The 57,671-nt window shown below is 70.3% G+C and carries 44 protein-coding genes, 2 tRNA genes and 1 pseudogene (1 of these 47 running past the window's edge); 16 read left to right on the top strand and 31 right to left on the bottom strand.

The genetic code is table 11. The annotated features are described in order from the left end of the window. A protein-coding gene (locus tag NBY69_RS05470; protein WP_250298597.1) for an LLM class flavin-dependent oxidoreductase crosses the window boundary here: on the top strand, positions 1–224 show its 3' portion. Its footprint begins 835 nt before the window's first position; only the last 224 of its 1,059 coding nucleotides appear in the window; the start codon falls outside the window, past its left edge; the stop codon is at positions 222–224. A gap of 119 nt (positions 225–343) precedes the next feature. Here NBY69_RS05470 and NBY69_RS05465 read toward each other — a convergent pair whose 3' ends face one another. Then, complete coding sequence (locus tag NBY69_RS05465) at positions 344–2,152, bottom strand: EAL domain-containing protein (protein WP_250298596.1); 1,809 nt, start codon at positions 2,150–2,152, stop codon at positions 344–346. Between the two features lie 373 nt (positions 2,153–2,525). Between NBY69_RS05465 and NBY69_RS05460 the strand changes: the two genes are divergently transcribed. Then, positions 2,526–3,749, top strand: a complete 1,224-nt coding sequence (locus tag NBY69_RS05460; RefSeq protein WP_250298660.1) for a M6 family metalloprotease domain-containing protein — start codon at positions 2,526–2,528, stop codon at positions 3,747–3,749. 49 nt (positions 3,750–3,798) lie between these two features. Here the strand turns inward: NBY69_RS05460 and NBY69_RS05455 are convergent. The 4 genes from NBY69_RS05455 to NBY69_RS05440 form a co-directional block, all read right to left on the bottom strand. Continuing rightward, positions 3,799–3,872: transfer RNA gene (locus tag NBY69_RS05455), tRNA-Lys, on the bottom strand. Continuing rightward, positions 3,863–4,564, bottom strand: a complete 702-nt coding sequence (locus tag NBY69_RS05450) for a bifunctional DNA primase/polymerase (RefSeq protein WP_250298595.1) — start codon at positions 4,562–4,564, stop codon at positions 3,863–3,865. The genes NBY69_RS05455 and NBY69_RS05450 overlap by 10 nt, the downstream gene beginning before the upstream one ends. Positions 4,565–4,817: 253 nt before the next feature. Then, positions 4,818–5,159, bottom strand: coding sequence for a hypothetical protein (locus NBY69_RS05445; RefSeq protein WP_250298594.1), 342 nt, complete (start codon positions 5,157–5,159; stop codon positions 4,818–4,820). Between the two features lie 222 nt (positions 5,160–5,381). Next, the gene (locus tag NBY69_RS05440; RefSeq protein WP_250298593.1) at positions 5,382–6,299 is read right to left on the bottom strand and encodes a sigma-70 family RNA polymerase sigma factor; all 918 of its coding nucleotides are present in this window, start codon (positions 6,297–6,299) and stop codon (positions 5,382–5,384) included. A gap of 112 nt (positions 6,300–6,411) precedes the next feature. On the opposite strand from NBY69_RS05440, the gene NBY69_RS05435 reads away from it, so the two are divergent. Continuing rightward, positions 6,412–7,134: an FMN-dependent NADH-azoreductase gene (locus tag NBY69_RS05435; RefSeq protein WP_250298592.1), complete on the top strand. Its 723-nt coding sequence runs from the start codon at positions 6,412–6,414 to the stop codon at positions 7,132–7,134. Positions 7,135–7,191: 57 nt separating this feature from the next. Here the strand turns inward: NBY69_RS05435 and NBY69_RS05430 are convergent, their stop codons facing one another. From NBY69_RS05430 to NBY69_RS05415, 4 genes and pseudogenes are all read right to left on the bottom strand, one after another. After that, positions 7,192–8,553 (bottom strand): AAA domain-containing protein, encoded by a 1,362-nt coding sequence (locus NBY69_RS05430; protein ID WP_250298659.1) that lies wholly within the window; start codon positions 8,551–8,553, stop codon positions 7,192–7,194. A 65-nt stretch (positions 8,554–8,618) separates the two neighbouring features. Next, positions 8,619–10,229 (bottom strand): hypothetical protein, encoded by a 1,611-nt coding sequence (locus NBY69_RS05425; protein ID WP_250298591.1) that lies wholly within the window; start codon positions 10,227–10,229, stop codon positions 8,619–8,621. Positions 10,230–10,443: 214 nt separating this feature from the next. Continuing rightward, complete coding sequence (locus NBY69_RS05420) at positions 10,444–11,634, bottom strand: hypothetical protein (protein WP_250298590.1); 1,191 nt, start codon at positions 11,632–11,634, stop codon at positions 10,444–10,446. A gap of 130 nt (positions 11,635–11,764) precedes the next feature. Beyond that, positions 11,765–12,451, bottom strand: a pseudogene (locus NBY69_RS05415) (phosphatase PAP2 family protein); the annotation flags it as partial. A gap of 198 nt (positions 12,452–12,649) precedes the next feature. On the opposite strand from NBY69_RS05415, the gene NBY69_RS05410 reads away from it, so the two are divergent. Next, entirely contained in the window at positions 12,650–13,246 is a 597-nt protein-coding gene (locus NBY69_RS05410; protein WP_250298589.1) for a histidine phosphatase family protein, read from the top strand. A gap of 83 nt (positions 13,247–13,329) precedes the next feature. Here NBY69_RS05410 and NBY69_RS05405 read toward each other — a convergent pair whose 3' ends face one another. Beyond that, positions 13,330–14,685: a tetratricopeptide repeat protein gene (locus NBY69_RS05405; protein WP_250298588.1), complete on the bottom strand. Its 1,356-nt coding sequence runs from the start codon at positions 14,683–14,685 to the stop codon at positions 13,330–13,332. 217 nt (positions 14,686–14,902) lie between these two features. Here NBY69_RS05405 and NBY69_RS05400 point away from each other — a divergent pair, with 217 nt between their 5' ends. The 7 genes from NBY69_RS05400 (at position 14,903) to NBY69_RS05370 (ending at position 23,251) form a co-directional block, all read left to right on the top strand. Next, complete coding sequence (locus NBY69_RS05400; protein WP_374211213.1) at positions 14,903–15,340, top strand: hypothetical protein; 438 nt, start codon at positions 14,903–14,905, stop codon at positions 15,338–15,340. A gap of 57 nt (positions 15,341–15,397) precedes the next feature. Continuing rightward, complete coding sequence (locus tag NBY69_RS05395) at positions 15,398–16,261, top strand: spermidine synthase (protein WP_250298586.1); 864 nt, start codon at positions 15,398–15,400, stop codon at positions 16,259–16,261. 484 nt (positions 16,262–16,745) lie between these two features. Next, a complete protein-coding gene (locus NBY69_RS05390; protein WP_250298585.1) occupies positions 16,746–18,071 on the top strand; it encodes an ABC transporter substrate-binding protein in 1,326 nt (441 codons plus the stop codon). A 198-nt stretch (positions 18,072–18,269) separates the two neighbouring features. After that, positions 18,270–19,262 (top strand): carbohydrate ABC transporter permease, encoded by a 993-nt coding sequence (locus NBY69_RS05385; protein WP_250298584.1) that lies wholly within the window; start codon positions 18,270–18,272, stop codon positions 19,260–19,262. A gap of 15 nt (positions 19,263–19,277) precedes the next feature. After that, positions 19,278–20,195 (top strand): carbohydrate ABC transporter permease, encoded by a 918-nt coding sequence (locus NBY69_RS05380; RefSeq protein ID WP_250298583.1) that lies wholly within the window; start codon positions 19,278–19,280, stop codon positions 20,193–20,195. A gap of 242 nt (positions 20,196–20,437) precedes the next feature. Beyond that, entirely contained in the window at positions 20,438–21,913 is a 1,476-nt protein-coding gene (locus tag NBY69_RS05375) for a GH1 family beta-glucosidase (protein ID WP_250298582.1), read from the top strand. A 291-nt stretch (positions 21,914–22,204) separates the two neighbouring features. Then, complete coding sequence (locus tag NBY69_RS05370; protein ID WP_250298581.1) at positions 22,205–23,251, top strand: LacI family DNA-binding transcriptional regulator; 1,047 nt, start codon at positions 22,205–22,207, stop codon at positions 23,249–23,251. A gap of 133 nt (positions 23,252–23,384) precedes the next feature. On the opposite strand, the gene NBY69_RS05365 is transcribed toward NBY69_RS05370, so the two are convergent. From NBY69_RS05365 to NBY69_RS05355, 3 genes are all read right to left on the bottom strand, one after another. Beyond that, a tRNA-His gene (locus NBY69_RS05365) sits at positions 23,385–23,457 on the bottom strand. Positions 23,458–23,550: 93 nt separating this feature from the next. After that, the gene (gene orn / locus NBY69_RS05360) at positions 23,551–24,153 is read right to left on the bottom strand and encodes an oligoribonuclease (protein ID WP_250298580.1); all 603 of its coding nucleotides are present in this window, start codon (positions 24,151–24,153) and stop codon (positions 23,551–23,553) included. Between the two features lie 107 nt (positions 24,154–24,260). Then, on the bottom strand, positions 24,261–25,460 hold the full coding sequence (locus tag NBY69_RS05355; protein WP_250298579.1) for a helix-turn-helix domain-containing protein: 1,200 nt from the start codon (positions 25,458–25,460) through the stop codon (positions 24,261–24,263). Positions 25,461–26,395: 935 nt separating this feature from the next. On the opposite strand from NBY69_RS05355, the gene NBY69_RS05350 reads away from it, so the two are divergent. Continuing rightward, entirely contained in the window at positions 26,396–26,917 is a 522-nt protein-coding gene (locus NBY69_RS05350) for a universal stress protein (RefSeq protein ID WP_250298578.1), read from the top strand. Between the two features lie 141 nt (positions 26,918–27,058). Here the strand turns inward: NBY69_RS05350 and glmS are convergent, their stop codons facing one another. The 11 genes from glmS to NBY69_RS05295 all read right to left on the bottom strand — a co-directional run bounded on the left by glmS (position 27,059) and on the right by NBY69_RS05295 (position 39,232). Then, complete coding sequence (gene glmS, locus NBY69_RS05345) at positions 27,059–28,876, bottom strand: glutamine--fructose-6-phosphate transaminase (isomerizing) (protein ID WP_250298577.1); 1,818 nt, start codon at positions 28,874–28,876, stop codon at positions 27,059–27,061. 15 nt (positions 28,877–28,891) lie between these two features. Further along, a complete protein-coding gene (locus tag NBY69_RS05340) occupies positions 28,892–29,167 on the bottom strand; it encodes a hypothetical protein (RefSeq protein ID WP_250298576.1) in 276 nt (91 codons plus the stop codon). Between the two features lie 136 nt (positions 29,168–29,303). After that, complete coding sequence (locus NBY69_RS05335) at positions 29,304–31,055, bottom strand: IucA/IucC family siderophore biosynthesis protein (protein ID WP_250298575.1); 1,752 nt, start codon at positions 31,053–31,055, stop codon at positions 29,304–29,306. Then, positions 31,052–31,591 carry a GNAT family N-acetyltransferase gene (locus NBY69_RS05330; RefSeq protein ID WP_250298574.1) on the bottom strand — a complete coding sequence of 180 codons (540 nt, stop codon included), beginning with the start codon at positions 31,589–31,591 and terminating at the stop codon, positions 31,052–31,054. The genes NBY69_RS05335 and NBY69_RS05330 overlap by 4 nt, the downstream gene beginning before the upstream one ends. Beyond that, positions 31,588–32,898, bottom strand: a complete 1,311-nt coding sequence (locus NBY69_RS05325) for a lysine N(6)-hydroxylase/L-ornithine N(5)-oxygenase family protein (RefSeq protein ID WP_374211212.1) — start codon at positions 32,896–32,898, stop codon at positions 31,588–31,590. The genes NBY69_RS05330 and NBY69_RS05325 overlap by 4 nt, the downstream gene beginning before the upstream one ends. Then, positions 32,882–34,321, bottom strand: a complete 1,440-nt coding sequence (locus NBY69_RS05320) for an aspartate aminotransferase family protein (protein WP_250298573.1) — start codon at positions 34,319–34,321, stop codon at positions 32,882–32,884. Before NBY69_RS05320 ends, NBY69_RS05325 begins: the two co-directional genes overlap by 17 nt. A gap of 174 nt (positions 34,322–34,495) precedes the next feature. Further along, positions 34,496–35,344 carry a siderophore-interacting protein gene (locus tag NBY69_RS05315; RefSeq protein ID WP_250298572.1) on the bottom strand — a complete coding sequence of 283 codons (849 nt, stop codon included), beginning with the start codon at positions 35,342–35,344 and terminating at the stop codon, positions 34,496–34,498. A 3-nt stretch (positions 35,345–35,347) separates the two neighbouring features. Next, positions 35,348–36,376 carry an ABC transporter substrate-binding protein gene (locus NBY69_RS05310; RefSeq protein ID WP_250298571.1) on the bottom strand — a complete coding sequence of 343 codons (1,029 nt, stop codon included), beginning with the start codon at positions 36,374–36,376 and terminating at the stop codon, positions 35,348–35,350. Positions 36,377–36,547: 171 nt separating this feature from the next. Continuing rightward, positions 36,548–37,246, bottom strand: a complete 699-nt coding sequence (locus NBY69_RS05305) for a response regulator transcription factor (protein WP_250298570.1) — start codon at positions 37,244–37,246, stop codon at positions 36,548–36,550. Between the two features lie 197 nt (positions 37,247–37,443). Continuing rightward, the gene (locus NBY69_RS05300) at positions 37,444–38,589 is read right to left on the bottom strand and encodes a sensor histidine kinase (RefSeq protein WP_250298569.1); all 1,146 of its coding nucleotides are present in this window, start codon (positions 38,587–38,589) and stop codon (positions 37,444–37,446) included. Between the two features lie 91 nt (positions 38,590–38,680). Continuing rightward, the gene (locus NBY69_RS05295) at positions 38,681–39,232 is read right to left on the bottom strand and encodes a hypothetical protein (protein WP_250298568.1); all 552 of its coding nucleotides are present in this window, start codon (positions 39,230–39,232) and stop codon (positions 38,681–38,683) included. Between the two features lie 57 nt (positions 39,233–39,289). Between NBY69_RS05295 and NBY69_RS37510 the strand changes: the two genes are divergently transcribed. Beyond that, complete coding sequence (locus NBY69_RS37510; protein ID WP_308409466.1) at positions 39,290–39,514, top strand: hypothetical protein; 225 nt, start codon at positions 39,290–39,292, stop codon at positions 39,512–39,514. Positions 39,515–39,564: 50 nt separating this feature from the next. Here NBY69_RS37510 and NBY69_RS05285 read toward each other — a convergent pair whose 3' ends face one another. Next, positions 39,565–41,082: an LLM class flavin-dependent oxidoreductase gene (locus NBY69_RS05285; RefSeq protein WP_250298567.1), complete on the bottom strand. Its 1,518-nt coding sequence runs from the start codon at positions 41,080–41,082 to the stop codon at positions 39,565–39,567. Positions 41,083–41,466: 384 nt separating this feature from the next. Here NBY69_RS05285 and NBY69_RS05280 point away from each other — a divergent pair, with 384 nt between their 5' ends. Then, positions 41,467–44,949 carry a glycoside hydrolase family 3 C-terminal domain-containing protein gene (locus NBY69_RS05280; protein WP_250298566.1) on the top strand — a complete coding sequence of 1,161 codons (3,483 nt, stop codon included), beginning with the start codon at positions 41,467–41,469 and terminating at the stop codon, positions 44,947–44,949. A 212-nt stretch (positions 44,950–45,161) separates the two neighbouring features. Here the strand turns inward: NBY69_RS05280 and NBY69_RS05275 are convergent, their stop codons facing one another. The 4 genes from NBY69_RS05275 to NBY69_RS05260 all read right to left on the bottom strand — a co-directional run bounded on the left by NBY69_RS05275 (position 45,162) and on the right by NBY69_RS05260 (position 51,054). Then, positions 45,162–46,319, bottom strand: coding sequence for an acyl-CoA dehydrogenase family protein (locus NBY69_RS05275; RefSeq protein WP_250298565.1), 1,158 nt, complete (start codon positions 46,317–46,319; stop codon positions 45,162–45,164). Positions 46,320–46,322: 3 nt separating this feature from the next. Continuing rightward, entirely contained in the window at positions 46,323–47,264 is a 942-nt protein-coding gene (locus tag NBY69_RS05270) for a hydroxymethylglutaryl-CoA lyase (protein ID WP_250298564.1), read from the bottom strand. Continuing rightward, a complete protein-coding gene (locus tag NBY69_RS05265) occupies positions 47,261–49,294 on the bottom strand; it encodes an acetyl-CoA carboxylase biotin carboxylase subunit (RefSeq protein ID WP_250298657.1) in 2,034 nt (677 codons plus the stop codon). The genes NBY69_RS05270 and NBY69_RS05265 overlap by 4 nt, the downstream gene beginning before the upstream one ends. Before the next feature lie 137 nt (positions 49,295–49,431). Beyond that, positions 49,432–51,054 carry a carboxyl transferase domain-containing protein gene (locus NBY69_RS05260; RefSeq protein WP_250298563.1) on the bottom strand — a complete coding sequence of 541 codons (1,623 nt, stop codon included), beginning with the start codon at positions 51,052–51,054 and terminating at the stop codon, positions 49,432–49,434. Positions 51,055–51,195: 141 nt separating this feature from the next. Between NBY69_RS05260 and NBY69_RS05255 the strand changes: the two genes are divergently transcribed. After that, complete coding sequence (locus tag NBY69_RS05255; protein WP_250298562.1) at positions 51,196–51,810, top strand: TetR/AcrR family transcriptional regulator; 615 nt, start codon at positions 51,196–51,198, stop codon at positions 51,808–51,810. A gap of 136 nt (positions 51,811–51,946) precedes the next feature. Further along, entirely contained in the window at positions 51,947–52,726 is a 780-nt protein-coding gene (locus NBY69_RS05250; protein ID WP_250298561.1) for a phosphatase, read from the top strand. A 641-nt stretch (positions 52,727–53,367) separates the two neighbouring features. On the opposite strand, the gene NBY69_RS05245 is transcribed toward NBY69_RS05250, so the two are convergent. Together NBY69_RS05245 and NBY69_RS05240 are read right to left on the bottom strand one after the other, a co-directional pair. Next, positions 53,368–53,787, bottom strand: coding sequence for a hypothetical protein (locus NBY69_RS05245; RefSeq protein WP_250298560.1), 420 nt, complete (start codon positions 53,785–53,787; stop codon positions 53,368–53,370). Positions 53,788–53,826: 39 nt separating this feature from the next. Then, positions 53,827–57,671 (bottom strand): RHS repeat-associated core domain-containing protein (locus tag NBY69_RS05240; RefSeq protein WP_308409465.1); only part of this gene is annotated, 3,845 nt, incomplete at its 5' end.

Raw genomic sequence — 57,671 nt, 5'->3', positions numbered from 1 at the left:
ACGAGGCGGCGGCGTACTCGTTCTCCCCCATGGAGCGCGAGTTCGTCGACGGCTGGCTGCACAACATCATCAGCGGCACGGCGGACGAGGTCCGCTCCGGTCTCGACGACCTCCAGAAGCGCACGGGCGCCGACGAGTTGATGATCACGGCCAACGCACACGGCGGCGACGCGCGGCTGCGTTCGTACGAGCTGATCGCCGACGCCTACGGGCTGCCCGGGTAAACCCCTGCTGTCTACGGGCTGCCCGGGTAAACCCTGACGCCTACGGGCTGCCGGGTAATCCGTACCCGCATCGCCCGCCGGCCGGCCGACCACGGACCGTCGCCCCGGCCGGCGGGCCGTCAGCCCCGCTGCGGTACGCCTTCGAGCATCGCCCCGATGTGCTCCGGCGCCACCGCCCGCGAGTACAGATAGCCCTGCCCGGTGTCGCACCCGATCCGGCGCAGCCGTGTCGCCTGGCCCACCGTCTCCACGCATTCCGCGGTGACCGTGAGCCCCAGCCGGTGCGCGAGCTGGACCAGGGCCTCGACGATCATCTCGTCGGCCGGGTTCGGGTGGGTGCCCTGGTCGTAGCGGAACCCGCGGACGAAGGACCCGTCCAGCTTCAGTGCCGACACCGGCAGCCGGCTCAGATACGCCAGGTTCGAGTAGCCGGTGCCGAAGTCGTCGATCGCGATCTGCACACCCATGTCGCTGAGGTCCTGGAGCGCCTGCAACGGGCGGCCCGCCGACCCCATCACCGCCGACTCGGTGAGCTCCAGCTGGAGCAGCTCCGGCGCGAGGCCCGTCTCGGCGAGCACCCCGGCGACATCGGCGACCAGGTCGGAGTCCCACACCTGCCGCACGGCGACATTGACGCTCACGAACAGCGGGGGCGCGCCCGGGTGGTCGAGCTGCCACTGTCTGGCCTGCCGGCAGGCCGTACGCAGCACCCACCCGCCGAGCTGGACGATCGAGCCGTCCTCCTCCGCCAGCCCGATGAACCGGTTGGGCGTCAGCCGCCCGAACTGCGGATGGTCCCAGCGGACCAGCGCCTCCACGCCCTTGAGCGCGCCGTCCGCCAGATCCACCAGCGGCTGGTACTCCAGCACGAACTCGCCGCCCTCGACAGCGGGCCGCAGTTTCGACGAGAGCGCCTGGCGGGTCATCCGGTGCGCGTTGCGCTCCGGGTCGAACAGTGTCCAGCGGGCCTTGCCGTCCGCCTTCGCCCAGTACAGCGTGGTGTCGGCGTCCTGCATCAGCCCGGTGGCGCTGGTGCCCGCCGCCGGCCGCTCCACCACTCCGATCGACGCGGACACCGAGAGCCGCTGACCGCCCAGGTCGAACGGCTCCTGGAGCGCCGCCAGCACCGACCCCGCGAGGTCGGCGAGGTGTTCCGTACCGGAGGAGTCCTCGACGAGCAGGGCGAACTCGTCACCGCCGAGCCGGGCCACCAGATGGCCGCCGCTGCGCCCGTAGCCGGGCTGGTCGGCGCAGTGCGTCAGCCGGGAGGCGACGACGGCGAGCAGCCGGTCGCCGAAGCGGTGGCCGAGGGTGTCGTTGACCGCCTTGAAACCGTCCAGGTCCAGATAGCAGAGCCCGATCCGGGCGGTGCTCCCGTGCCCGTACGCGGAGAGGTCGAGCGCCGCGGACAGCCGTTCGAAGAACAGCGCCCGGTTGGGCAGCCGGGTCACCGGGTCGTGCATCTGGAGGTGGCGCAGTTTCGCCTGGAGTTCGCGCCGGTCGCTGACGTCGGCGACCGAGAGCAGCACCTGGGAGCTGTCGGGGACCGGCGCGACGCTGACCTCGGCCCAGAGCGAGTGACCGTCGGCGTGCTTGAGCCTGCGGGTGCAGCGGAAGCTGGAGCGGCGGCCCCGGAGCACTTCGCGGTACGCGTGCCAGGTCCGGGCGTCCGTGGCCAGGTCCACCAGGTCGGCCGCGGTCTGCCGGTTCAGCCCTGCGGGCTCGGCGCCGAGCAGTCCGCCGAGGGCGTCGTTGGCGGTGACGACCAGGCCTTCGCTGTCGACGACGGCCATGCCGAGCCGGGCGGTGTTGAAGGCGGCGCGGTAGTCGCTCAGTTCGGCTGCGGTCCGGCCGACGGCCTGACGCTCTGTGACCGGCGGCCGGACGGAGGCGGGCACCGGACCCGGCCCTTCAGGGGTTCCGCTCACGGCTGGCTCCCGCAGTGCAGTCGTCTTGAACAGGTGAGGTCTGGGTCGTCGGCCGGACGGTGGAGAAACGCCGGAGGCGTGGTCCGCAGGGGAAAGTGTGCCGATCATAGAGGTTGAAGCAAGGACCGTTCCAGCCTTGTTGGGGCGCCGTGGTCACTCCGGTGCTCAAGGTGATCGTTTCTGCGCGGCTGTGGTCCGGGCCCTTTCCTGTATGACCAGTTGTGACTTTCCGTGAAGGCCCGGGGTGTCGGGTCGGTCACTCCAGTGGGGCATCTGGACAGGGCGTAACGGGGCGAACCGGCACAGAGTGGGTCAGGTGTCCCGCATCCCGAACCCGGAGGTCGACGTGCAGCGTCCGCAGGCACCCGGGGGAGTGGACCGGGGACGTCTGAAACGTGCCGCCGCGGTGACCGTCTCGTTCCTGGCGCTCACCGCCACTTCGCTGGTCGCGGGGCCCGCCGTCGCGACCTCGGGGCCCGCGGGGCCGTGCGCCCTGCCGCGTACCGATGCCCACCACTCGCTCGGTCTGGACAGCTGGAACTCCGCCTACACGCGACCGGTCGGCACGCTCGACGCGGTGATGATCTTCCTGTCCTTCCCGGGCTCCGTGCCGGACACCACGCCCCAGGAACTGGCGGGCGACTACTTCCCGGCGACCACCACCTTCTTCCACCGGGCTTCGTACGGGAAGTTCACCCTGCGCCCGCACCCGCTGAAGAAGTGGATCATGATGCCGAAGCCCGCCTCGGCGTACGCGGTGAAACGGGACTGGGGCGAGGAGGGGCGCGACGCGTATCTGCGCGACGCGGTGGCGGCGGCGGACCCGACCGTGGACTTCAGGAAGTACGAAGTCGTCTACCTGGTCGCCGATCCGGACGCGCCGGGGGTCGACTCCGACGCCACGAAGGTCGTCAACCTCGAAACCCCGCTGCACGCCGACGGCACGGACATCAGCCGCCTCGTCACGGGCTTCGAGCAGCACCCGCCGGACCACAACGTCCTCGCCCACGAGACCGGGCACGTCTTCGACCTGCCGGATCTCTACCACCGCCCCTCGGACGACAAGGGCGACTGGGACACCTCGGTCGGGGACTGGGACGTCATGGGCAGCCAGTTCGGGCTCGCCCCCGATTTCCTCGGCTGGGACAAGTGGAAGCTGGGCTGGCTGGACCGGCGGCAGATCGGCTGTGTGCAGGGCACCGGCACCCGGATGTTCACGCTGGAACCGCTGGAGGACGTGCCGCAGCCCGGCACGGACACGGCGGGGACCCGGCTCGCGGTCGTACGGACCGGACTCGACAGCGCCATCGCCATGGAGGTGCGCACCGCGACCGGCAACGACACGGCTGCCTGCACGGAAGGGGTGCTGATCTACCGGGTGAAGGGGGAGACGGCCTCGGGGGACGGCCCGGTCAAGGTGTTCGACACCCATCCGCACGCGTCGGCGTGCTGGGGGGAGTCGGTCTATCCGCCGCTGGCCGACGCGCCGCTGGGGGTCGGTGAGACGTTCACGGTCCCGGGGAACGGGATGAAGGTCGAGGTGGCGGACCGTACGCCGTCGGGGGCGTGGACCATCAAGATCACACCCGCTGTGTGAGAGCGCAACGAAGAAGCCCCCCGCTTTCGCGAGGGGCTTCTCCCGTCTGTGCGCCGCCAGGGACTCGAACCCCGGACCCGCTGATTAAGAGTCAGCTGCTCTAACCAACTGAGCTAGCGGCGCTTGCTGACGTCGTAGACCTTAGCACCCGGATCGGTGCGGGGAAAAATCGATAAGCCCACCGAGGGGGAGGGCTTGTCGCGTGCTGCGCGGACGCAGGCCCAGAGCACCACCTCGGGTCCCGGGAGCCAGGGCTGCCGGGTGTCGGGGGCCACCAGCCAGCGCGGCCCCGAGCGGCGAACGGACGAGGTCAGCGGCGGTACGGTCACCGCGTCGCCGGCGCCGTGACAGAGCAGCGGCGGGACCGCTTCGCCCCATTCCTCCCACTCCAGCAGGGACGGTAGCCGCTGGGCCGTGCCGGGCGCGGTGAAGAGCAGCATCCGGCCGCGATGACCGGCGACGGGGCCGGACCCGGGACCCTCCGACCACAGGGTGTCCAGCATCCGGCGGCCGAAGATCGCGGGAACGTTGACCACGTCGAAGACCGAGCCGCAGCCCAGCACGATGGGGGCGGTGGGCCGGGACTCCCAGAGCGAGAGCGCAGTGCGCGGGTACGCCGCCGCCGAGGCGAGCCAGCCCGCTCCGGCGGCGGTGACCGCGGTGGCGTGCTGTCCTGCCGCGTCGTGCGGGACGCGGCAGGACTCCGCGGGGGAACGGCCCCCGGACCCCCGGACCCCGCCCGTGCTCGCGCCTGTGTTCGCGCCCGTGTTCGAGAGGATTCCCACGCTGCTGTCGTTTCGCTGCCATGCGCTCATGCCGACAGATCTACCGGCACGGACGGTTCCGCTCCGGGGGGTTGGCGGAAATCGGGACAGGGGCGGCGGGAGGGCGTATCTTGCGCACCGTCATAGGGCATATGCCAAGCCAAGTCATGACACGGGACGGGCGCCGGAGCCTCGGAGTCCGCTTTGCGGCGGCGGCGCTTTCAGGACGGCGGGGCTTCAGGACGGCGGGGCTTCAGGACGGCGGGGCTTCCAGGACGGCGGCGCTTTCAGGGCGGCGGCGCTTTCAGGACGGCGGGGCGCCGCGCAGGAGGTCCCGGCCGAACTCCACCATCTTCTTCGCGTAGTCCTCGGTCCAGTGCGCACGCTCGGCGATGTCCGCCGTGGTGAGCCGGTCGAAGCGCCGGGGATCGGCGAGCTGGGCAGCGGCCATCGCCTGGAACTCGACCGCCCGGTCGGTCGCGGCACGGAAGGCCAGCGTCAGCTCCGTCGCCCGGCCGAGGAGGGCCGCGGGGTCCTCGATGGACTCCAGGTCGAAGAAGTGCTCGGGGTCGGCGGCGGCCTCCGACGGCTCGAAGAGCAGAGGTGCGGGCCGGGGTTTGCGCTCGCGCTGTTCGGGCTCCGCCATGTGTGCCTCCTGCTGTGCGTGTCGCTCTGCTGTGCGTCGCTCTGTACTGCTTGTGCGGTGTTGCGGTGCCGGGCCACTGCTTGTGCGGTGTTGCGGTGCCGGGCCGGAGTGCGTGGTTCCGGGTTCCGGACCACCGTCCATTGTCCCGCGCCCCGCAAGGGGGCCTCCCCCGGCGCCGCCGTCGTACGGCTCCTACCCCGGCCCGCGGGGGAGGACAACGTCCTACGTCCCCGGTCGGTCGAGGACGGCGAGGTCCAGGCGCCGGAGCCGGGCGGGGTCGGCGATCACCTCGTACTCGGTGATCCTGTCACTCTCGATGGTGAAGGTCAGCGCGAACAGCAGGCGGCCCCGCGGGGCCACCACGGCTCCCACGGTGCCGTTGACCAGCGCCGGTTCGGCGAGCCGGGACCGGTGGGCGAGCGCCGCTGTCCCCTCCGCGACGGCCCGTGCGCCGCGCACCTCGGCCGCTCCGCCCGGTGGCAAGGCGCTGGGGTCGGCACGGCGCACCACATCGGGGGCCAGCACCGCAAGAATCGCGGTGAGGTCACCGGCCCGTGCGGCGGCGAGGAAGGCCGAGACGACCCGACGGTGCCGGGCGAGTTCGGCCGCCGGGACCACGGGACTGCCCTGCACCTTCAGCCGTGCACGGCTGGCGAGCTTCTTCGTGGCGCCCTGGGTGCGTCCCACGACGGGCGCGATCTCCTCGAACGGGACGGCGAACATGTCGTGCAGCACGAACGCGATCCGCTCGGCGGGGGCCAGTGTGTCCAGCACGACGAGCAGCGCCCGGCTCACCGAGTCGGCCAGCAGCGCCTCGTCCTCCGGAGTGCTTCCGTCACCGTGAGTGGTGTTCGCGTTCGAGAGGGGGGCGAGCGCATGGTCCAGTACTTGCTGCTCGGCCAGGTCTTCCCGTCGTGACCTGCGGGAACGCAGCATGTCGAGGCAGATGCGAGTCACCACTGTCCGCAGCCAGCCGGCCAGGTTGTCCAGTTCTCCGGCATCGACCCGGCCCAGGCGGAGCCATGCCTCCTGCACGGCGTCATCGGCCTCGTCCACCGAGCCGAGCATCCGGTGGGCAACCGCGCGCAGTTGACCACGCTGGGCCTCGAATCGTTCTGCCAGTCCCTCGCGCGCGTCCACCGGTCACCTTTCGCCGTCCTGCTCCGTCACCTCTCATGACGAACGCAACCTGATCGAAGTGACAGGAGAACCAGGAGTGACAGGAGAACCAGCAGTGACAGGAGAGCCAGTAGTGGCAGATGGCCCCGTGACGTCCTTGCTGCACCTGGATTCCAGTGCCGACCGTTCCGGCGGTTCGGTCAGCAGGCAGCTGACCGCACTGTTCGCGGAGACCTGGCAGGCAGCGCACGGCCCGGCCGGCTACCGGTACAGGGACCTGGCCGCCGACCCGGTACCGCCGCTGGACAGCGCCTACTGCGCCCTCGGCCGCAGAGTGGAAGAACACGGCCTCGTCCCGCCGGCCGGAGTGGACGCGCTGACGGAGAGCCCGGCCGAGAAGCGGGAGTGGGCGCTCACCCGCCCCCTGATCACCGAACTGCTGGCGGCCGACACCGTGCTGATCGGCGCCCCGATGTACAACTACGCGGTGTCCGCCTCGCTGAAGGCATGGATCGACCGGGTGAGCTTCCCCGGGGCGTTCACCGACCCGGACACCGGGGACAGCCTGCTGCGGCGTACCAGGGTGGTGGTGGTCAGCACGCGGGGCGGTGCCTACGGTCCGGGCACCCCGCAGGAGGCCTGGGACTTCCAAACGCCGTACCTGCGGGCCTACTTCGGCAAGCTGGGCATGGCGGAGGACGGTCTGCGTCTCGTCAGCGCCGAGATGACCCTGGCCGGGCTCGTGCCGCACCTGGCCCGGTTCCGGCCGCTGGCGGCGAGCTCGCTGGCGGCGGCCCGAACCCGGGTGACCGCGCTGGCCGCCGAGGTCGCCCGGCCGGCGGTCCGGACACCGTAGGGCCGCCGCCGGTCCGGTCACCATGAGGCTGTCCGGCGCATCAGGGCCGGACAGCTCCTACGGCCGGTATCGCACCCGGTGCTCCGCCAGGTGTGCCAGCACCGCGTGATTCGCCTCCCAGCCGTCCGGGAACTTGACCGTGACCCCCAGCTGGACCGGCTCCGTCGACGGGTGCTCGTCGAGCAGCTGCGCCACGCCCTCCCGGCACACCACGATGCACGCGTGCCGGTGCCGGGAGGTCAGGACGCACAGGCGGCCCGTCTCCAGGTGGAACGCCGTCGCGTCCGGGCGCCCCGACAGCGGGTGCAGAACCACCGTGACGTCGAACTCCCGGCCCTGGAGACGGTTCGCCGTGTCGACCGCGACCTCGGTGATGCCCAGTTCCGCGAGCGCCGCCCGGACTGCCGCCGCCTGGTCGCGGTGGGCGGTGCCGACCGCGATCCGGTCCGCGGTCAGCGGTACCGGATCCGGCGACTGCTCACTCACCGCGGCGCCGCCACGGTCCAGCAGCCTGCGGACCACCAGTGCCACCGCCCGTACCGCCTCCGGGTCCGTGCGCGGTGTGTGGCGGGCGGGCAGTTCGAGCAGGCCCCAGCCCGACTCGGCCGCCTCGTCGAGCACCCGGTCCGGGCCCGATCCGTCGGAGGCGACCCCGAACGTCAGCCGCCGGTCGCCGTGGTCCGTACCGCTACGGAAGGGCGTGTACGGATAGAACGCGTCCGAGACCAGCGGCGCCGCCGAGGCGGGCAGCCGCCAGGAGACCGGCAGCCGGTGCTGCGGCAGCTCCGGGTTGTGGGCCAGGAGCGTGGAGACCGCGCTGGACGACGGGTCGTACGTCAGTCCCGCCCACTGCTCGGCGCCGACCACGCTGAACGGGTCGAGCTGGCCGGGATCGCCCACGAACAGCGCCCGTTCGAAGAGCCCCGCCACGGCCAGCAGCGCGTCCGACCGCATCTGGTACGCCTCGTCGACGATCGCGTGCCGCCACGGCTCGACGCCTTTGACGTGCGCCCACTTCGCGGCCGTCGAGATCACCACGTCCAGTCCCGCGAGGTCGGCCGCCTTGGCCGAGGTGCGGACGTTCGCCAGGTCGTCGAGTGCTTTGTCGTACGGGTCGGGGTCGCTGCTGTGCAGTCGGCCGACCGGCAGGTCGGGGTCCTTCCCGGCGAGCCGGACCACCAGGTCGTCGACCTGGGCGTTGGTCTGGGCGACCACCATCAGGGGCCGCCCCGCCGCGGCCAGTTCGCGCGCCGCACGCACCACCAGCGTCGACTTGCCCGCGCCCGGCGGGGAGTCGACGACCACACCGCGGGCCGTGCCGTGCAGCGTGTCGTCCAGCACGGCCGCTGTCGCGCGGGCCGCCTCGGCGCCGGGATCGAACGCCGCCGTGGGACGGCCGGCACGCGACGGATCGGCCACCGCAGCACGGGCCACCGCAGGACCGGCCGCAGCAGGACCGGCCGCCGTGGTGGGGTCGAAGGTCGTCACAGCAGGTCCTCCGGGGTGACGGGGTCGGGGATCGTCGAGCCTTCGGACGCGCCGGTGGCGCCCGGTGGCCCGCCGTGGGTCCACGGGGTGTCCTCCTGGGCGGGCAGTTCGGGCCCGCCACGCGAACTGTGCTCGAACAGGGTCCAGCACAGCCGGTCGCCCTTCTCCGGCACCGTCCCCGGCGCCGGATCCTTGGCGCGGCCCATGCCGTTGACCAGCCGCAGCACCAGGGAGCCGTCCTCCTCGTACCGTACGAACTCGGCGCTCTGCGTCTTCGGCGGGTCGCCCGGCTGCGTGCGGTGGACCTTGGCCCGCCCGTCGAGATGGGGGGTGTCCTCCGTGCGGAACGTGATCAAGGGGCGCGGGCTCGGGCGCTTCGACTCGCTCCAGGCCATCACCACCTCCGTCACCTCACCGGCGAACGCCTCGCCCGCGAGCCGCCGCCCCGCCATCACCAGCGGATCGTCCAGCGCCTCCTGGGCGTCGAGCTGGGTCTGCGCGGCCTCCCGCGAGGCCAGCTTCTGCGCGGCGGTCACCGCGTCGTCGTGCCGCGGCTGTGGGGGTTCCCCGGCCCGCACCCGGTCGCGGTGGCCGGTGAACGACCAGCGGTCGCGGGTCCACCGCCCGTCCGCCCTGGTCCCTTCCGGCAGCTCCCGCAGCAGCCCGAGGCCGCGCCACACGGCGTCCCAGGTGGGGCGCAGCTGTCCGGCCAGCAGTCGGCGGATCTCCCGCTCGGCCGCCGTCAGTTCACCGAGCCGGTCGTCGGCGGCCGGTCCGTCCTCGGCCGCGGCCAGCGCCGCACGGGCCCGGTCGTACCGCTCGACGGCAGGAGCCAGCAGCCCGTTGTCGAACGCCGGGTCGGTGGCCGGTCCGGCGGGCGGGCAGACCAACTGGCCCTCCCGGTCCCGCTCCAGCTCCGCCCGGAGCGCGGCCTCCGCGCCCGACTCGCCCGCCCCCGGGTCGATCCAGGCGAGCAGCGCGCCCAGGTGCTGGTCCTCCAGACTGCTCTGCCCGGTGGCCCAGTGGCGGTTGAGCAGATCCGTCGTGGCGAGCAGCAGCGACGACCCGGGCACCCGGGCACGCTCACCGAAATGCGTCATCCAGCGGCCCAGCAGGGGGACGCGCGGGGGCGCCGGATAGGGCGCCTCCGGGTCCTCCTCGGCGGTGCGCCGGAAACGCATCGAGCGCCCGAGGAGCCGTACGAAGTCGATGCCCGCCCGGCCCGGCACGATCAGCTGCGGGGCATCGGCGCACAGCTCGACCTCGACCTTGACCTTCTTGCCGGTCTCCGGGTCCGCCTCGGAGCGCTCGGCGGCCTCCACGTCGTCGGCGTACGCCTCGATGTACGGCAGGACGGCCTCGGCCAGTTCCGCGAGGAAGGCGAACCGCAGGTCCCGGTCGCGCGGCTGGGCGACGATCAGCAGCCGGGGCTCCCCGGGATCGGTCCCGACGAGCGCGCCGAGCGGGGCGCCCGCTTCGCCCGCGGTGGTGAGCGGTACGAGGACGAGCGGGTGCTCGGCGAGATGGCGGTGGCGCACGGTGGCGGTGGGCCGGGCACGCCCGTCCCGGACGGCCTCCAGCCGGGCCAGCGTGGTGATCAGGGACATCGGGTCTCCTCGGCGGCGCGCGTTGCCTCGACAGCACGCGTTCCCTCGGTGGCGCGCGTTTCATCAGTGGCGCGGGGCGGCTCGGCGGCGCGGGTCCTCCCGGCGTCACCCGGCCGCCCGCCCGCACAGGACGGCGCCCCGGGAACAGCAGGACCGGACCCACGCGGCGTCAGCACGCAGCACCCACGCGGCGTCAGCACGCACCCACGCGGCGTCAGCACGCCGCACCCCCCAGCGCCTCGGCCCGCAGCGCCGCGGCCCTCCGCAGCGCCGCCACCGTCGGGTCCGCCGGGTCACCCGCTTCGCCCCGGGCCGCGGCCAGCACCGCGTCGACCGTCGTCAGGCCGCCGAGTTCACCGCGGACCCCGCGGCCCAGCGACTCCACGGCGCCCGCCGCGCGCGACCGTTCCCGGCAGTGGAAGGCCAGTTCGCACGCGGCCAGGCACTCCGGTGCGTACGCCGCGTCCACCGATTCGACCGCCGCCGTCAGCTCCCCGGGCGGCAGGCCGGGGTCGAAGGTGGTGCCCTCGGGCAGGGCCGCCGCGATGTCCTCGATCCGGGTCAGCCGGGCCAGCTGGCGACGGGTGACGGAGAGCTGCTTGCGTACGTCCACGGCCGACGCCGTCGGCAGGTTGGAGAAGTCCTTCGGGCAGACCAGCAGGACGCGGTCGTGCACCGAAGCGCCCTCGACCAGGGCCGCGATCCGCTCCAACGCCAGTACGTACACCGCGGACTGGCGCGCCGCCGCGCCCACCTTCGCCGCGTCCGCCGACGCGTCGATCATCGGGAAGGACTTGATCTCGATGACGGTCCAGCGGCCCGCCGGGTCCACGACCACCGCGTCGGGCTCCAGATAGGCGGGGGAGCCCGCCACCTCCAGCGCCAGCATGGGGTGGTCGAGCAGCGTCCAGCCCCCGTGCGGAGCCGCCGAGGTCGCTTCGCGCAGAGCCAGTGCGGTACGGGCGGCCCGGCCCTCGGGCCCCGCCGCTGAAAGGTCCGGGACCGTGACGTCCACCGGCTCGGCGGTGCCCATCCGCTCCGCGAGCAGCCGCATCAGCTCGGCCCCGCCGTCCGCCTTGACCTTGGCCTCGAAGGCATTGCCCCGCATGAACGCGAACTGGGACTGGCCGAAGGCCGAGGGCGCTCCGAGGGCCTTCGCGAGGACCGTCTTGTTCACCCCGGCGCCGTCGAGCAGCGCGCGCCGTTCGCAGCCGGGGTTGGCGGCGAGGGCCGCCAGGGCGCGGGCGTCCAGCGGCTGTGGCGGGACGGCCGGTCCGCGCAGCTCAGCGAGCCGCTGTCGGAGTGCCGTCGTCCGCGGTTTCGGCCGGGGAACCGGCTGAGGCCGCTCCGGAGGCCGCGGAGGCTGCTGAGGCGGAGGAGGTCCGCTGCCCGGGGAATCGCTCACCTGCGGAAGTCTTGCATCCGCCACTGACAACCGGGGCCGGTACGTCAGGAGTGTCAGAGGTGCCGGAGGAGAACCGCGCCCGTATTCGGTCGGTCAGCTGCACCGCGGGCCGGGTGAGCAGCAGTCCGACACCCATCACCGCGACGCCCGCCAGGGCGTCGAGCAGGTAGTGGTTCGCCGTCCCCATCACCACGAAGGTGATGGTCAGCGGATAGAGCACGGCCAGCGTCCGGGTCAGCGGCGTACGTCCGTAACGCCACAGCATCACCCCGCACCACAGCGCCCACCCCACATGCAGGCTGGGCATCGCCGCGAACTGGTTGGTCATCCCGCCGAGCCCGCGCGGCGCGCTCGCCTCGCTGCCCCACCAGCCGTACGAGCTGTACTGGGCCATCGTGTCGACGAAGCCCTCGGCCGGCGCGAGCAGCCGTGGCGGGCACGTCGGTACCAGCGTGAAGCCGATCAGGCCGAGCAGCGTGGAGATCATCAACCAGGTGCGTGCCACCCGGTACTGCACGGGACGGCGCCGGAAGAGCCAGATCAGGATGCCCGGGGTCACCACGTAGTGCAGCGAGGCATAGATGAAGTCGGCGGGTATCCCCAGCGCCGGGGTGTGCGTGAACAGCCTGTTCAGCGGGTGTTCGATGTTGATGTGCAGGAACTTCTCGGCCCGGAGCAGCGAGAGCCCGTGCTCGACCGCGTCCTCCGTGTTGCCCCGGGCGAGCAGCCTGCCCGAGGAGTACGCGGTGTAGACGACAGCGAGCACCAGGATCTCTGTCCACCAGCGGGGCCGGGTGCGGTTCGCGGTGTACGGCATCCGAATGCTCTCCATCGTCTCTTCAAACGGGGCCTGTCACCCGGCATCCCACCTTAGGGCTTGTGTGATGAGCAGTTCAGCCGCCCCCTGTCTCAAGAGGGGACGCCGGTTCCTTCCGCCGGGTTGCTCGCGGATCCGGTGCGCGATTCCCGTACGCGATGATGGGAGCAGCATCACCGCACCGTAGGAGAGAGCTTCATGGCACCCCGCATGCTGCTGGCCCGGCATGGACAGACCGCCTGGTCCCTGTCCGGGAAACACACCGGCAGGACGGACATCCCGCTGCTCGACGAGGGACGCCAGGGAGCGAAGCTCCTGGGCGAACGGCTGCACCGGCCGCCGTGGGACGCGGTGCCGGGCGCCGAAGTGCTCACCAGCCCGCTGGTGCGGGCGAGCGAGACCTGCGCGCTGGCCGGGTTCGCCGACCGCGCCGAGGAGTGGGACGCGCTCCTCGAATGGAACTACGGGGCGTACGAGGGGCTCACCCCCGCCGAGATCCAGACGATCCGTCCCGGCTGGTTCATCTGGCGCGACGGGGTGCCCGAGGGGGAGTCGGTCGCCGATGTCACCGCCCGCGCGGACTCGGTGATCGAGCGGATCCGTTCGGCGGACCGGGACGTCCTGGTCTTCGCGCACGGCCACATCCTGCGCGCGCTCGCCGCCCGCTGGCTGGGGTACGACCTGACCTTCGGCGCCCGGGTCCGGCTCGCCCCCACGTCCCTGTCGGTGCTGGGCTGGGCGTACGACGCGCCCGCGGTCGAGCGGTGGAACGACACCGGTCACCTGGAGCGGTAGCGCGGATTTCCGGATGTAGCTCGAACTCCGGAGGCCGTACGAACTCCGGGTGCAGCGCGCATTCCTGACGAGACGGGCGGGCCTCAGGCCTGGCGCGGGGTGGACGCGTGCCGCTCCAGGAAGTCCGGTACCCCGGCCGCCCTGCGTGCGGGCAGCAGCCGTCGGGCCGTCCCGGCCAGCATCCCCCGGATCCGCGACGACTGGACCTGGTCGAGCAGGTCGAGCACCTGGTGCCCGGCCGCCGCCGCCCGGTCGGGGGCGCCCGCCCGGACCAGATCGTCGGCCAGCTGGGCCCGGTAGAGGGCCAGATTGCGGGCGAAGTGCGGATCCTGGAGATCCGCCGCGCGCTGGGCGTGCAGGGCCGCGCGCGGCCAGTCGCCCAGCGTCGACCAGCACTGCGCCTCCAGCATCTCCAGCTCGGCCTCGACGAAGAAGGTCATCCACTCGGGGTCGTCGTCGGACGGCCCCTGCGCGAAGAGGGACTTGGCCCGGCCGAGCGTGTCCGCGCAGCCCGTGCGGTCCCCGAGCCCCGCCCAGCCGCCCGCCTCCCGCAGCGTCAGCAGCGCGAGCAGCCGGGGCGACGACAGCTGCCTCGCCGCGCGTTCCCCGGCCTGCGCGGCCCGCACCGCCTCCCGCGGACGCCCCGCGTCGCGCGCCAGGAACGCCGTGTTGCAGAAGGCGTGCGCCTCCAGCGCGGGATCACCGGAGACCCGGGCGGTCGCCAGGGCCTCGGCGTAGTGCGAACGCGCGTCGTCGAAACGGCCCGAGTCGTGCGCCAGCCAGCCCACCGAGATGGCCAGTTCACCCGCGCCCGCGTGCAGCCGGTCGGCGGCGCCCCGGTGGGCCGTGCCCGCGTCGAGCAGCGCGTACGCGGCCTGCAGCGGCTGCGCGGCCCGCCGGTAGAGACCGTCGGCGCCGTGCCGGTCGTCGAGCAGCCGGATCTGCCGTACGGCCGCTTCGACGGCGCTGACCTCCGCCTCGCCGACCCGGCGTGGGGCCTCCACCTCGCCGACCCGGCGTGGTGACGGTACGGATCCGGGGCTCAGGCCCAGGGACACGGCGGTCATCGCAGCGGAGCCGCCGGCCATGAATGCGCGACGCAGCACGTCGCTCTCCTCGTTGTTCTGGCTGGTGTGGTGAGGTGACGGTGGCCCGGCCGAAGTGGTGTGCGTACCACGGCCGCGTACCGTCTCCCGGTCGGAGAACCCGAGGTCCGTCAGGGTCGAACCGGGGAACATGTGCAGAAAGACCCGTTCGTACGCGTAGTTGGGACAGCGGATCTCGCCTGCCTCCACCCGCCCGATGTACCGTGCGTCGCACGCTACTTGCTCGCCGATCTCGCGGGCGGCCCGGCGGACCGCTGCCGCGAATTCGCCGGGCGAGCGCTGCCCGCGCAACTGCCGGAAAGCCGGGTTGGGTACTGCCCGTGACGTCGCCATGGCCGAGCCCTCTCTGGCGGATGGTGCTGCCGGCCCGGACCGCTCCGGCGCGCAAAACGTACCGTCTGCGCCGACCCGCACAGGGGCGGTTTCGCTACAAAAGGGATATCTCTCCCGCGATTTGCCATGAACTGCCATCCTTTACGGCGGCGCAGTGCCGTAGCCCTTGACGCCCGCAGACGTTGAACCATGCGGAGAACGAGGAGGGGTTGCCTTGTTGGAGACCGGCACCGAGACGGGCAGTTCGCGTACGAACGCCCAGCACCGGCCCAGTCAGGAGTTCAGCGCACCGCCCGACGGTGCGCCCGAACCCTGTGACCTGGTGACGGTCCCCGCACGCCAGGGGCTGGAGGCGGTCGACATCCTGCGCCGGGCCGCAGCCCCGGCCGATGTCGGGCCGGTGCTGCACGACGGCGCCTGCGACACCCTCGGATTCCTGGTGCCGCCCGGCACCGCCTACAGCTGGGACATGCCGGGCAGCGCCTGTACGCAGACCAACGGCCGGGGGCTGCGGGTCCCCCACGACCCGCCGGTCCGCGGCACCGGCTGGCTGCTGCCGCCCGGGAAGGACGCACCGGTCACCGACCCCTCGATCCTCAGGGCGGCGCTCGGCGAGGCGGCGCGGCTGATCGAGGCGGCCGACAACTGCCGCTGACGCCGTCGCACCCCCGGCCCGGCGGTGGGCCCGGACGTACCCGGCGATACTGGGAGCGTGGCGAAGAACAAGCGGCAGGGCCGTTCCGCACCCGAGACCGTCGTCGAGCAGGTGGACGGCGGGGTCGCCGAGCTGCGTCCCGACCGTGACCGGCCACGCGGCTGGACGCTGTTGATCGACGGCGCCCCGCAGTCCCAGGTGGACCTCGACGACCCGACGTATCTCGCCTTCGAGTACCAGCGCAGGATCGGGCACGTCATCGACCTGGCCGCACCGCCGAAGCAGCCCCTGCACGTCGTCCACCTCGGCGGCGGTGCCTTCACCCTCGCCCGGTACGTCGCGGCGACCCGGCCCCGCGCCACCCAGCAGATCATCGAGATCGACGGACCGCTGGTCCAACTGGTGCGCCGGGAGCTTCCGTTGGACCCCCAGGCGCGCATCCGTGTGCGCTCCACCGACGCCCGTGCCGGTCTGGCGAAGATCCCTGACGGCTGGGCGGACCTGGTCGTGGCCGACGTCTTCAGCGGCACCCGCACCCCCGCACATCTCACCAGTACCGAATTCCTCGCGGAGGTCCGCAGAACGCTGAAGCCCGGGGGCTGGTACACGGCGAACCTGGCGGACGGGCCGCCCCTCGCGTACCTGCGCGGCCAGATCGCCACCGCGGCGGAGGTCTTCCCCGAACTGGCGCTGGCCGCGGAGCCGACCGTGCTCCGGGGCAAGCGGTTCGGGAACGCGGTGCTGGTGGCGGCCGGTACGCCCCTCCCGGTGGCCGAGTTGACCCGGCGGGTGGCGGGCGACGGATATGCGGGACGGGTGGAGTCGGGACGCGGGCTGCTGGACTTCGCGGGTGGCGCGCGGCCCGTGACGGACGCCGGGGCGCAGGCGTCACCGGCGCCGCCGCGGGCGGTGTTCGGGTAGGGCCTGTCCGGGGTCGCGCGGGCCGGAGGCGGGCACCCCTCGGGGCGGGACGGCAACGCCCCGGGTTCGGAGGAAGAACGCGCACGTGCGCCGGGCGGTCCACCCGCATCGCGGGACCGGGTGCCTGCACGATCCAGGGGCGTCCGGTGCGCCTGTCCCGGCGAGGGCCGCGTGCGCGAACCGTCATCACCCCTTTGGCCTGCGGGAATTCACCAGCTCCGGGCGGCGGCGCGAGTGCCCCTCCCGTCATGGCAAGGCCCGCGCCGGACACGTTCTCGTGACTTGCAGGACACGCTCGGGCAACGGAACCGTCTTCAACTCTTGACACCCACCCCTCCGAGGAAGCAACCTTCCGGCAACGACGCATGGGAGCGCTCCCATGCCGCACGGGCCCGTTTCCCGTGCGTACAGCACTGCCCGTACCTCCCCCCTCGCCTCGCACGGTCTACGAACGCCAGTCCCCCCTGGAACAAGGAGTAGTGGAATGCGTATCACCCGCACCGTCGGCGGACGACGCCGCAGAGCCGCGGTCATAGCCACCACGGGCCTGACGGCCACGGCCCTGTTGCTGGCCGGCTGCAGCAGCGACTCGGACTCCGGCAAGAGTTCCGACGCGAACGGGAAGATCACGCTCACCGTCGCCGACTACGGTCAGTTCGGCTACAAGGAAGCCGGTCTCTTCGCCCAGTACCACAAGCTGCACCCGAACATCACGGTCAAGGAGAACACCACTGCTCAGGAGGAGGTCTACTACCCCAAGCTGCTCCAGGAGCTGAACGCGGGCAGTGGTCTCGGCGATGTGCAGGGTCTTGAGGTCGGCCGGATCAAGGAGGTCGTCGACACCAAGGCGGACCAGTTCGTCGACCTCAGCAAGGTGATCGACGTCAACGACTGGGTGTCCTGGAAGGAGAAGCAGGCCACCACCTCCAGCGGTGCCGTGATCGGCGCGGGTACCGACATCGGCCCGATGTCGCTCTGCTACAACAAGGACCTGTTCCAGCGGGCCGGTCTGCCGACCGACCGCGAAGACGTCGCCAAGAAGCTCGCCGGCGGCTGGAAGGCCTACCTCCAGCTCGGTGACGAGTACAAGAAGCACGCGCCTGCGGGCACGTACTTCATGGACTCCGCGAGCGCGATGTTCAACGCCGTGGTCAGTTCGAACGAGCAGCAGTACTACGACGCGAGCGGCAAGCCGATCTACGAGACCAGCGCCAGCGTGAAGGACGCCTGGGGGCTGGCCTCCCAGGCGGCTGCCGGCAAGCTTTCCCAGGGGCTCGCCCAGTTCGATCCCGACACCTGGGTCCCCGCGCTACGCAAGGGCACCGTCGCGACCGTGGCCTGCCCCGCGTGGATGGCCGGTCAGATCTCGACCGACGCGGGCCCGGCCAACAAGGGCAAGTGGGACATCACCACCGCGCCCGGCACGACCTCGGCCAACTGGGGCGGCTCGTTCCTGGCCATCCCCAAGAGCGGTAAGCACGTGGCCGAGGCCAGCGCGCTCGTCAAGTGGCTGACCGCGCCGGAGCAGCAGGCCGCGGTGTTCAAGGCGATCGGCGTCTTCCCGTCCAACAAGGGCGCGTGGGAGCTCCCCGACGTCAAGAACGCGAAGCTGCCGTACTTCAACGACGCGCCGATCGGGAAGATCTACGCGGACGAAGCCTCGACCATCCCGGCGGCCGTGCTCGGCCCGAAGGACGGCGTGATCAAGGACGACTTCTCCAAGCAGATCCTCAACATGGAGCAGCGGCACACCAGTTCCGCCGATGCCTGGAACGCCGCGATCAAGGTGATCGACAAGGCCGTCGGCTGAGCACCGCTGACGCGGGCGGACTCCGGGCCCCCGCGTCAGCGCCGGCTCCCGGGGGTGCCCGGCCGACCAGGCCGGACACCCCGGGGCCGGGCACCGCACATGGACCAGCGTTCCGACACCGCCGCACCGCAACGCACCGGGCCGGACCGGTCCGCCCACCGCGCCGGACCGGCGCACCCCAGGGAAGGACTCCCGCCTGTGGCCACCTCGACACCCACCCGGGACACGCACGCCCCACCTCCCCGCAGCTCCGGACCGACGTCTGCCCAGCGGCAGAAGTGGCGGAGCCGGCTGTGGCGCTTCGACGACAAGGCATCGCCCTACGCCTACATCGCCCCCTTCTTCCTCGTCTTCGGGGCCTTCGGCCTCTACCCGCTCGTCTACACCGGCTGGATCGCCATGCACCGGGTGGAGATGACCGGCCTGGACCAGATGCAGTGGGTCGGCTGGGACAACTTCTCGAAGATCCTTCAGGACTCCGAATTCTGGACGGCGGTCAGCAACACCTTCCTGATCGGCGTCATGTCGACCGTCCCGCAGCTGCTGGTCGCGCTGGGCCTCGCCCATCTGCTGAACTACAAACTGCGGGCCAGTACCTTCTTCCGGACGCTCATCCTCACCCCGTACGCCACCTCGGTCGCCTCCGCCGCTCTCGTCTTCGCCCTGGTCTTCCGGGCCGACGGCGGCGTGCTGAACTGGCTGCTGCACTTCATCGGTCTCGGCCACACCAACTGGGCCAACGGGCACTGGACTTCGAAGATCGCCATCTCCGTCATCGTGATCTGGCGCTGGACGGGCTACAACACGCTGATCTATCTCGCCGCGATGCAGGCCGTACCGACCGATCTGTACGAGGCCGCGTCCATCGACGGCGCCTCACGCTGGCAGCAGTTCCGCAAGGTGACCATCCCCTCCCTGCGGCCGACGATCCTCTTCACGATCGTCATCTCGACCATCGGCTCCATGCAGCTGTTCGGCGAGCCGCTGCTGCTGCAGGGCGGCGCCATCGGAGCGACCGGCGGCACGGAGAACCAGTACGAGACGCTCAGTATCTACCTCTACAACTACGGCTGGAACCTGGGACATCTCGGTCCGGCCGCCGCAGTGGCCTGGGCGATGCTCGTGCTGCTGCTGCTCATCGCCGCGATCAACTGGCTCATCGGCCGCTTCGTCCGCAAGTCCGCGGCCTGACCGGGAGCGATATCCATGACCATGACCAGCCCCACCGACGCCCCGGACCTCCGCGTCCGGCAGGCCGCGACCGGTACGCCCCCCAAACCAGGCCGGTTCAAGGAGCGAGCCGGCCAGCAGATGAAGGGTGGCCCCTTCGCCTACATCGCACTGATCGTCGTCGGCATCGGTTCGATCCTGCCGCTGTACTGGACCCTGGTGGCCGCGTCCCACACCCAGGACGAAGTACTGAACACCACGCCGCCGTTCCTGCCCGGCGGGCGGCTGCTGCACAACCTCGACGCGGCCTGGAACCAGGCCCACCTCGGCAAGGCGATCGTCAACAGCATCATCGTCTCCTCCTGCATCACCGCGGCGACGCTCTTCTTCTGCACCCTCGCCGGATACGCCTTCGCCAAGATGCGCTTCCGGGGGCGCGGCTGGCTGATGACCGCGGTCATCGCCACGCTGACCGTTCCGCCGCAGCTCAGCGTCGTCCCGCTGTTCATGATGATGTCCGACCTCGGCTGGGGCGGAAATCTCCAGTCGGTGATCTTCCCGACCCTGGTGAGCGCGTTCGGGGTGTTCTTCATGCGGCAGTACCTGCTGGAGGCGCTGCCGTACGAACTCGTCGAGGCGGCCAAACTGGACGGGGCGAACAACTTCCGCATCGTGCTGAGCGTGGTGCTGCCGGTGGCGCGCCCCGCGATGATGGTGCTCGGGATGCTCACCTTCGTGCAGTCGTGGAACGACTTCTTCTGGCCCTACCTCGCGCTGAACCAGCAGAACCCGACCCTTCAGGTGGCCCTCGGCCAGCTGAACGCCTCCTTCACGCCCGACCAGAGCATCGTGATGGCGGGCGCGCTGATCAGCACGCTGCCGCTGCTCGTGGTGTTCGTGTTCTTCGGCAAGCGGATCGTGGGGGGCATCATGTCGGGCGCCGTGAAGGGGTGAGACCCCGTCACCCGTCCCGGCCCGCCCGCTTCCACCCGGCCGCCTCAGGTACGGGCCCCGGTACTGCCCGTACGGCCTGTGCCTGACCACAGGCCGTACGGGCGGGCGGGGGAGTCCGCCCCGCGCCCTGCCCCGTCCGCCCCACCCCCGTACAACCACGCCGTCCGGCCCACTCCGTACAACCACCTCGTACAGCCCCTGCTCAACAGCCCGTGTTCGCCGACCTCTGGGAGCGCTCCCGCATGACTGCCGTACGATCCGACACCACCCCGAAACAGGCTCCCGAGACGACGGACCCCCCGACCGGATTCCCCACCGGGTTCGTCTGGGGCGCCGCCACCGCCGCCTACCAGGTCGAGGGCGCCGCCGCCGAGGACGGTCGCACGCCCTCCATCTGGGACACCTTCAGCCGTACCCCCGGCAAGGTCCGCAACGGCGACACCGGAGACATCGCCGCCGACCACTACCACCGCTACCGTGGCGACGTGGCCCTGATGAAGCAGCTGGGGCTGAAGGCCTACCGCTTCTCCGTCTCCTGGTCGCGGGTCCAGCCCACCGGCCGCGGCCCGGCCGTGGAGCGCGGTCTGGACTTCTACCGCAGGCTCGTCGACGAACTGCTCGAAGCGGGCATCGCCCCGGTCGCCACCCTCTACCACTGGGACCTGCCACAGGAGTTGGAGGACGCGGGTGGCTGGCCCGCCCGCGCCACCGCGGACCGGTTCACCGACTACGCCGCCATCATGGCCGGAGCCCTCGGCGACCGGGTCGGCATGTGGACCACGCTCAACGAGCCGTGGTGCTCCGCCTTCCTCGGCTACGGCTCCGGAGTGCACGCTCCCGGACGCACCGAGCCGGGTGCCACGCTCCGGGCGGCCCACCATCTCAACCTCGCCCATGGCCGGGCGGTCGAGGTCCTGCGCGGTCAACTCCCCGCTGCCGCACAGGTCTCGGTCACCCTCAATCTGCACCAGGTCCGTCCGCTGACCGGCAGCGAGGCCGACGCCGACGCCGCCCGCCGGATCGACGGGGTCGGCAACCGGATCTTCACCGGGCCGATCCTGAACGGCGCCTACCCGGAGGACCTGATCGCCGACACCTCGCGCCTGGTCGACTGGTCGGAGCTGGTGCACGACGGCGACCTGACCACCATCTCCCGCCCCGTCGACGTGCTGGGCGTCAACTACTACACCCCGACACTGGTTTCCGCGCCCGTCTCCGGTGCCGGTGACACCCGCGACGACGGCCACGGCAACAGCGACCACTCGCCGTGGACCGGCTCCGAGCACGTCGCCTTCCACCTCGCGGAGGGGAAGAAGCGCACCGCGATGAACTGGGCGATCGACCCCGACGGGCTGTACAGCCTGCTCATGGACGTGACCCGGGACCACCCCGGCCTGCCGCTGATGGTCACCGAGAACGGCGCTGCCTTCGACGACTACGTGTCCCCCGAGGGCCGGGTCGCGGACCCCGAGCGGATCGACTACCTGCACGGCCATCTCGCCGCCGTGCAGCGGGCCGTGGCCGACGGCGCCGATGTCCGGGGCTACTTCCTGTGGTCCCTGATGGACAACTTCGAGTGGGGGTACGGGTATTCGAAGCGCTTCGGCGCGGTCTACGTGGACTACGCGTCGCAGCGCCGGATCCCCAAGGCGAGCGCGCACTGGTACGCCGACGTGATCCGCCGCCACGCGCTGCCCCCGGCCACCGACGCGGGATAGCCCTGCCCCTGCCCCTGCCCCTGCCTGAACCGAACCGAACCGATCCGCTCCAGTCACGCTCATCCTCACGAGACCCGGCCTTCGCGCCGGGTCTCCGGCGTTCGGGAACGGGATGTCCGCGTTCGGGAACGGGACGTCCGGCGGGCCGCCCCGCCCCATGGATTGGGAGCGCTCCCATAGACTGGTGCGACCGAAGCGGTACGCGGCCCCGGTGCACGTCGGGGGAGCCGGGGACCGGACTTGGCTCGGTTTATCCGACTGTGAGAAATTGACCGCGAACGGGAGGCAGCCATGGCGGCAGCGCGAGTACGGAGCGGCGGGCGGCCCACGCTCGAAGAGGTCGCGGCACGGGCCGGCGTAGGGCGCGGCACGGCCTCACGTGTCATCAACGGCTCACCCCGGGTCAGCGCGCAGACCCGCGAGGCCGTCGAAGCGGCCGTGGCCGAGCTGGGCTACGTACCCAACCGCGCGGCCCGCGCACTCGCCGGGAACCGTACGGACGCCATCGCCCTGGTCGTCCCCGAGCCGGAGACCCGCTTCTTCGCCGAGCCGTACTTCTCGGACATCGTCCGGGGCGTGGGCGCGGCGCTCGCCGACACCGAGATGCAGCTGCTGCTCACCCTGGTCGGCAGCGACCGCGAGCGCGACCGGCTCGCCCAGTACCTCGCCGCGCACCGGGTGGACGGGGTGCTGCTGGTCTCCGTGCACGCCGACGACCCCCTGCCCGACCTGCTGGAACAGCTCGCCATCCCGGCCGTGGTCAGCGGTCGGCGCTCCGACCGGGAGACGCTCCCGTCCGTCGACTCGGACAACTACCAGGGCGCGCGCAGCGCCGTGGGGCACCTGGTCTCCCGTGGCAGGCGCGTCATCGCGACGATCACCGGGCCGCTCGATGTGTACGGCGCGCAGTGCCGCCTCGACGGCTACCGCAGGGCCGTCGCCGCCGCGGGCGTCGACAGCGACGAGGCGCTCGTCGCGCAGGCCGACTTCACCGAGGAGGGCGGCCGGCGCGGCATGGAGCTGCTGCTCGAACGCCGGCCGGACCTGGACGCCGTCTTCGCCGCGTCCGACGTGATGGCGGCGGGCGCCCGCCAGGTGCTGCGCGAGCGCGGTCTGCGGGTGCCCGAGGACGTCGCCCTGGTGGGGTTCGACGATTCGGTGATCGCCCGTCACATGGACCCGCCGCTGACGAGCGTGCGCCAGCCGATCGAGGACATGGGCCGGGCCATGGCCCGGCTGCTGCTCGCGGAGATCGCCGCCCGCCGCGCGGGGGCGGACGCCGTCGAGCGGACGCAGGTGGTGCTCCCGACGGATCTGGTGCCCCGGCTCAGTTCGTGAGGCGGGGCGGCCGGGGAGTCGGACGTCCGGCACTCCCCGGTCCCTGACCCAGGCGTCGGGCGGCGCGTGGGGAGTGCACGGGGGTACGACTGAGGCCCGGCTGCTCGCGCAAGCCGGGCCTCAGTTCCAACAGGGTGAGTAACGGGACTCGAACCCGCGACATCCTGGACCACAACCAGGTGCTCTACCGTCTGAGCTATACCCACCACGACCGTTGTCGTTTCCGACCGGCCGAGAAAAAGTGTACAGGGTCCGGGAGGGTGCTCGCTCCCGCCTTTTCCGGCGGGTCCCGGAAGGTCCTAATCCGCAGGCAGGACGTACTTCGCCGCGATCTTCTTCGCGGTGTCCGAGTCCGGCCCCGGCTGCGGTACGAAGACCGCCTCCCGGTAGTAGCGCAGCTCCGCGATGGATTCACGGATGTCCGCCAGCGCCCGGTGGTTGCCGTTCTTCTCCGGGCTGTTGAAGTACGCCCGCGGGTACCAGCGCCGGGACAGCTCCTTGATCGACGAGACATCGACGATCCGGTAGTGGAGGAAGCCCTCCAGCTGGGCCATGTCCCGCAGCAGGAAGCCCCGGTCGGTACCGACCGAGTTCCCGCACAGCGGGGCCTTGCCCGACTCCTTGACGTGCTCGCGTACGTACGCCAGCACCTGCGCCTCGGCGTCGGCCAGCGTCGTGCCCCCGGCGAGCTCGTCGAGGAGGCCCGACGAGGTGTGCATCTTCCGCACCACGTCGGGCATGGTTTCCAGGGCTTCGGCGGGCGGGCGGATCACGATGTCCACCCCTTCACCGAGCACGTTCAGCTCCGAGTCGGTGACCAGTGCGGCCACCTCAATGAGTGCGTCGTCCGTCAACGAGAGCCCGGTCATCTCGCAGTCGATCCACACCATGCGATCGTTCATGGCCCCCACCTTAGACCGGCCGGTACAAACAGCCGACCGGCCGGTACGAACAGCCGACCGAACGGTACGAACGGCCGCCCGGCCCGTCGGGGCCGGGCGGCACGCTCCTACGTCGCGCTCCGCTGTCCGGGCACCGTGGGGCGTCCGGGGGCGTACAGGTCCGAGCCCGGCTTTCCGGGGTCGGGGAGGGCCGGTGAGGCGGCCGGAGGGCCCGACACCTGGCTCGCGGCGGGGGTCCGGCGGGCCTGCGGCACCGCGTCGGCCACCACGGGTGGCTCGGGGCTCTGCGGCCTCCGGGCCCGGTACGCCGTCCGGTACGCGGCCGGGGACGAACCCAGCTGGCGCCGGAAGTGGCCGCGCAACGCGACCGGCGACCGGAAGCCGCAGCGGCCCGCGACCTCGTCCACCGAGTAGTCGGAGGTCTCCAGCAGCCGCTGCGCCTGGAGCACCCGCTGGGTGATCAGCCACTGGAGCGGCGCACTGCCGGTCAGTGAGCGGAAGCGGCGGTCGAACGTACGGCGGCTCATGTAGGCGCGCGCGGCCAGGGTCTCCACGTCGAACTGCTCGTGGAGATGCTCCAGGGCCCAGGCCACGACCTCCGCGAGGGGGTCGGAGCCGATCTCCTCGGGTAAAGACCGGTCGAGGTAGCGCTCCTGCCCGCCGGTCCTGCGCGGAGGCACCACCAGCCGTCTGGCCAGCGCCCCTGCCGCGTCGGTGCCGTGGTCCGTACGGACGATGTGCAGGCACAGGTCGATCCCGGCCGCGGTCCCGGCCGAGGTCAGCACGTCGCCGTCGTCGACGAAGAGCTCACGCGGATCGACGTGCACCGACGGATAGCGCTTCGCGAGCGTCGGCGCGTACATCCAGTGCGTCGTCGCGGGCCGGCCGTCGAGCAGTCCTGCTGCGGCCAGCACGAACGCGCCGGTGCACAGGCCGACGATGCGCGCGCCCTCCTCGTGGGCCCGGCGCAGGGCGTCAAGTGCCTCGGGCGGTGGCGGCGAGGTGATCGAACGCCATGCCGGTACGACGACGGTGCCCGCCCGGCTGATCGCCTCCAGCCCGTACGGCGCGGTGAGTTCGAGTCCACCCGTCGTGCGCAACGGGCCGTCCTCGCCCGCGCTCACGAGTAGTCGGTATCGGGGAACTCCGGCGTCCTGCCGGTCGATACCGAAGACCGAGAGCGGAATGGAACTCTCGAATATGGGGCCGCCGCTGAAGAGCAGCACCGAGACGATCTCCTTGCGGCGACGCCCGGAAAGCTTTCTTGCGGTCTCCGTCGTGGCGCTGGAGTCCTGGCCCTGGCTCATGGTGCTAAGCCCCCCTCGGTGCTCGCGGCTCCCTGTTCTTGTCGGGACTGTCGCTCCTGCACACTGCCTCTAATCGTCACGGCCCCTCGGTCCAGAACGAGATCCCCCGCCGTCCTACCCATGATCGAATCTACTGTGTTCCGTGGTGCCGGCGTGACAAGTTCGCCCGACGGCACTATGTCGACAAGGCAACTTGGCGCGAAGCATTCGATCACGAAGCGTTTCACTCAAGAAGCCCCCAGGGAAGTGGGCGTCACGCGCATGGCCCGTCCCCGTAGGGTGCGGGAGCCACCGTTGGTCCTTTCTTCCCTGGTGGCACCGGGGTTGGCGTACCGTTCCGCCAAGGTCGGGGTGGTGCACATAAGTTGGCTGAAAACCAACGGGCGTGTGCGTGCGAATCAGTCAGTCAACCGGCGCACTCCGCCCGGTGTGACAGCCGCCCTGGTGCGCTCCCGGCCCCGATCGCCCGCCCGGCGCCGCCGGGAACCGCTCTCCGAGGGGTCCGATCCGGCCGCGACGCGGCTCCGGCCGGCACGGTGGCAGGCACGGTGACAGCCGGTGCGCGGCGGAAGCGGCGCGCCGGGGGAGCGGCCCGGTGTGCGACCCCCGAACCGCCGCACTTCTTGAGCCGGGCGCGAGCCGCCCTCCAGCCGGACTCAAGCGCTCCGGAAGCCGGACGGGAGTCCGGGAGGCGGAGTCCTCCGGCGGAGTGGGAAACTGTAGATGCCAACGGGCATTGCCATTTCCCGGCCTGCTCGGGCATGCTCCCTGGAACGCCGGACTGGATCGGCGGGCAGTGGGCAGGAAAGGAGTGTCGCCGTACTCTGGAGGGTATGGGCTTGGGAAGATGATTCCCGGACACAGCTCCACCGGAGACACAGCTCCACCGCCAACTGCCGTTCCCTCCCAAGAGGATCTTCTTCGCCGAGATACCCATGGCCGGTTACGAATTCTCTGAACCCGCGGACCGCAAGCAGGTCGCCGATCCCTCGGCCGAACTCCATGCGGCGGAAGAACCACGTCACGCATGTGATCCCGCTTTCAGGCACGGGGTCGTCGTCGGTTTCGACGGATCGACCTCCAGTGAGCGGGCACTCGCGTATGCCATCGGCATGGCCGTACGCCTCGGCTCGGGGCTGATCATCGTCCATGTCGCCAACCGGCTGCCGACCACGGTCTGGGCGGGGTGCGAACCCCCGGTCTTCGTGGACGTGCCGGATCACCGGACCGAAGTGCTCGGCCTCGAACTGGCCTGTGCGGACTACCTGGCCGAGGTGCCCTGGATCCTCGTCGAGCGCGGCGGTGACATCTGCCACGAGCTGGAGGAGGTCGGCCGGGAGTACTCGGCCGACGCGATCGTGGTGGGCTCGACCCACGGGATCGTCGGGCGGATCTTCGGCTCGGTGGCCGGACGGCTCGCGCGGCGTGCCCAGCGCCCGGTGATCGTCATTCCCTGAAGCCGCACGCCCCGCATCCAGCGGTTGACGGGGCGTCAACTGCCGCTGTGCGTACGGCGTCCCCGTACGTGTGGTCCCTCGTACGCAAGCTGCCCCGGTACGCGCGGTCGCGTACCGGGGCAGGCTTCGTTCCGTGGATTCCTACTCGACCGTCACCGACTTCGCCAGGTTCCGCGGCTTGTCGATGTCGCGGCCCAGCTTCAACGCCGTGTGGTAGGCGAGCAGTTGCAGCGGGATCCCCATCAGGATCGGGTCAAGCTCGTCCTCGTTCTTGGGCACCACGATCGTGTGGTCCGCCTTCGGCTGCTCCTGGTGCGCGACCGCGAGGATCCGTCCGTCCCGCGCCTTGATCTCCTCCAGCGCGGCCCGGTTCTTCTCCAGCAGGTCGTCGTCCGGGACGATCGCGACCGTCGGCATCGCCGGTTCGATCAGCGCGAGCGGGCCGTGCTTCAACTCCGAGGCGGGGTAGGCCTCGGCATGGATGTACGAGACCTCCTTGAGCTTCAGCGAGGCCTCCCTGGCGACCGGGTAGCCGCGCACCCGGCCGATGAACATCATCGACCTGGCGTCGGCGTAGTCCACCGCCAGCTTCTCGATCTCGCTCTCGCCGTCCAGGATCTCGGAGATCTGGCCGGGCAGCTTCCGCAGCCCCGCGATGATCCGCTTGCCGTCCGCCACCGACAGGTCGCGGATCCGGCCCAGGTGCAGGGCGAGCAGCGCGAAGGAGACCACCGTGTTGGTGAAGCACTTGGTGGAGACGACACAGACCTCCGGCCCGGCGTGCACGTACACCCCGCCGTCGGTCTCGCGCGCGATGGCCGAGCCGACCACGTTCACCACGCCGAGCACCCGGGCGCCCTTGCGCTTCAGCTCCTGCACCGCGGCCAGCACGTCGTACGTCTCGCCGGACTGGGACACCGCCACGTACAGCGTGTCGGGGTCCACCACCGGGTTGCGGTAGCGGAACTCCGAGGCCGGCTCGGCGTCCGCGGGGATGCGGGCCAGCTCCTCGATCAGCTGCGCACCGATCTGGCCCGCGTGGTACGAGGTGCCGCAGCCGAGGATCTTCACCCGGCGTACGCCCCGCGCGTCCCGGGCGTCCAGGTTCAGCCCGCCCAGGTGCACGGTGGAGAACCGGTCGTCGATCCGGCCGCGCAGCACCCGGTCCACGGCCTCGGGCTGCTCGGAGATCTCCTTGTGCATGTACGTGTCGTGGCCGCCCATGTCGTACGACTCGGCCTCCCACTCCACGGTGGTCGGCGTCGACGAGGTGGTGGACCCCTCGGTCGTGTACGTACGGAAGTCGTCGGCCTTGAGGGTGGCCATCTCGCCGTCGTCGAGGGTGACGACCTGGCGGGTGTGCGAGACGAGGGCCGCCACGTCGGAGGCGACGAACATCTCCTTCTCGCCGATGCCGAGGACGACGGGGGAGCCGTTGCGGGCGACGACGATGCGGTCCGGGAAGTCGGCGTGCATCACCGCGATGCCGTACGTGCCCTCGACGACCCGCAGCGCTTCGCGGACCTTCTCCTCCAGCGTCTCCGCGCGGGAGCGGGCGACGAGGTGGGTCAGTACCTCGGTGTCGGTCTCGGACAGGAACTCGACGCCTTCGGCGTTCAGGCGGGCGCGCAGCTCGGAGGCGTTGTCGACGATGCCGTTGTGGACGACGGCGACCTTGTTCTCCGTGTCCAGGTGCGGATGCGCGTTCGCATCGCTCGGGGCGCCGTGGGTGGCCCAGCGGGTGTGGGCGATGCCGGTCGTCCCCGCGAAGCGCTTGGGGACCCGGGCCTCCAGGTCGCGGACGCGGCCCTTGGCCTTGACCATCTTCAGCGCGGGGGCCTTGGGTGAGGAGATGACGACGCCCGCGGAGTCGTAACCCCGGTACTCCAGTCGCTGCAGGCCTTCCAGCAGCAGCGGTGCCACATCACGCTTGCCGATGTACCCGACGATTCCGCACATATCGCTCCTTGAGTCCTAGCCGTAGATCATGCGGCGCAGCTGCCGCAGGGAGAGCTCGGGCGGTGCCACCGCACGATGAGGCAACTCGACCGAGATCTGCTCGAAAATGTCCGGGTTCGTCAGTCCGCGGGACTTCAGCTCGCGATGGCGGCGGCGGACGAACTCCTCCGTCGTCTCGTCGAAGTAGGCCAGCACGTCGAGAACCACCCGGGCGGCCTCGCCGCGCTGCAGCGCGGTGCTGCGCACCAGGTGGTCGATGAGGTCGTCGTACGACGGACGGGATGCGAGCACCCGTCGATATTGGGTCGGGCGCTGACCTTTTGCAAGATTTCTGCCCGATATCGGGCAGGTCTGGGCCATGAGAGTGAGTGATGGGCGCCCGGAGAGACCGTTCTCCGGGCGCCGGTCCCTCGCGGGCCGGAGCCGGCTACGCGAGGGGGTTCTTCAGGGTCCCGACGAGCTGGAGAGCGCCCGAGGGGTCCTGGAGGTCCACCATCTGCTGGTTGTCCCGGAGCTGGAGCCGGTTGAGGCAGGACAGTGCGAACTCCGGCGCGAACATGTCGTACCGGCGGAACTTATCGGCCAGCTGGGGCTGTGACGCCTGGTACTCCCGTACACAGTCGCCGACCGTCGCCCAGAACGTGTCCTCGTCCAGGACGCCCTCGGCGGCCAGCGTCGCGTTGAGGAAGCGGAAGAAGCAGTCGAAGACGTCCGTGAAGATCGACAGGAGCTGCATGTCGTCCGGGACGTCCACCCGGATGCGCTCCACCTCCGGCGGCAGCGCCGTCTGCGGGTCCATGACCGCGATCTCCTCGGCGATGTCCTTGTAGACCGCCCGGCGCACCACGCCGTCCTCGATCACCAGGATCACGTTCTCGCCGTGCGGCATGTAGACCAGGCCGTAGGCGTAGAAGCTGTGCAGCAGCGGGGTGAGGTACGCGTCGAGGTAGCGGCGCAGCCAGACGGCGGGCGCCAGGCCCGACTCGGTGATCAGCGCCCCGGCGAAGGACGCCCCGGCCCGGTCGGTGTGCAGCAGCGAGGCCATGGTGGCGAGGCGCCGGCCCGGCTCCAGCGTGGGCACCGGGCTCTCGCGCCAGAGCGCGGCGAGCATCTTGCGGTACGGCGAACCCTTCCGGGTCGCCGCCTCGTACGGCCGGTGGTGGTAGCCGACGGCCGCCCGCTCGCGGATGACCGTCAGCCCGGTGGCCTTCAGCACCGGGTCGTTCCCGACGAGCTGGGCGAGCCAGTCGTTGATGGCGGGTGTGGCCTCCATGTACGCGGCGGAGAGCCCGCGCATGAAGCCCATGTTGAGCACCGAGAGGGCCGTTTTGACGTAGTACTTCGCCGGGTCGCTCGTGTTGAAGAAGGTACGGATCGACTGCTGCGCGAGGTACGTGTCGTCGCCGGGCCCGAGCGGGACGAGGCGCTGCTGGGCCACCTCGGCGGCGAAGGTGACGGACAGTTTGTTCCACCACTGCCAGGGGTGGACCGGTATGAGGAGGTACGTGTCGAGGTCGAGCCCGAGACCGGCCATGGTCTCCGCGAACCTGCGCAGTGTCTCCTCGCCCAGCTCCGAGCGGATCAGCGACGCGTAGTCGAGTCCGGCGCCCGAGGTGAAGGTGGCGTGGTCGCGGCGGGCGGCCAGCCAGATCAGCCGGACCGGGTTCGCGGCCTCCGGCGCGTAGGCGAGGTACTCGTCCGAACCGAAGCCCAGCCGCCCGTTGTTGGCGACGAAGCAGGGGTGTCCCTCCGTCATCCCGGTCTCGATGGCCTGGAATCCGGACGTGGCCAGCTCGGCCGACGTGACCGGTTCCTTGGTGAGTTTGTACGCCGTACCGGAGAGGGTGGAGGAGATCTCCTCCAGGTAGACCGGCAGGACCGTCTCGCTCAGCCCCAGGGTGTCCCGCAGTTCGACGAAGAACTCCAGCGCGTCCAGCGGGAGTTCGGCGTCGCCGCGGTGCCGGGTGACGGACTCGGCGGGGATCTGCCAGTGGTCGAGGGCGCGGAGGCGGGCGGTGAAGCGGTACTCGGTCGCTCCGTCGTCACTGCGTACCGCGTAGGTGTTCTCGCCGAGCGGCTGTGGGGACAGCAGCCGCTCGTGCGAGAACTCCGCCAGCGCCTTGCGGACAAGGAGCCGTTCGGCCTGCGCCCAGAGTACGGGGGTGAGATGCGAGGTCATCGACGGCCTCCTTCGAACACGGCGCGGGTGCATATGGAGAGACAGGCGGTCTTCTCGGGCTTCTGGATCTCGCGCACGGTCTCGAAGCCGACGGCGCGGTTGAGGGCGTGGACCGCTTCGTTGCGTACGTCGGGTTCCACCACCACCCTGCGCGTCGCCGGATCCGCGAACAGTTCCGTCATCACCGCCGTGATCACCGCGCGGGTGAAGCCGTGGACCGGGGTGTCGGCCGGCGCGACGAGGAAGTGCATGCCGACATCGCCGGGCTCCGCCTCGTACAGCCCCTTCAGCTCGACGTGCGCCGGGTCGTAACGCTCCATCAGGAACGCGGGGACGCCCCGGTGGAGCCCGATGAACGCGTCGTGGTGCTCGGCCGCCGCGATGGACCGGTACTCACGCTCGACGTCCGCCGGACTCGCGTCCCCCATCAGCCAGAAGGCGGCCTTGGGGTGCGTGACCCAGCCGTGCACCAGCCCGGCGTCGGAGCCGGGATCCAGCGGACGGAAGGTGAACTGATCGGTGGCGAGCGCGGTCATGCGGCGAACTCCTGGAAAGCGATGGTCTTCTCGACCGGGTAGTACTCCTGGCCGTCGAGCAGCTCGCGGATGATGCACGCGTTGCGGTACGCGGCCATTCCCAGGTCGGGGGCGGTGAACCCGTGGGTGTGCAGCTCGGCGTTCTGGACGTAGAGCGTGCGGTCCGCGTCGATGCTGTAGTTGCGCCGGACGTCGAACCGTCCCTGCTCGTCCCACCGGATCCGGTCGCGCACCGGCGCCAGGAACTCCGGCACCTGGTACCGGTAGCCGGTGGCGAGGACCAGCCCCTGGGTGGCGAGGGTGAAGTCCTTCCCCTGCTCCTCCTGGCGCAGCCCCAGCGTGTAGGTGCCGTGGTCGTGACGGGCGCTCTCCAGCGAGGTGTTGGTCATCAGCCGGGTCGGCACCGGGCCGCGCCGGTTCTTCGCGTACAGCAGGTCGAAGATGGCGTCGATCAGCTCGGAGTTGATGCCCTTGTAGAGGTTCTTCTGCGATGCGTTGAGCCGGTCGCGGGTCCCCGCGGGCAGGGCGTGGAAGTAGTCCACGTACTCCGGCGAGGTCATCTCCAGCGTGAGCTTGGTGTACTCCAGCGGGAAGAAGCGGGGGGAGCGGGTGACCCAGTTCAGCGCGTAGCCGTGGGTGTCGATGTCCTGGAGCAGGTCGTGGTAGATCTCGGCCGCGCTCTGTCCGCTGCCCACCACGGTGATGGACTCCTTGGCCTGGAGGCTCTCTTTCGCCTCCAGGTAACGGGAGTTGTGGATCAGGTCGCCGCCGATGCCGCGGCAGGACTCCGGGATGTACGCGGGCGTCCCGGTGCCGAGGACGAGCCTGCGGCCCCGGTGGGTGGCGCCGGTCGCGGTCCGTACCGCGTACACCGCGTCCTGTTCCTCGTACGTCACTTCGGTGACCGATTCCCCGAAGCGGACCGTGGGGAGTTTCGCGGCGGCCCAGCGGCAGTAGTCGTTGAACTCCTCGCGCAGGGGATAGAAACTCTCGCGGATGTAGAAGGAGTACAACCGCCCCGATTCCTTGAGGTAGTTGAGGAAGGAGTACGGGGAGGTGGGGTCGGCCAGCGTCACCAGGTCGGAGAGGAACGGGGTCTGGAGGGTGGCGCCCTCCAGGAACATCCCGCTGTGCCAGTCGAAGTCCGGCTTGGACTCCAGGAAGAGCCCGTCCAGTCCGTCGACGGGCTCGGTCAGGCAGGCGAGCCCCAGGTTGAACGGTCCGAGACCGATCGCGATGAAGTCGTGGATCCGCTGGGGATCCGGGGCGAATTCGTGGACCCGCTGGGGATCAGGAGGCGTGGACAAGGGTCTCTCCCAGGTACTGGCCGGCGTGGTCGGCGAGGAGTTCGAGCACGGCGGCGATGTCGTCGACGGTGGTCTCGGGGTTGAGCAGGGTGAACTTGAGGTACGCGCGGCCGTTGACGGTCGTCCCCGCCACGACGGCCTCACCCGAGGCGAACAGCGCCTTACGGGCGTACTGGTTGGCGCGGTCGATGAGCGCCGGACCGGTGATGTCGGACGGGACGAAGCGGAAGACGAGCGTGGAGAGCTGCGGCTCCACGGCCACGTCGAAGCGCGGGTCGGCGACGAGCAGCTTCCAGCCCTCCTCCGCGAGATCCACCACCTCGTCGAAGAGCTGCCCGACCCCGTCGGCGCCCATCACCCGCAGCGTCATCCACAGTTTCAGCGCGTCGAAGCGGCGGGTCGTCTGGAGGGACTTGTCCACCTGGTTCGGGATCCGGGCCTCGGCGGCGGAGCGCGGGTTGAGGTAGTCGGCGTGGTACGTGGCGTGCCGCAGGGTGGCCCCGTCACGCACCACCAGGGCGCTCGAACTCACCGGCTGGAAGAAGGACTTGTGGTAGTCCACCGTCACCGAGTCGGCGTGCTCGATGCCGTCGAGGCGGGCGCGCCTGCGCGAGACGAGCAGCCCGCAGCCGTACGCCGCGTCGACGTGCAGCCAGGTGCCGTACTGCGCGCAGAGCGCGGCGATCTCGGGCAGCGGGTCGATGGAACCGAAGTCGGTGGTCCCCGCGGTGGCGACGACCGCCATGGGGACGGCGCCCTCGGCGCGGCAGCGCTCCAGCTCCCGGGCGAGTACGACGGTCCGCATGCGCTTCTCCCGGTCACAGGGGATCGGGACGACCGCCTCGGGCGGCAGGCCGAGCAGTTTCGCGGACTTCTGGACGCTGAAGTGGCTGCACTCGGACGTGAACACCCTGAGTACGGAGGGGTCTTGGGTTTTCGCCTCCTCGCGGGCCAGCAGCAGGGCCTGGAGGTTGGACTGCGAACCGCCGCTGGTGAACACGCCGTCGGCGGCGGGGCCGTAGCCGATGCGGCCCGCCGTCCAGTCGACGAGGCGCTGCTCGATCAGGGTGCCGCCCGCGCTCTGGTCCCAGGTGTCCAGGGAGGAGTTGACGGCGGAGAGCACGGCCTCGGCGGTCACGGCCGGGATGACGACCGGGCAGTTGAGGTGGGCGAGGTAGCGGGGGTGGTGGAAGTAGACGGCGTCCCGCAGATAGAGGGTCTCCAGCTCGTCGAGGGCGGCGCCCGAACTGCCGAGGGGCCGGTCCAGGTCGACGGCGGCCAGGGCGGGGGAGAGCTCCTGGGGCGAGATGCCGGTGAACGGTCTTGTGGTGGAGGCTAGTTGGGCCGCCACCCGCTCGACTGCTGCGGTCGCAGTGCGGCGGTACTGCTCCGCGGTGGTGTCGTTGAGCAGGTGTGAGCGCATGGGCAGTCCTCCGGAAGGGGGAGAAACGACAGAGGGGGGAGAGCGGCACTGCGACGTCGTAGTTAGGTGAGCCTAACCTAACTAAACTCTGCGTCGCAATGAGCCCTCCCCCCGGCGGGGGTGTCTCTCAAGTCGGCGTGGTGCCTCTCTCGAACCGGCGGTCGTACCTGTCTCTCAGGCCGCTTCCGCGGCAGCCGCCCTCACCTGCTCGTCACTGAGCCCACGCCGCCAGTAGCCGACGAACGTGACGTGCCTGCGGTCGAGTTGACGCTCCCGCACCAGGTGGCGGCGCAGTTCCCGCACCGCACCGGACTCGCCCGCGATCCAGGCGTACGGGCGGGCGCCGGGCAACTCCGCCGCACGCACGGCATCGGCCGCCGAGGGGGCGCCCTCGTCCCGTACCAGCCAGGTGATCCGGGCGTCGGCGGCGGTGTCGAGCGCCAGCCGGTCACCGGCGTGCTGGACCTCCAGCCAGACCCGCGCCCTGGTGCCGGCGGGCAGCCACTCCAGGATGGCCGACGCGGCGGGCAGCGCGGTCTCGTCGGCCCAGATCAGCACCGAGTCGGTGCCGGGGGGCGGCTGGAAGCGGACGGCGGTGTTCTCGCTCGTCGCGGGCCCCAGTACGCGCACCCGCTGCCCCGGCGCGGCCTGTCGGGCCCAACGACAGGCAGGGCCGACATCCGCCGTGTCAGCAGCTGATGCCGGCCCGTGCAGAGCGAAGTCGATGTCGACCTCGTCGGGGTCGTGGCGTTGCTCGCGGACGGTGTACGAGCGCATCACGGCCCGTACGCCGTCGGGCAGCGCCCGCCATTCGGCGAACCAGTTGTCGCCGGCCGGCAGTACGGGTTCGTACTGCCCGGGACGCGGCAGGAAGAGCGAGAGGCTCTGGTCGCGCCCCCCGGCGGCGAAGCCCCTGAGGTCCTCGCCCCCGAAGGTGATCCGGGCCATCGACGGGCTGAGCCGCCGGGTCCGTACGACATGCAGGCCGAAGAAACGGAACGGGGCGGACACAGCCGTCGTCATGGGTCAGCTGACCTTCTTCGCGTTCTCGATCGCCGCGGCCAGGGCGTCCAGGGCCGGGGCGCACTTGTCGTAGGAGAAGATCGGGTCGGTCGTGGAGCGCGGGATGACCTGCCCGGCCTTGACCGCGGGCAGCTCGCCCCAGGTCGGCTTGGACTTCAGCGCGGAGGGCTGGACCGCCGAGGTGCGGTTGTCCATCATGATGATGTCGGCCGGGTACTTGTCGGCGTTCTCCCAGCTCAGGCTCTCGAACCAGCCGCTCTTGTCGACCTTGTCCGGGACGACGATGTTGACGCCCAGCTCCTTGAAGTACCGCAGGTCCGCGGACGGTTCGGGTGTCGAGATGTACAGCAGGTCGGCGCTGGCCGAGCCGATCAGGACCTTGATCTTCGGGTTCGCCTTGGCGGCGGCACGCAACCGGGCCGCGGCCTTCTCGAAGCGGGCCTTCGCGTCGGTGACCTTCTTGGCCTTGAGGTCGGCGCCGAGGGACGCGGCCAGCTCGGCGTGGCGCTGGAGCGCGGCGGGCATCGTGGTGCGCGCGACCATCAGGGCGACGCTGGGGGCGAGCTTGAGGATCTTGGACTTGGACTCGTCGGGGACGTACCAGAGCGCGCCCTTGTCGTACATGCCGGTGATCAGCAGTTCGGGGCCGAGCGCCGCGTACTTCTCGACGTTGAACTCGCCCCAGACGTTGCCGAGTATCTCGACCTTGTTCACGTCGAGATCACCGGCCTGCACGTCGGCCTTGCCGTCCTTGGTCTTCGTCGGCCCGAAGACGGCTGTGACCTCCACGCCGAAGTCGTGCAGGGCGGCGGCGGTGCCGGTGAAGGCGACGATCTTCCTGGGCGTGGACGCGGCCTTGACGGTGATGCCGCGGTCGTCCTTGAACGTCCAGGGCCCGGAGTCGGATTTCGCAGAGCCCGCGCTCTTCGAATCGCTGCTGCCGCAGGCGGTGAGGGCCGCACCGATACCGATGACGCCGGTCGCGGCGAGGAAGTTGCGGCGGGAGGGGTGGGAAGAGCGGGCGTGGGGCATGGCGGGGCTCTGCTTTCCGTTTTCCGTACGTGCCGGGGTGTGGCCGCTGGGCAGCTTCAGGTCAGGTTAGCCTAACCTGACCTAGTGTCCAGGGGGCGGTCGACGTACGGGGTGACGGCCCCGCTCCGGCGACGTCACCCGTGCCGGACCACGGCACGATCGGTCGGCGCCCTACCGGTCGCCGGTCCTGTCGGCCAGCCCGTACCGCCAGGCCCAGGCGATCAGCGCGCCGCGGTCCTCCAGGGCCAGTTTGGCGAGGACATGGTTGAGGTGCGTCTTGACCGTCGACTGGCTGACCACCATGTCCCTGGCCACCTGGCGGTTGTTGAGTCCCTGTGCCACCAGTCGGACGACATCGACCTCCCGCCGGGTGAGGCCCTCGGCCTCGGCCGGGATCCCGGCCTCGGGAGCGGGCCCGGCCGGGGGCGGCGGCACGGTGGATTCCGGCTCGCTGACGACCAGTTGGACCAGTCGGCGCTGGACCGCGGGGTCCAGGACGGTGTGTCCCGCCGCCACGTCGCGGACCGCGGCGAGCAGCGCCTCGCCGGTGGCGTCCTTGGTCAGGTACCCGGCCGCGCCCGCCCGCAGCGCCGGCATCACCGCGTCGTCGTCCGCGTACGTGGTCAGGATGAGCACCCGTACCCCGATGTCCGCCCGGACGACCCGGGCTGTCACCTCGGCTCCGGCCAGCCCCGGCATCCGCAGGTCGACGATGGCGACGTCGGGCCGCGACTCCGAGGCCAGCCGCACGGCCTCGTGCCCGTCACCCGCCTGGCCGACCACCTCCATGTCGTCGGCCTGCGACAGCAGCAGTACGACGCCGTCCCGCACCACTGCCTGGTCGTCCGCCACCAGCACCCGAATCGTCACCCGTCCGCCTTCCGCCCGTGTGCGGCGCCGGGACGCCGACCGATGTACTCACGTGTCTTCACGCCCTCATCTTCCTTGCCCCCCGGTGCCGTTCGCCGCCACCGTGCCGCCTGCACGCCCTTCTGCGTACCGGGCGGTCCGTACCGGGGGCCGTGACGGACAGGGGAAGCCGTACGGTCCGCACCGCCGCCGATCCCTCAGACCGGTACGCGCATCTCGATCTGCCAGCCCGTCCCGCCGGGTGCGGGCCCCGCGGACAGCGACCCGCCGACCGCTTCGATCCGCTCGGCCATGCTCGCCAGACCGGTGCCGCTCCCCTTCACGCCCGAGAGGGCGCGGCCGGGCGGCAGCCCCTGGTCGCGGACAGCCACCCGCAACTCCCTTTCTGCCCACGCCACTTCCACCTCGATGGGGCTCCCGGTCGCATAGCGTGCCGCGTTCGTCATGGCCTCCTGCACTCCCCGGTACACCGCGTGGCCCGCCTCGGGGCGGAGCGGGCGGGCCCGACCGGTGGTCCACAGGTGCGCCTCGCCGGGAAACCCGCCGACCAGCCCCTTGAGGTCGTCCACCCCCCGAAGCGGCGCGGCGCGCAGCGCACCGACAGCGGCGCGCGCCTCCTGGACGCCCTCGCGGGCGAGTTCCGCGGCCCGGTCGAGCGGGCCGGTCAGCACGGCGGGGGAGCCCTCCCGGTTCGCGATCGCCCGCACGGCCTGCAACTGCACGGACAGACCGGCGAGGCTGTGCGCGAGGACATCGTGCATCTCCCTGGCGATACGGCTGCGTTCCTCGACGGCTGCCGCCTCCTGCAGCGCCTGCCGGGACGCCTCCACCTCGGCCAGCAGCGCGACGGCCCGGTCCCGCTCGGCCTGGAGGGCGGCGTGCTCCACGGACCGGTCGGCCATGAACCAGGCCCCCACGCCCGCCAGTAGCCCGGCCGGACTGCCGGTGACCACCAGGATCGAGATCCCGAACGCGACCGAGACCACCCCGACCCCCGCGTGGCGCACCGGCCCCGCCGGAAGGCGCAGGGGCAGGACGGACGTGCCCGCCAGCACCGGGACCGATCCGAGCCCACTCGGCGCCAGGAGCGTGATCGCGAGCCCGGTGGCAATGGCGAGCGTCGCGCCGAGCGCGCCCAGGGGGGACGGCAGGACCCGCCGGCCCAGCACCATGCCCAGCTCGGCGAGGACCCCGAGTACGGCGACGACGATCTTGAGGGTCGTGCCGTGGGCCGCGACCACGGAGATCGCCATGCAGATCACCAGGGTCGTCGCGCCGATCAGGCTGTGCCGGTCGAGCATCGCCCGGTCCACCGGACCGGTCCACCGCTGTTTGCTCATCATCCCCGTACTCCGTTCGCCGCCGGCCGCTTCACAGCCTCCGGCACGGAACCTGTTCCTCGGGTCATCGATTCGTACGTGCCGTGCCGCCCGGTCAGATGTGGACGTCGGTACGGGGCGCGGTCAGGGCGGAGGCCGGGTCGTGCTGCTTGTTGCGCGCGACGAGGAGCCCGCCCCGGACGACGATCGTACCCATGCGGACGATGACCTCACCGAAGGCCATCAGGACGAGAGCCACCACCCACGCCTGGCCGCTGGTGATGTCGTGGGCGGCGGAGAAGTGCGCGACGTGGGCGGCGCCGGAGGGGTGGCTGGACCAGACGGCGAACGCCAGCCGGAATCCCATACTGAGCACCCACAGCCCCGCCGCGCCGGCGGTGGCCTTGATCCGCGCATGTCCGTCCGCGTAACGGACCCGGGTCAGCAGGCCGGACACGAGGCCGAAGGCGATACCCACGGCGGCGAACACCACGGCCAGCGTCACGTCGTTGCCGGCGGTCGGGATGTCGTCGAGGTAGCTGATGGCCGTCCAGCCGATGATGGCCAGCGGCAGCAGCACCGTACGGGCGCTGAGCCGCTCCTCCCGCAGCTGGCGGAAGACGATGAGGAGGAGTGCGATGTCGATGATCCAGTCAGTGAGCGTCATGACTTCGACTATTCGCCTCGCGGCCCCGTAATCCTTCAGCCCGTGGGTGGAACGCGGGTGGAAACCCGTCTCCACCGCGGGTGGGAGGCCCGCCCCCGGCTGTACGCCCGCGCGTTGTTCTCCGAGATCGCAACTGGTGAGGAGGTGGAGGACCGTGTCAGGGCACGACTGCGTCGGCAGCAGCGCTTCTTGGCCCCGGGCGGCCCTCTCTACGTCGCGGTGGAGCGGTCCGCCCGGGCCTCCTCCGTGGCAGCCGTACAGCGCGACGCGTGGACGCCGTAACGCCCGGGTCGTGGGGTGCGCGGCGCGTCGTCGAGCAACTGCCGGTCGGGTCAGACGTTGATGCCGAGCCGGTCCAGCGGCTCCACCAGTTCCTCCTCCTCGTAGCCGAGGTGGGAGAGGAGGATGCGCCCCAGCACATCGGTCAGGTCCTGGACCTCGCTGATGTGGCCCTCGTCCTGCACGAGGGTGACCAGGGCGGCGTCGAGCCGGGCCAGGGTCTCGGCGATGATCTCGTGCTCGTGCTCCAGCCGCTCCACCACGGGAGTCAGGGACGCCTGCTTCTCCCGCAGTTCGGGGAACATGTACTGGTCCTCGATGGTGTGGTGCGTGGTGAGGGTGCGGCTGTAGGCGGTGCAGAAGGAACCGAGGGTCCAGTAGTTCTGCCGCAGCGTGAGGCTGTTGATCATCGAGCGGGCGGCGGCGGCGTCCCGCTGTCCTGCGGCGACCTGGGAGACGGCGTCGGCGATCTGCCGCATCTCGGCACGCAGGTTGTCGTGGATGAGGGTGAGCCGGGCGCCGGTGTTCCCCAGGGCCGGACCCGGCTGGTGCTTGGGAGCCCGGGGGCGGGTCGCCTCGTCCAGGGGGTCGGACGACCAGAGGTCGACGTCCTCCGGCGCCCTCGTGGGGGCACCGGAAGCCGCCGCTGCGGGTGGTGTCTCCGTGGTGGGCCGCCGCGCGTCACGTGCGGCGGCGGTCGCCTCCCGTACCCGTGGCGCCACCTCTTCGGTGAAGATGCGCAGTTCGCGCTCGGCGTCGGCTCCCGGGGCGAGGACGAAGCCGCTGATGCCGTGGGTGAGGGCGAGTTCGGTCAGCTCGCGGGCCCACTGTTCGGGAGGCCCGTCGAGGAACCGGTCCGAGGCGAGGCGGGAGAAGCGCCCGCTGACGGTGTAGATCCGCCGGATCCGGTCGGGGGAACGGCCTGCGGCGCGGGCGGCGTCGTCGAGGGTCCGGCTCATCTCCGCGAGATCACCCGGGGGTGCGTAGGCCGCGGAGGGGAGCCAGCCGTCACCGAGACGGCCGGTGAGTTCCAGCATGCGCCTCTTGTACGCGCCGATCCAGATGCCGAGAGGGTGGACGGGAAAGGGCCCCGGGCGGGCTCCGTCGAGCCGGTAGTGACGGCCCGGTACGTGTACGGCGGGTCCGGGGGCCCACAACGCACGGATCACCGCTACGGCTTCCTCCAGGGCGTCGACGGCATCGGCCGGCGTGCGGCGCGGTCCGCCGAGTGAGGCGATCGCGTCCTGGAAGGCACCGGCACCGATGCCGAGTTCGGCCCGGCCGCCGCTGAGGATGTCCAGGGTGGCGGCGGACCGGGCCAGGACGGCCGGCGGGCGCAGCGGCAGGTTGGCGACGTGCGGGAAGAGAGTGACACGTTCGGTGCGGGCCGCGAGGTGGGTCAGCAGGGTCCAGGTGTCGAGGAACGTCGGCTGGTAGGGGTGGTCCTGGACGCCGATGAGGTCCAGACCGATGTCGTCGGCGAGGCGTGCCAGACGTACCACCTCGCCGTGGCCTTCCGCAGTGGGGGTGAGGAAGGCGCCGAAGCGCAGGTCGTGTCCGTGGTCGGGCATGGGCGTCCTCTTCCGTACGCGGGCCCCAGGTCCCGGCGGGTTCGGTCGGAACGCATGATATCGGTGCATATAGGATGCCGGACCGAGGAGCTGGTGACGCGGCGAGCGGGACGACCTCGACGAGCGCAGCGGGCCCGGGTCGGCAGCCGGAACGCGGCAGCCGGGCCGAACCGCAGCAGCCGGGTCGGTCCGCGAGGCGGGAATCCGTACCCGCACATCGCTGGCGGCTGTGTCCTCCGGGGCATAGCTTCACCCTCGCAGAGCTCGCAGAGCTCGTTGAACTCGTTGAACAGTTGAACTCGTTGAACTCGTGCGGACGGCCCCGATGCCGTACTTCACGCCCGCTCGCCCATGACGGCCTGCGGTGTCGACCAAGGAGTTGTGATGTTCCCAGCGAAACGCCTGGCCCTGTTACGTCGCTCCAGAACGGCGACGGTGCTGCTCGCCGCAGCCGCCGCCATCGCGGGACTCGCCGTGTCGCCTACGGGTGCGGCGCAGGCCGCACAGCGCTCGGCGGACGGCCCGAACGCCGACTGCCCCTGGGTGGGTTCGAGCGCACCGGTGAACTCCCGGGTGGCTGACGTCGTCTCCCGGATGACCCTCGACGAGAAGATCGCGATGGTGAAGGGCGGGGTGGTCTCGGCGTACACCGGCTACGTCCCCGGCAACAGCAGGCTGTGCATCCCCGCGCTGAAGTTGCAGGACGGGCCGACCGGCGTCCGGATGGCCACCACGACCCAGCTGCCCGCGGCGGCCGGCATCGCCGCTTCCTTCGACCCCTCGGTCGCGAAGTCCTACGGGACGGTGATCGGCGCCGAGGACAAGGCCAAGGGGGTCGACGTCGACCTGGGCCCGACGGTCAACATCGTGCGTGACCCGCGCTGGGGCAGGTCCTTCGAGTCGTACAGCGAAGACCCGTATCTCACCGGCCGGATGGGCGCCGCCGACATCGAGGGCATCCAGGGCCAGGGCGTGATGGCCCAGGTCAAGCACTGGGCGGTCTACAACCAGGAGACCAGCCGCAACACCCCGGCCGATAACGTTGTCATCGATGACCGTACGGTGCGGGAGATCTACGCCAGTGCCTTCGGCGCGATCGTCGACCAGGCACATCCGGCGTCGGCGATGTGCTCCTACTCGTCCGTCAACGGCACGTACGCCTGCGAGAACTCGTACCTGAACGGCATCCTCAAGAAGGACTTCGGATTCCAGGGGTTCATCACCTCGGACTGGGGCGGCACCCACAGCACGGTTGCCTCGGCCAACGCGGGGATGGACATGGAGATGCCCGACAACCAGTACTTCGGGGCCGCGCTCAAGACGGCGGTGGAGCAGGGCCAGGTGCCACAGAGCCGGGTCGACGACATGGTCACCCGCATCATGCGCGAACAGTTCCGCTTCGGTCTGTTCGACCATCCCTCCCCGGACACCCCCGGCGCCGAGGCGTCCACCCCGGCCCACGTCGATGTCGCGAAGAAGACGGCCGAGGCGGGCACCGTCCTGCTGAAGAACGCACAGAAGGTCCTGCCGCTGGACACGGGCAGGGTGAAGTCGATCGCGGTGATCGGCGACGGTGCGGGCACGGACACCATGACCGCGGGAGGCGGCAGCGCCGCTGTCGCAGGCACCGGTACGGTCACCCCCTACCAGGGCATCAAGGCGCGCGCCGGTTCGCAGGCCACCGCCACCTACGCACAGGGCGGCCTGGGGCCCTCGGGGGCGCTGCCGCCCATCGACACCTCCTTCCTCACCCCGCCGTCGGGGACGGGGCACGGTCTGCAGGGCGACTACTACCCGAACACCACGCTCACGGGCCCGCCGGCGGCCACCCGGACCGACCCCCAGGTCGACTTCAACTGGAGAGGGGCGGCGCCCGCGAAGGGCGTCCCCGCGACGAACTTCTCGGCCAGCTGGACCGGGACGATCACCCCGCCGGTGACCGGCACGTACACCTTCGGACTGACCAGCGACGACGGCAGCCGCCTCTTCATCGACGGCAAGCAGGTGATCGACAACTGGCGGGACCAGGGAGGGGGCGCCACGGAGACCGCGAAGGCCGACCTGACCGCGGGCAAGACGATCCAGGTGGAGGTCGACTACTACCAGCGCGGCGGTGGGGACAGGGTCGATCTCGGCTGGACCCGGCCGGACGACGGCCCGCTGATCGACCAGGCGGTCGCGCTCGCGAAGAAGTCGGATGTCGCGGTCGTGTATGCCAACGACTTCGAGTCCGAGGGCAGCGACCTGGCGAACATCGATCTGCCCGGTGACCAGAACAAGCTCATCAGCGCGGTGGCCGCGGCGAACCCCGACACCGTGGTGGTGCTCAATACCGGTTCGGCCGTCACGATGCCCTGGCTGAACGAGGTCAGGGGAGTCCTGGAGGCCTGGTACCCGGGTCAGGAGGCGGGCCATGCCATCGCGGAACTCCTGTTCGGCGATGTGAATCCGTCCGGGAAGCTGCCGGTCACCTTCCCCACGTCCCTCGACCAGGTCCCGGCCTCGACCTCGGCGCAGTGGCCCGGCACCGGGGGCAAGGTCCAGTACTCCGAGGGCCTCGATGTCGGCTACCGCTGGTACGACGCCAAGAAGCTGACACCGCTGTTCCCGTTCGGGTACGGACTCTCGTACACCTCGTTCCGCTACTCCCACCTGCACGTCGGACAGAAGCTGACCGACGGCGGGACACTCCGGGCGAGTGTGGACGTCACCAACACCGGCAGCCGCCGAGGGGCCGACGTCGCCCAGCTCTACCTGAGCGCGCCGTCCTCCACCGGGGAACCGGCGCGTCAGCTCAAGGGATTCCAGAAGGTGGACCTCAGGGCGCACCAGACGAAGCGGGTCACCTTCGAGATCTCCGCACAGGACGCGTCGTACTGGAACACCGACGCCCAGGCCTGGACGCTCGGCACCGGCACGTACACCCTCCAGGCCGGCGACTCCTCGCGGAATCTTCCGCTGTCGGACACCTTCACCGTCACCAGGACCAGCGGACCGCGCTACACGAAGGTGACCGCCCCGGACGCGGTGACCGGCGGATCCACCCAGTCTGTGACCACCACATTCACCAACAGGTCGACGCAGGAGGTGAAGGAGGCCGCCACCGAACTGACCGTCCCCGCCGGCTGGACGAAGAAGGCCGTCACTTCCACCACCTTCCACACGGTGCGGGCCGGGGAGTCCGTCTCGACGGAGTGGCAGGTGCGGGTGGACGCCACGGCGAAGGGCGGCGAGGTGAAGCTGACCGCCCGAACCGGCTACCGGGGCTCGGAGAACCTGCCCGCGGGCACCGGGAGCGCAGCCGTCCAGGTCGCCTACGCCGACCTGGCAGCCGCCCGCGACACCGTGGGCGTCACCGATGACGCGGACCAGACACCGGGCAACCTGGACGGAGTGGGCTACAGCTTCTCCCAGCAGGCCCTGGCCTCGGTGGGTATCACGCCGGGCAGCCAGGTGACCGCCACGGGCGCCTCCCTCACCTGGCCCGATGTCCCCGCCGGCCGGGCAGACGCGGTCACCGCCCACGGACAGGTCGTCGCGGACTCCGGCAGCGGCTCGCAGCTGTCGTTCCTGACCGTGGGCACCAACGGCAGCCAGACCGGCACGGTCGCCGTCACCTACACCGACGGCAGCACATCGACCTCGACGCTGGACGTCGCGGACTGGTACAGCAACGCGGCCACCGACGGCTGCACGCTGGTGGCCACCGCCGCGCACTGGAACCGTCCGCCGGGCAGTACCAAACCCGCGGACCACAAGGTCAGCCTGTACGCGGCGTCCGTACCGCTCACCGGCGGGAAGACCGTCAAGTACGTGACACTGCCCAGCAACCCGCAACTGCACATCTTCGCCGAAGCCATCAACTGACGTACCTGCGCGGGGGAGGGGTACGGGGTGGGCCGCCGATCCGGCGCCGCCCACTCCGTACCCGCGTTCACACCCGCACCCCGTGCCCGCGTTCACACCCGCACCCCGTACCGCGTGCCCGCGTTCACGCCCGCACCCCGCACCCCGCACCCCGCACCCCGTACCGCGTGCCCGCGTTCACACCCGCGCCGAGCCACCCTCAGCCTGGTCGCTCACCCCGCGGGCAGCCCCAACTCCCGTGCGATCAGCATCCGCTGCACCTCGCTCGTGCCCTCGCCGATCTCCAGGATCTTGGAGTCACGCCACATCCGCGCCACCGGGTACTCGTTCATGAAGCCGTACCCGCCGTGGATCTGCGTCGCGTCGCGGGCGTTGTCCACCGCCACCGTCGACGAGTACAGCTTCGCCAGCGCCGCTTCCTTCTTGAACGGGTCGCCGCTCACCAGCCGTGATGCCGCGTCCCGCCACGAGACGCGCGCCGTGTGGGCCTTCATCTCCATGTCCGCGATCTTGAACTGGATGGCCTGGTTGTCGCCGATCGGGCGGCCGAACGCGTGGCGCTGCTTCGCGTACGCCAGGGACTCGTCCACGCAGCCCTGCGCCAGGCCCGTGGCCAGGGCGGAGATCGCGACCCGGCCCTCGTCGAGGATGCGCAGGAACTGGGCGTAGCCGCGGCCCTCCTCGCCGAGCAGGTTCGCCGCGGGGACCCGGACGTCGGAGAACGACAGCTCGCGGGTGTCCGAGGAGTTCCAGCCGACCTTCGAGTACGGGGCCGCCACCGTGAAACCAGGAGTGCCCGACGGGACGATGATCGAGGAGATCTGCGGGCGGCCGTCCGGCTTGCGGCCGGTGACCGCGGTGACCGTGACCAGGCCGGTGATGTCCGTACCGGAGTTGGTGATGAAGCACTTGGAGCCGTTGATCACCCAGTCGTCACCGTCGCGCACGGCCGTCGTCCGGGTGCCGCCAGCGTCCGAGCCGCACTCCGGCTCGGTCAGGCCGAACGCGCCCAGGATCTCGCCCGCGCACATCCGCGGCAGCCACTCCTGCTTCTGCTCCTCCGTGCCGAAGCGGAACACCGGCATCGCGCCCAGCGAGACGCCCGCCTCCAGGGTGATCGCGACCGAGGAGTCGACGCGGGCCAGCTCCTCCAGGGCGATGCCCAGGGCGAGGTAGTCGCCGCCCATCCCGCCGTACTCCTCCGGGAACGGCAGCCCGAACAGGCCCATCCGGCCCATCTCGCGGACGATCTCGTACGGGAACTCGTGCCGCTCGTAGAGGTCGCCGATCTTCGGGGCGATCACGTCGTGCGCGAACGCCTCGACCGTGCGGCGGAGTTCTTCGTGCTCGGTACTCAGACGGTGGTCCATCGTTCACTGCTCCTGGTGGGAGAGGGCGCGTACGGTGCGGGACGGGCTGGGGCGGCCCAGCTGTTCGGCCATCCACACGCTGGTGGCGGTGAGTAGGCCGAGGTCGACCCCGGTCTCGATGCCGAGTCCTTGGAGCATCCAGACGAGGTCTTCGGTGGCGAGGTTCCCGGTGGCGGACTTCGCGTACGGGCAGCCGCCGAGGCCGCCCGCGGACGCGTCCACGGTGGTCACCCCGTACTGGAGGGCGGCCAGGGTGTTGGAGAGCGCCTGGCCGTACGTGTCGTGGAAGTGGACGCCGACGGATTCCGTGCCGACGCCCGCCTCGTCGAGGGCGGTGAGCAGCGCCTTCACGTGGCCGGGCGTGGCCACCCCGATGGTGTCGCCCAGGCTCAACTCGTGGCAGCCCAGGTCCATCAGGCGCTTCGCCACGCCGACGACCTGGCCGACCGGGACCGGGCCCTCCCACGGGTCGCCGAAGCACATCGAGAGGTAACCGCGGACATGCAGGCCCTCCGCGCGGGCCAGGGCGACGACCGGCTCGAACATGGCGAGCGACTCGTCCACGGTCCGGTTCAGATTGGCCTGGGCGAACGACTCGGTGGCGCTCCCGAAGACCGCGATCCGGCGGGCCCCCAGCTCCCGCGCGCGGTCCAGGCCGCGCGCGTTCGGCACCAGGACCGGCAGGGCGATGCCTTCGATGTCGGCGAGCTGGGGGAACAGCTGCTCGGCGTCGGCCAGTTGGGGCACCCACTTGGGGTGGACGAAGCTGGTCGCCTCGACGGTCGTCAGACCGGCCGCGGCGAGGCGGTGGACGAACTCCGCCTTCACCTCGGTCGGCACGACCGTCTTCTCGTTCTGCAGGCCGTCGCGCGCGCCGACCTCGTGGATACGGACCCGGCGCGGCAGATCCGGCGCCGGAACGGACATGGGAAGGCCGTCGGTCATGACTCCTCCTGCGGGGCATCGGCGTCCGGGGTATCGGCGGCGGGGGTATCGGCGGCAGGGGTATCGGCAGCCGGGGTATCGGCAGCCGGGGTGACCACGGCCAGTACCTGGTCCATCGCGACCGTGGTGCCGGGGGCGACGTCCAGCTCGGTGACGGTGCCCGCGTGCGGGGCGGTGATCACGTGCTCCATCTTCATCGCCTCCACCACCAACAGCCCCTGCCCGGCGACGACTTCGTCCCCGGCGGCCACCTTGACCACGGTGACCGTGCCGGGCATGGGCGCGGTGAGCGACCCTGCGCCGCCCCGGCCCGCCGCGGCGTCCAGCGTGGCCTGGACGGGGTCGTGGTCCTGGACGTGCCAGGCGTCGCCGTCCCGGCCCAGCCACTCGCCGGCGCGGCGGAAGGTGTGGACGGTCCCGTCGACGGTGACCGACACCGTGCGCGGGGTCACCCGGCCCTCGCCCCCGGCCCGTACGGGCTCGTGTCCGGGCACCCGCAGCCAGTGCGTCACCGGGACGTCGGCGCCGCCGAGCCGCCAGCCGCTCGGTACCGAGAACGGGTCGGTCCAGCCGCCCGTACCCGCCACCGTGGTCCCCGTACCCGCGGCCGTCGGGGCCAGCTCCGCCCGGCGTACCGCTGCCGCCGCCGCGTACACCTCGGCCGGGACCGCGTCCGGCACCAGGCCGTCCGCCTCGCGCTCCACGAGGCCGGTGTCCAGTTCGCCCGCGACCACCGCCGGGTGGGCGAGTAGCCGCCGCAGGAAGCCCGCGTTCGTCGGGACGCCCAGGGTGACGGTGGCCGCCAGCGCGGCCCGCAGCTTGCGCAGCGCCGTCGCGCGGTCGGGGCCGTACGCGATGACCTTCGACAGCATCGGGTCGTACAGGCTGCCCACCTCCGCGCCCTCGCTCAGGCCGGAGTCGGTGCGGACGCCGTGGCCCTGCGGCTCGTCGAGGGCGAGCACCGTGCCGCCGGACGGCAGGAACCCGCGGGACGGGTCCTCCGCGCAGACCCGCGCCTCCACGGCGTGCCCGGTGAGGGTGATGTCCTGCTGCCGGTACGGCAGTTGCTCACCGGCGGCGACCCGCAGCTGCCACTCCACCAGGTCCACTCCGGTGACCAGCTCGGTCACCGGGTGCTCGACCTGGAGACGGGTGTTCATCTCCATGAAGTAGTACGAGGACGGGTCGTTGCCGGGGACGATGAACTCCACCGTGCCCGCGCCCGTGTACCCGCAGCTCCGCGCCGCCTGCACCGCCGCCTCGCCCATCGCCGCGCGGGTCGCCTCGTCGAGCAGGACCGAGGGCGCCTCCTCGATGATCTTCTGGTGGCGGCGCTGGAGGGAGCACTCGCGCTCTCCCAGGTGGACGACGTTTCCGTGGGCGTCCGCCAGGACCTGGATCTCGATGTGGCGCGGGCGGTCGATCCACCGCTCCACGAGGAGCGTGTCGTCGCCGAACGAGGAGCGGGCCTCGCGCCGGGCCGAGGCGATCTCGTCGGCGAGGAGCGCTTCGTCACGGACCAGATGCATGCCCTTGCCGCCGCCGCCCGCCGACGGCTTGAGCAGCACCGGCATACCGATCTCCCGCGCGGCGGCGGCGAGTTCGGCATCGGTGAGCCCGCTGCCGGACGATCCGGGGACCACCGGAACGCCCGCCGCCTGCACGGTCGCCTTGGCGCGGATCTTGTCGCCCATCAGTGAGATCGCGGCGGCGGGCGGGCCGATGAAGACCAGACCCGCGTCGGCGCACGCCTGCGCGAAGGCCGCGTTCTCGGCGAGGAACCCGTAGCCCGGATGGACCGCCTGCGCGCCGGAGCGCGCCGCCGCGTCCAGCAGCCGCTCCACCGACAGATAGCTCTCGGAAGCGGGCGCGGGGCCGATACGGACCGCCGTGTCCGCCTCCCGTACGTGCCGGGCGTCCGCGTCCGCGTCGCTGAAGATGGCCACCGAGCGGATGCCCAGCTCCCGCAGCGTACGGATGACGCGTACGGCGATCTCGCCCCGGTTGGCGATCAGAACGCTGTCGAACATTTCCACCCTCATCGGATCCGCCACGCTCTTCACGTCCGCCACGTCCGCCACGTCCGCCACGCTCTTCACGTCCGCCACGTCTGCCGCGTCTGCCATGTTCGTCACGTCCGTCACCCTCACCACGTCCGTCACCCCCCTCACATCCGGAAGACGCCGTAGCCGGGCGCTGACGGGTCCTTCCCGGCCAGCGGGGCATTGGCGCAGGCGGTCAGCGCCAGGCCGAGGACCTGCCGGGTCTCCAGCGGGTCGATCACCCCGTCGTCCCACAGCCGCGCCGTCGCGTAGTAGGCGTTGCCCTGCTGCTCGTACTGGGCGCGGATCGGGTCCTTGAACGCCTCCTCGTCCTCGGCGCTCCAGTCGTCGCCCAGCTGGTCGCGCTTGACCGTGGCCAGCACGGACGCGGCCTGCTCGCCGCCCATCACGGAGATCTTGGCGTTCGGCCACATCCACAGGAAGCGCGGCGAATAAGCGCGCCCGCACATCGAGTAGTTGCCCGCCCCGTACGAACCGCCGACCACCACGGTCAGCTTCGGTACCCGGGTGCAGGCCACCGCCGTCACCATCTTCGCGCCGTGCTTGGCGATACCGCCCGCCTCGTAGCTGCGGCCGACCATGAAGCCGGAGATGTTCTGCAGGAAGAGCAGCGGGATGCCGCGCTGGTCGCACAGCTCGATGAAGTGCGCGCCCTTCTGGGCGGATTCGGAGAAGAGGATGCCGTTGTTGGCGACGATGCCGACCGGGTGGCCGTGGATCCGGGCGAAGCCGGTGATCAGCGTCGTCCCGAACTCCGCCTTGAACTCCGCGAACCGCGAACCGTCGGTGATGCGGGCGATCACTTCCCGTACGTCGTAGGGCGTACGGGAATCCACCGGCACCGCGCCGTACAGCCCCGCCGGGTCCACCTTCGGCTCCTCGACCGGCTCGGTGGACCAGGGGAGCGCGCCGCGCTCCGGCAGCGTGGACACGATGGTCCGGACGATCCGCAGCGCGTGCGCGTCGTCCTCCGCGAGATGGTCGGTCACGCCCGAGACCCGGGAGTGCACCTCGCCGCCGCCCAGCTCCTCCGCCGTCACGACCTCACCCGTGGCGGCCTTCACCAGCGGCGGCCCGCCCAGGAAGATCGTGCCCTGGTCGCGGACGATCACGGCCTCGTCGCTCATCGCGGGGACGTACGCCCCGCCCGCCGTGCAGGAGCCGAGGACCGCCGCGATCTGCGGGATGCCCGCGCCCGACATCCGGGCCTGGTTGTAGAAGATCCGGCCGAAGTGCTCCCGGTCGGGGAAGACCTCGTCCTGCATCGGCAGGAACGCGCCGCCGGAGTCCACCAGGTACACGCAGGGCAGCCGGTTCTCCAGGGCCACCTCCTGGGCGCGCAGATGCTTCTTGACGGTCATCGGGTAGTAGGTACCGCCCTTGACGGTGGCGTCATTGGCGACCACCACCACCTCGCGCCCGCTGACCCGGCCGATCCCGGCGATCACTCCCGCCGCCGGGGCCGCACCGCCGTACATCCCCTCGGCGGCCAACGGCGCCAGCTCCAGGAACGGGGAGCCGGGGTCGAGGAGGGTGTCGACGCGGTCGCGCGGTAGCAGCTTTCCGCGCGCCACATGGCGGGCGCGGGACTTCTCGCCACCGCCCAGGCGCGCAGCCGCCAGCCGGGTCCGCAGCTCGGCGGTGAGCGTGCCGTGCGCCGCCTCGTTGGCCTGCCAGGCCTCGGACGCGGGGTCCGCCGCGCTCGCCAGCACCGGTGCCTGCTGCATTCGTGGGCCCCTCTGCTCTGTTCTGCTCGGTCCATGCGGTCGCTGAGCCACCGCGGTCGATCGGCGACTGTGGTTAGTGACCGTTAACATGTTTCGGTCGCCAGGTTAACGCTCGCTAACCCCGCTGTCTAGAATGGAGCCATGAGCACCAGGACGGACGCCCCGACGCGGCGCGAGCAGATCCTCAAGGAGGCCGCGCGTCTCTTCGCCGAGCGCGGCTTCCACGGCGTCGGCGTGGACGAGATAGGCGCAGCGGTCGGCATCAGCGGGCCGGGGCTGTACCGCCACTTCGCGGGCAAGGACGCGATGCTCGCCGAACTGCTCGTCGGCATCAGCGAACGGCTGCTCGACGGCGGCCGGATGCGCGCCGAGCGGGCCGGTGGCGGGCCCGAGACGGTGCTCGGCTCACTCATCGACGGGCACATCGACTTCGCGCTCGACGACCGCCCGCTGATCACCGTCCACGACCGCGAACTGGACCGGCTGCGCGACACCGACCGCAAGGCGGTCCGCAGGCTCCAGCGGCAGTACGTCGAACTGTGGGTCACGGTCGTACGGGAGCTGTACCCGCACACCCCCGAGCAGGAGGCCCGAGCGGCCGTGCACGCGGTCTTCGGGCTGCTGAACTCCACCCCGCACCTGGGCACCGGCGGCCTGCCGGGCCGGACCGCCACCGAGAGCCTGCTGCGCCGCCTCGCCCACGGGGCGTTCGCGGCGCTCGCGCAGGAGGCGGAGGGGTCGCCGGTACGGGACTGACGCGGCCGGTGGCCGACGGCTGTACCGACGGCCGTACCGACGGCCGTACCGACGGCCGTACCGATGGTGATCCAGCCCGCGATACCGGCGGCAATACCGGCCTGACGGGGCCGGGCGCTGACGGCACAATGGGGGCATGCCGATACCCAGCCGTGCCGAACTCGCCGACCATCTCGTCCGCACCCGGATAGCCGGAAACGTCGCCACGCCCCGCGAGAACAACCTCTCCCACTACCGCAAGCTCTCCAACGGCGACCGGCACTACTGGCTCGGCATCGAACTCGGCAACCGGTGGGCCGACGAGCAGGACGTGCTCGCCGTCATGGCGGAGCGCTGCGGTGTCATCGACGACCCCGAGCACCGGCACGGGCAGGACACCATCGACCCGGAACTGACCATCGACGCACTGGACCGGATGGCCGCCCGGCTGCGCAAGGCGGCGGACGCCAGGGAGAGCGTCCTCTTCGCCACCGGCCACCCCGGCGGTCTGCTCGACGTCCACCGGGCCACCGCCGACGCGCTGCGCAGGGCGGGCTGCGAGATCGTACGGATCCCGGGCGGGCTCACCGCCGACGAGGGCATGATCTTCCAGTTCGCCGACGTCGCGGTACTGGAACGCGGGGCGACCCTGTGGCACACCCACTCACCGGAGCCGATGCGCGCCGTCCTCGACGGCCTGGAGCGGGTGGGCAGACCGCAGCCCGGCCTGGTGGTGGCCGACCACGGCTGGGCGGGCTGCGCCGGCCAGCGCGGACTCGACGCGATCGGCTACGCCGACTGCAACGACCCGGCCCTCTTCCTCGGCGAGGCCGAAGGCACGATGCAGATCACGGTCCCGCTCGACGACCACGTCACCGACCCGCGCTTCTACGACCCGATGACGGACTATCTGCTGGACGCGGCGGGGCTGGGCTGAGCCGACCGGGCTGCGCAGCCGGGAGCCGGATCGAGCCCGATCATTCGGCCTGAGGATCCGGCCACCGGGCGACGATCCGCCCGTCCTCGCCCGGTACCACCGCCACCGCGAGTGACCCCTCCTCATCCGGCCACTCGAAGAAGCCGAGCTCGCTGCCCGGAGGCAGTTCTGGTTCGCCGGGTATGGTGGTGAATTCCCCCGTACGCGACAACTTTGAGTCGCCATTCAGCGGCGCCACCAAGCGGGTGAGTTCAGTCCGGGCCACCCGTTGCATCTTCGCCCCGAAGAACGCTGTAGCCAGAGACTCGGCGTTCCAGGAAAACCACAGTAGTGGAATTCCGTCGGGCGCCTGCTGCGACCTCCGTCCAGGAAACATTGGTGCACTGATGGAAAACCAACCGCTGGCCCCTTGCCTGCGTACCTATCCCTGCGCCCATCCTGTAACCACGACGGCCCTCCGTGACCTCTTTGCCTGGAGTGCTTGGCTGTCACTCGGTCAGGTGTAGCCAAGCACCTGAGCCGAGTAGCCAATGCGGGGCCGTCCTATCGGTTAACTGAATACGGAATCCGACATCATCGGGGGCGAGTGAATTTGTTTGCGCAGGGCAGGCCCCCGATATGCCGGACTTACTTTCAATTCTTTAAGCGGAATCTACGGTTTCGATCTCGCTAAGACCGAACGGTTCCAGAATGGGAACTAGGGAACTCAGGTACCATCCGATGTCGCAAAATTTCGAAGATCCGGGAAGGGTCTTTCGGTTGATCGCGACAATGAAAGAGATTGTCGATCTTCCGGGATGGAAAATTAGATCTCCGCCACGATCGGAACCTGGAATGATCAGCGATATTCCTACGGTGTGTTGAGTCCAGTGATCCTTACCGATTTCGGTGATCACTCGCTCGATACTACTGCCGGTCTCTTGATGCCAGTTGAACGTTCCGTCCTCGTCGATGAGGTAGGAAATCTCTCCATTGCGAGAAAGTTCACCTCCACTCCTGAGTGCCGCACGCAATACTTCGGTGACGGAAATAGGAATATTGAAAGTGAAGTCTATGTCCACTGATCTACTCATATTCGCTTCCCCTTCTTGCCTCATCCGTTACGGTGTTATTTGCCATGGTATGCCCTTTCTGTCTAGCCAGTTTGTGAATTCCTTTGGTATTGGATTCTCTGAGATTACCCGATAATCCACCCCGTGATCCTTGGCGATTCCAAGTTTCTGTCCTTCCGTTGAGAAGAATTTACTCATCCCGTTCTTGCGTTTCATTGTGCTCTGCCAGTACTGGCCAGATTTTGCTTCATACCATGTTCCGCGACCCGTGGCAGAGTCAACGAAGGCTCCGTCGAACTCGCGGCCCTTCTCTGAGAAACTTCCGCCACCTCCTAGTTCATCGATCAGATGGTTTTCGTATGCCTTGCCAGCCCTTTCGGCAGCCCTTCCGCCTGACGATGATGCTTCGCCCTGGGCCTCGCTGAATGCTTTTCCGAGCCCCTTGTCGATGCGGCCAATGCCATCCTTTACGCCGAATATGCCGCCTGTGATCAGTGTAGATCCCGTGGCAATGGTGGATGCACTGCCGACGCATCCCACCAGGGTGAGACATTCGGCTCCGCCAACCAGGTCGAGGTCGAGGCCACCCTGTATGGCAAGCGTGCTGACGAAGGTCTCAGCTGCGCCTTGCCATATATCTCCGTTGCCCAAAATGGCGGAGCCGTAGTTCAAGGTGCTGTCGACTGCTCCCTTGAGCCAGTGCCAGGCGCTGCTGCCGCTCCCGCTGCTGGTGTTGGCGGCACTGGTGCCACCACTGATGCTGTGGTGGTAGCCGGAGCTGGCTGGGTAGCTCGGATATTTTTTCTGCCAGGTTTGTCCTGAGGTGAAGTCCGGCGCGTTGTGGGAATCCACGAAGTTGGTCTGCCCGTCGCAGTTCCCGCTGCAACTGAATGATCCTTGGCCAGAGGGGTCGGAGCTGGTTGCGGGGTTGTTCTCTGCGTATGAGTACCCGTTGAGTGACTGGTGTTTGTCGACTTCGAGTAGGGGGTCGACGCTGATGAACTGGCCGATGGTGGGGTCGTATTCGCGGGCGCCGATGTGGGTGAGACCGGTGCTGGCGTCGGCGGGTTTACCGAGGAAGACTTTGTCGTCCGGCCAGTTGGCGGGCTTGGTGCCGCGGGGGGCGCCAAAGGGTGTGGTGTAGCGCTTGGTGATGGCCCACGTTGTGGAGTCCATGACGAGACTGGCGGTGCCGTGCGGGTCGCCGGCAAGGAAGGAGAGCTTGCTTCCGGTGATGCCGTTGGTAGCTGTGCGTACCGCGATGGTCTGGCCCGCTGCGCTGTAGTAGCGGGTGCCGGTCAGGGTTTTCGTGGTGCCCTTGGTGGTGAGGTGGACTTCGGTGGCGCCCAGGTAGAGGACGGTGTCGCCGTCTCCGGATGCCCGGCGGATGAGGAGTTCTCCGCTGGCGTCGTAGAGGTAGCTGGTGTCGAGTTTGGGTTTGGTGCCCGTGGCGGGCTCACTGGTGGAGACGAGCTGGCCTTCGGTGTTCCACTTCAGCGTCTGCTGGGCCTGGGTACCGGGGCGGCTGGTGGCGTTGCCGGTCTCGTCGTAGTCGTACGTGCTGGTTTTGGGTCCGGCGGTGCTGGTCAGCGGGTGCGGCTGGCCCCTAGTGGTGCTGTAGGTGTAGTTGGTTGTTACGTCACCGGCGGTGGCGTGGGTGGTTTCTGCCTTGCGCTCGCCCGCGTCGTTGTAGGTGTAGCTGGACCAGTAAGGGGCGGCACCATCAAGGTTCTGGGTGGTGCGCCCGCTCGTGGCGCAGTCAGCGGCCTTCGGGGTCCAGGTTTCGGACAGGCGTTGGTCGCCGTCGTAGGTGAAGCACTGGTAGTCGGTCTTGGCCGTGCCGCCCTGAGTGGACTTGTCGAAGACAGATGTGACGTTGCCCGCGTCGTCCTGCGTGAAGTTCAGGTCCTGCGTCGCGTAGCCGTGCAGGTCGTCGGTGACGGTGGACTGCTTCAGACGACGGGTGCCGTCCTCGTAGTAATTGGTGAGGTACGCCTTCTTGGCAGAGCTGGTGGGATCGGTGCCCAGACTGAGCTGGTTCAGGTCGCGCAGCGGGGAGTACGCGGCACCCTGGAGATAGCCGGTGCTGCCACTGAGGGTGGTCTGTTGGCCCAGAGTGTTGTACCCGAAGGAGGTGGACTCGGCTGCGAGACCGGCGACGGCGGGCTGGGAGGACTGCTTGACGGTGCCATCGAGGTTGAAGCCGGTGGAGAAGGACAGGGTTTGGGGGACTCCGGCGGCGACCAGGGGTTCTTTGGTCTTGTCGGGCAGGATCAACTGGCTGCCGGTGACGTTGTAGAGGTTGTCGTAGGCGGTGACCTTGTTGGTGTAGGCGCTGCCGGAGAGGCCGCCGTCGTAGCGAACGGCGGTGTCCTGCTGGCCCTTGGCCAGAGAGTCGAACGTCCAAGCGGCCAGCTGGGTGCTGTCGCTCTTGGTGCCGTCCCACAGGCCCGTCTGACGTCCCAGGGAGTCGTACTCGGAGATGAGGGTCTTTTCGCGCGCGTCACGCGTGCTGGTGGCTTGGTCGAGTGGGTTGTAGAAGGTGTGCGTAGTGCCCTTGTCCGGATCAGTGGCGCTGTCCTGGCGTCCGAACAGGTCATAGGTATAGGACCACTTGGACTGGTCCGGGCCGGTGAGGCTCTTCTGCTGGCCCGCCGGGAAGTATTCGTATCCGGTGGTCGTGTACGTGCCGGTGGGCTGTGGCCCGGCATATTCGCGTCGCTCGGTGGTCTGCCCGATCGCGTTGGTGGTGACCATGGTGGCCTGGCCGCCGTCCGGCGCGCTGGTGGCCACGGTGTCGCCGGTATAGGTGGTGTTGGTGGTGAAGCGGGTGATGCCACGGACCTTGGTGACGGCCTTGATGGCCCGTCCGGCACCGTCGTAGGTGGTGTCCGTTTCCTTCGGCGCCGCAGCGCCTTCGGTGCCGATCAGATTTCCGGACGGCGTCGTCTTGTCACCCCAGATGTCGCCCTGGGAAGTGACCGCGAGGCCACGTTCGTCGTACAGGGTCTCGGCGATGACGGTGCCGCCGAGCGGCGACGGAGTCTGGGTCTGACGCGGTCGCAGGAGGCCGTCGTAGATGGTGTAGCTGGTGTTGTAGCCCGAACCGTCACCCTTGATGGTGCCGGTGGACTCCCACGGGAGGTCGGTGGCGGTGACGCCATAGCTGTAGACGTAGTTGGGGGACGCGTTCAAGACCTTGAGGCGGTTCGGCAGCCAGACTTTGGTGACGCGTCCCAAAGCGTCGTACTCGGACTCCGTGGCCTTGTTGTTCGGGTCGGTGACCTTGACCGGTGACCCGGTGGCGAAGTCCGCATTTGTGGTGGTCGTGTAGCCCTTGATGTTGGTGCTGGAGTTGGCGGTCAGCGGGCCGATCTTGTTGGACGGTGTGTAGGCGACGCTGGTGACGAGAGCGTCGTTGGTGTCCTTGACCGTCAGCGGACGGCCCAGGTCGTCGTACGTGGTGGTGGCTGTCTTCTGCCACGTGGGGTTGTTGCTCGCGGTGTAGCTCTTGGCCCGCCCGGCCCACTGGGCCTCGCCCTGGGTGGGCTTCTGTGTGGATGACCAGGTGGTGGTGTCGTAGGCAGTGGCGGTGTCGGAGATGACGTCACCGGGCCGGCTTGAGTCCGCGGGCAAGTCGAGAGCGTCTTCCGCGGTGGCACAGGGCTTGCCGGTCACGCGGGTTCGGGAGACGAGGGAGTTGATGCCGGCATCGTCGTTACGGGCGTACCAGGTGCGGCTGCACTTCTCGTCGCCGGTGACGGCGTCGTCGCCCTTGTCCTCGACGGTTTCGGCCATGCCATAGCCGTCGTAGGTGGTCACGGTGGAGTGAACGCGATCTTTGGGAGTACCGCTACTGGTGATGTTGGAGCGTTCGTGGGTGGCGGCAGTAC

This window comes from Streptomyces sp. A 4/2 (assembly GCF_940670765.1).
Classification (GTDB): Bacteria; Actinomycetota; Actinomycetes; order Streptomycetales; family Streptomycetaceae; genus Streptomyces.
Note: the sequence above shows the minus strand (reverse complement) of the source record. Positions and strands in the feature narration are given on the sequence as shown.

Bases quoted from the DNA above. Each gene is read 5' to 3' on its own strand.
- NBY69_RS05355 (WP_250298579.1), bottom strand. From the start codon at position 25,460: ATGAGCCAGGGCCAGGACTCCAGCGCCACGACGGAGACCGCAAGAAAG.
- NBY69_RS05315 (WP_250298572.1), bottom strand. From the start codon at position 35,344: ATGACGACGGCTGTGTCCGCCCCGTTCCGTTTCTTCGGCCTGCATGTC.
- NBY69_RS05280 (WP_250298566.1), top strand. From the start codon at position 41,467: ATGTTCCCAGCGAAACGCCTGGCCCTGTTACGTCGCTCCAGAACGGCG.
- NBY69_RS05375 (WP_250298582.1), top strand. From the start codon at position 20,438: ATGACTGCCGTACGATCCGACACCACCCCGAAACAGGCTCCCGAGACG.
- NBY69_RS05390 (WP_250298585.1), top strand. From the start codon at position 16,746: ATGCGTATCACCCGCACCGTCGGCGGACGACGCCGCAGAGCCGCGGTC.
- NBY69_RS05335 (WP_250298575.1), bottom strand. From the start codon at position 31,055: ATGACCTCGCATCTCACCCCCGTACTCTGGGCGCAGGCCGAACGGCTC.
- NBY69_RS05425 (WP_250298591.1), bottom strand. From the start codon at position 10,229: ATGTCCCTGATCACCACGCTGGCCCGGCTGGAGGCCGTCCGGGACGGG.
- NBY69_RS05265 (WP_250298657.1), bottom strand. From the start codon at position 49,294: ATGTTCGACAGCGTTCTGATCGCCAACCGGGGCGAGATCGCCGTACGC.
- NBY69_RS05300 (WP_250298569.1), bottom strand. From the start codon at position 38,589: ATGATGAGCAAACAGCGGTGGACCGGTCCGGTGGACCGGGCGATGCTC.
- NBY69_RS05380 (WP_250298583.1), top strand. From the start codon at position 19,278: ATGACCATGACCAGCCCCACCGACGCCCCGGACCTCCGCGTCCGGCAG.
- NBY69_RS05270 (WP_250298564.1), bottom strand. From the start codon at position 47,264: ATGACCGACGGCCTTCCCATGTCCGTTCCGGCGCCGGATCTGCCGCGC.
- NBY69_RS05320 (WP_250298573.1), bottom strand. From the start codon at position 34,321: ATGCGCTCACACCTGCTCAACGACACCACCGCGGAGCAGTACCGCCGC.
- NBY69_RS05275 (WP_250298565.1), bottom strand. From the start codon at position 46,319: ATGGACCACCGTCTGAGTACCGAGCACGAAGAACTCCGCCGCACGGTC.
- NBY69_RS05450 (WP_250298595.1), bottom strand. From the start codon at position 4,564: ATGAGCGCATGGCAGCGAAACGACAGCAGCGTGGGAATCCTCTCGAAC.
- NBY69_RS05260 (WP_250298563.1), bottom strand. From the start codon at position 51,054: ATGCAGCAGGCACCGGTGCTGGCGAGCGCGGCGGACCCCGCGTCCGAG.
- orn (WP_250298580.1), bottom strand. From the start codon at position 24,153: ATGAACGATCGCATGGTGTGGATCGACTGCGAGATGACCGGGCTCTCG.
- NBY69_RS05445 (WP_250298594.1), bottom strand. From the start codon at position 5,159: ATGGCGGAGCCCGAACAGCGCGAGCGCAAACCCCGGCCCGCACCTCTG.
- NBY69_RS05370 (WP_250298581.1), top strand. From the start codon at position 22,205: ATGGCGGCAGCGCGAGTACGGAGCGGCGGGCGGCCCACGCTCGAAGAG.
- NBY69_RS05405 (WP_250298588.1), bottom strand. From the start codon at position 14,685: ATGGCGACGTCACGGGCAGTACCCAACCCGGCTTTCCGGCAGTTGCGC.
- glmS (WP_250298577.1), bottom strand. From the start codon at position 28,876: ATGTGCGGAATCGTCGGGTACATCGGCAAGCGTGATGTGGCACCGCTG.
- NBY69_RS05255 (WP_250298562.1), top strand. From the start codon at position 51,196: ATGAGCACCAGGACGGACGCCCCGACGCGGCGCGAGCAGATCCTCAAG.
- NBY69_RS05410 (WP_250298589.1), top strand. From the start codon at position 12,650: ATGGCACCCCGCATGCTGCTGGCCCGGCATGGACAGACCGCCTGGTCC.
- NBY69_RS05250 (WP_250298561.1), top strand. From the start codon at position 51,947: ATGCCGATACCCAGCCGTGCCGAACTCGCCGACCATCTCGTCCGCACC.
- NBY69_RS05350 (WP_250298578.1), top strand. From the start codon at position 26,396: ATGGCCGGTTACGAATTCTCTGAACCCGCGGACCGCAAGCAGGTCGCC.
- NBY69_RS05310 (WP_250298571.1), bottom strand. From the start codon at position 36,376: ATGCCCCACGCCCGCTCTTCCCACCCCTCCCGCCGCAACTTCCTCGCC.
- NBY69_RS05285 (WP_250298567.1), bottom strand. From the start codon at position 41,082: ATGCCCGACCACGGACACGACCTGCGCTTCGGCGCCTTCCTCACCCCC.
- NBY69_RS05295 (WP_250298568.1), bottom strand. From the start codon at position 39,232: ATGACGCTCACTGACTGGATCATCGACATCGCACTCCTCCTCATCGTC.
- NBY69_RS05330 (WP_250298574.1), bottom strand. From the start codon at position 31,591: ATGACCGCGCTCGCCACCGATCAGTTCACCTTCCGTCCGCTGGATCCC.